The organism is Sphingomonas sp. CFBP 8765, from assembly GCF_014841445.1.
Lineage (GTDB): Bacteria > Pseudomonadota > Alphaproteobacteria > Sphingomonadales > Sphingomonadaceae > Sphingomonas > Sphingomonas aerolata.
The window spans coordinates 115344-171831 of sequence record NZ_JACYTY010000007.1; the positions used below are offsets into that span (position 1 = coordinate 115344).

The window sequence follows — 56488 nt, forward strand, 5'->3', positions numbered from 1 at the left end:
CGGCGCGATCGGCGTCGGGCTGTTCCCGTCGAACACCGGCGGCCTCACCAAGCCCAAGGAGTTCAGCCAGGAACTGCGCTACGCCAGCGAGGACATGAACGGCATCCGCTTGCAGGGCGGGCTGTATTATTTCTACCAGACGCTGCGTTATCATCAATATGACTATGCGTTCGGCGGTACCGGATCGCGTGCGACCGACCTGACGCAGGACATCTTCCACGACAATCGCAACGAGAATTACGGTGCGTTTGCATCGATCGAGGCGAAGCCGACCGAGTTGCTGACGTTGCGCGCGGGCGTCCGCTATTCGCACGACTATCGCAACGACCTCGTGACGGCACCGATCCCCGGGACCGGGATCAGCGACACACTGCCCGCGCGTGCGGTCGTCCGTGGCTCGAACGTGACCTGGGACGCGAGCGCGACCTATGAGCTGACCCCCGCGATCAACGTGTATTCGCGGCTTGCGACCGGCTATCAGGGGCCGGCGATCCAGGACCGCGTGACGTTCGGCAGCGTCCAGAGCACCGCACCGAAACAGACAACCTTCTCGGGCGAGAGCGGCTTCAAGGGGACGCTGCTCGACCGGAAGGTGAACTTCTCGCTCGACGCCTATTGGTACAGCACCAAGGACCTTCAGATCACGGCGGTCGGCGGCAGCAGCAACTCGGCCCGGCTGATCAGCGCGGACAAGGCGATCGGCTACGGCGTCGAGGGCGAGTTCGAGGCACGGCCGGTCCCCGAATTGTCGCTGACCGCGAGCGGCAGCTACAACTTCACCGAGATCCGCGATCGCTCGATCGGCGTGGGGGTCTGCGCGACCTGCACCGTGCTCGACCCGATCGTGAACGGGTTTGCGATGATCGACGGCAACGATCTCCCCCAGGCGCCACGCTGGATCGCCAACTGGACCGCGCGCTACGGCATCCCGCTCGCCAATGGCGGCGAGGTCTATGCCTATACCGACTGGGTCTATCGCAGCCGCATAAACTTCTTCCTGTACGAAGCGGTCGAGTTCACCGGCAAGTCGTCGCTCGAAGGCGGGCTCAAGGTCGGCTATAAATCGCCGCAGGGGTATGAGGTCGGCGCGTTCGTGCGCAACATCACGAACCAGTATCGCAGCATCAGCGCGATCGATTTCAACAATCTGACGGGCATGATCAACGAGCCGCGGATCATCGGCGGCCAGTTCAAGGTCGAGTTTTAAGTTAAGACGCCGAACTGGGCACCTTGCGCGCAATCCTGGTGTGAAAGTGAGCGTCGCGACCTCGAACTCCTCGACAAGGGCCGTCGCAAGCGCGACGGCCTGATCCAACGCTGCCGTCGAACCACCGGCAACGGCCGCCAGCCGGACGGAGATGGCTTAGAGCACGTCATTACAGGTAGCACGGTCGGTGTCGGCGTGAGCGAGGAGCGCCAATGCAGGCGCGGCTTCGTCAGGAAGGGTATCATTCTCATCGACCAAGCCAACATGCATCAGATCTTGCGGGTGCCCAACTGCCATCGAAGAGGGTGAGCACTGCTCTATCATTCGGATCGTTATTTCGACGATGCGTGACGCTCTTGGTCATGGCCGACCGAACGCTGCTTTTCGCGTGGATGACCTTGATCAGGAGCTGAAACTGCGTTTTGCGGCGCACTCCCTTTACGTCTGTGGTCTTGCGAAGGGGCGGTTGGGCGCTACCAATGCCGTCAGGACTGATTGGGGAGGACCAACATGACCACCAGCTTCGACCGCCGCGCCCTCTTGGTTGGCGGCCTCGCAGCCTCGGCTGCTACCGTGGTGCCACTTGGCCAGGCCTTTGCCCAGCGCCGCGGCCGGGTGTCGGCGAACGACAAGGTCCAGGTGGGTCTGATCGGTTGCAAGGGCATGGGCTGGTCGGATCTATCAGCCATGTGCAAGCGGGCCGACGTGGCGCCCGTAGCCCTTTGCGACGTCGACGCTACGGTCCTTGCGGCACGCGGTGCCGAATTGAAGAAGGTCTCAGGCCGCAGGCCGAAGCTCTACGACGACTATCGTCGGATGCTGGACGACAAGTCGATAGACGCGGTTATCATCGCCACGCCCGACCATTGGCACGCGCTTCAGCTGGTCGATACCATGTCCGCGGGCAAGGACGTTTATTGCGAAAAGCCGCTCGGAAACTCCATTGCCGAATGCCGTGCCATGGTCGCCGCCAAACAGCGTCACAATCGTGTGGTTCAGGTTGGTCAGTGGCAACGCAGCAACCAGCACTGGGCAGACGCGATCGCGCATGTTCAGTCCGGCGGCATCGGTCGGGTCCGAAAGGTCAAGGCTTGGGCGTACATGGGATGGATGAAGCGCGTCGTTCCCCAACCGGATCAGGCCCCACCCGCCGGCGTCGATTATGATAGCTGGCTGGGCCCCGCACCGCTGCGCCCCTTCAATCCCAATCGCTTCCACTTCAGCTGGCGCTGGTACTGGGACTATGCGGGTGGCCTGATGACCGACTGGGGCGTCCATCTGATGGACATCGCGCTGTTGGGCATGAAGGCAGAGGCGCCTCGTTCGGTCAGTTCGCTTGGCGGTGCCTATGGCTATCCGGGCTCTGCGATGGAAACTCCGGACACGCAGAACGCCATCTACGATTTTGGCGACTATTCCGTGGAATGGGAGCATGCGGTCGGCATCAGTCAGGGCCCCTATGGCGGCCGCGACCACGGCGTCGCCTTCGTCGGCGAGACCGGCACCCTTGTCGTCGATCGTGGCCAGTGGCGCGTCACTCCAGAGACAAGCGATGGCAAAGCCATGACTCGGGAGATCCCGGTCACGAAAGCCAAGGACGAGGGGCTCGACCGGCACACAGCCGACTTCATTGCCTGCGTTAAAGATCGCGCGCGCACGCCAGCGTGTACGATTGAGGCGGCGTCCAACACCGCGATCGTCTGCCAAATGGGAAACATCGCGTTGCGCACAGGCCGCAAGGTGAATTGGGATGCTGCATCAGGTCAGTTCAGGGATGACGCAGAAGCGAACGGACTAATCACGCCCCATTATCGTACACCCTATCGGCTGCCAGCTGCATAAGCCGGCTGGCCGCCTATGCCGACGGGGGGACCGCTGCGCCGCGCGCTCGACAGCGGCTCTTGCCAATCGCCGCCATGGACTGACCAAGTGTCGGCCGTTCGGTTGCCAGTCTCAGGTCCTCAACTCTGATCGCACTTACACATTAGCTGAACAGCTTCCTTCGGTGATTAGGCGCTGTCAGCATTTATCCAGATATCATAGCGCTGAATCAGTTAACGTCCCCCAGCTGACCCATTGGACGCAGGAATGCCGCGCGGTCGGCGCAGGTCAATCATCAGCGGGCAGACATCGCGGATTGACGACGGTTGCGGCTTGCGCTCGACTGGCCCGGACGGCTTTGCGAGGACATGATGGCATATCCAATTGATAGACGTTCGTTGCTCGCAGGTGCCGCTATGGGCGGCGTGGCGCTCGCAACTGTCGAGGCTGAGGCTCAGCCCCGCGACGCGGCAGCAACCTTGGGAATCTACGAACTGCGGACCTATCGGCTGGTAAACGGCCCCATGAAGGACCGTCTGGACGCTTATCTCAGGAACGCCTTTATACCAGCAGCACGACGCGCGGGTTGCGGGCCGGTGGGTGTATTTACGGTCGCGATCGGATCCGCAAGTCCAAGCGTCCATGTTCTCGTCCCCTATCCCTCGATCGAGGATTTCGTGGCGTTGCCCGGCAGGCTCATCGCCGATCCAAGCTACACCACGGCTGCCGGGTCGTTTTTGAAGGCGACGCCCGACGCGCCGCCATACGCGGCCCTCGAGGTGAAGCTGATGCGCGCGTTCCCTCACTTTCCTCGTCTCGAATTGACCGACGCCTCGAGCAGCAACACGCCCCGCATATTCGAACTCAGGACGTATTTCAGCCATAGCGACGCGGCAGGAATGACGAAGATCGGGATGTTCGACACGGGCGGTGAGATCGAGATATTCCGTCGAACTGGCCTAACGCCGGTCTTTTTCGCCCAGGACCTCACCGGAGCTCGCCTGCCGAGCCTGACCTACCTGCTGATCTTTCCCGACCTTGCGACCCGTGAACGAAACTGGCGTGCCTTCGGGTCGGATCCGGCTTGGCGCCGGCTTATCTCGACGCCGGGCCTTACCGACCGCGAAATCACCACCGGAATAGACAACCAGATCCTAAGTCCGGCGTCGTTTTCGCAGATTTGACCGACAAGCGGGCGTTCGCGCCCTATGTGCTCCCCGAACTTCGGTCGTCCGTTCGTTTAGATTCCCGGCCTCTTTTCGGGCGGCATTGCGGCAGAGCTGTTCATCTCGGCAATGCCACCCTGAACCGACCACCGCCCGCCTCGGCTGCGATGCAGCGCACCTCACCTCCGTGTTGCCGTGCAATCTGACGGACCAAGCTGAGACCGAGGCCATGTCCGCCATCACCCTCGTTCGCGCCGCGTGCTCTGTAGAACGGCGCGAAGATGGCCTCACGCTCGCTCGGCGGGACGCCTGCGCCACCATCGTGGACTTCAAGCGCGATCTCATTTGCGCAGGCGGTCAGCGTGACGAGGATCGGCGTTCCGCCGCCATGGCGTTGCGCGTTTTCGAGGAGATTGCGGATCATCCGCCGCAGAAGGACTGCGTCGCCGGACATCTTCACGCGCACGCCCGCGAACCGCGCGGTCGCGCGCGCACATTCTTCGGCAACGAGCGCGGTCAGATCCACGACCGTTCGCGAATTCACATGCACTGACGTCCCGTCGAGGCGGCTCGCCAACAGCACTTCCTCGACCAGCTGGTCGAGCTCCATCACATTGCGCGCTAACTCCGCGCGTACTGCGACGGACGGTGCCTCGGACAGCAACTCGATCGCCATGCGGATACGCGCAAGCGGCGATCGCAGTTCGTGGGAGGCATTGGCCAGCAGGATCCGCTGCGCGCTCATCAACGCTTCGATCCGCCCGGCCGATTGGTTGAAGCTCATTGCCAGCCGCGCAATTTCGTCGCGCCCCTCGACGGCCACCCGGCTCGACAGATCGCCTGTCCCCCAGGCATCGACGCTGGCCTGGAGCCGCTCGAGCCGGCGGGTGAGCCGGCGAACGACGGGGAATGCAGCGACCGCCACGACCACCGCAATCGCCAGCAGCAGCACCAGCATGGCGAGATGGCCACGGAAGCCCTGCATGGCCGCCGGCGCCGCGCCATAGCGCAGGTGCGCCAGTCCAAAGAGAGTTGCCGCCGCGGTTAGGCTCGCCAGCAATGCGAGATAGATCCGCCAATACAGGCGCTGCATCAGGCGGGGTCGGCCGCTGTCTCCGTCCAGCACGTCAGGCTCAGCCATCCTGCACCCTTGCGAACACGTAACCTGACCCGCGCACGGTGATGATGCGCCGAGGCTGCCTGGGATCATCTTCGATGGCGGCACGCAGGCGTCCGATATGAACGTCAATCGATCGGTCGAACGGCTCGTGGCTTCCGCCCTTCAACGCGTCGATCAGCTGGTCGCGCGACAGCACGCGACCGGCGCGCTCGGCGAGCACCACGAGCAGATCGAACTGATAGGCGGTCAGCGGGCAACCCTGCCCGCCCAGCTGTGCCACGCGCGCATCGCGGTCGATCTCCAGCCGCCCGAACCGCAGTCGCGGCAGGCTGTCCGCCGCCGCCAGGGCCGGTCGGCGCAGCACGGCGCGTAGCCTGGCCAGCAACTCGCGGGGCTCGAACGGTTTGGGAAGATAGTCGTCAGCGCCTAGCTCCAGGCCGATTACGCGGTCGAACGGGTCACCCTTTGCCGTGAGCATCACGATCGGCACCGCGCCGGCGGGCGACGGCAGTGCGCGGATGCGACGGCAGATGTCGAGCCCGTCGCTGTCGGGGAGCATCAGGTCGAGCAGCACGGCCGCGAACCCCGCATGCTCGTGGTCGCGCAACGCGGCTAGGCCCTCCTCGCCGGTCGTGGCGTGCGCGATGAGATAGCCGTGCTGGGCCAGATAGGTCTTCACCATCGCCGCCAGGCGGCAATCGTCTTCAATCATCAGGATATGCTGAATGATGGCCTTAGCCTTCGGAAGATGATGCAGGGATGTCCAGCAGACCATACAGGCTTCGCTCAATGCACAAAGCCTGTAGGCCAGGTCCGACGATCGCGTGCCGTCAGCGACCTGTGTCGACCACGAGTGCTGCGATCTCGACCGCTTCTGCCGCATGGGCGGCAGCAATCTGGTCAAGTTGAGCCGAAGCACGGGCTATGGCAGTTCGAGTACAGCGCATCTCGCTCAGGTTCATCGCCAATGGCAAAACACCCTGGGTGGCGCATACCCGACGCGCTGCTCCATGGATGCGCCTCTGAAGGGTTGCCCGGCCGGCTTCGCCGCGTAGATCGAGATCGGCAACGCTGACGCGTTCTATCAGGGTCTGGCTTGACGGCGACGTCAGCGGCGCGGCGTCGCCTGAGACGGCCAGTATGCATATGCCAACCAAAAAGGGGCTCACAGCCCTGCTCCCTTGTGATGGACCGCTTTGAGATGAGCAGCCAATCGGACGCGCTGTGATGGTGTCAGCACCTCGGCCGCGTCGGCCAGCCCTTGGACGATCCGCCGCGAGGCACGGTCCGCCTGCTGCACCTGCTCGACACGCAATGCCTCCAACCCGGCGCGATCGATCGACGGCTGCAACAGCAGGATGTATGTACGTTGGTGCGCGGTCAGGAACTCTGCGTGAAAGGCATCCAGATCGGTATGGACCGAATTGGCGATTAGCTTCAGCTGGGCCCTTTGCTTGGGTGTGCCGTCAGGCAGAAGTTGCGTTAGCATTTTGTTGAAGTGCGCGTCGTTGATCGCAGGATCCGCTGTTGCCGAATGGCCAGGCGGCCCGTGTAGGGGCGGTACCGCCGAGGCTAGGCCAGCACCGGCGATCGCTGCGGTCCCGGCCACGACGGCCAGCAGCCCGGCAACCGTCCGGCGTCGTTGAAAATATCGGTTCATTGCACAGCGCTCCATCCAATTCAGCCGACGAACTATTCGTTGGCCGGTCTGCAATGGCAGAGCGCCTTGGCTTCAAGATGTGTACCGAGTAAAGTTTTGCAAACGTCGGCCAATTGGTGGCGACACACCTTTATCTAACTCACTGACCGCCCTGTAGCTCTTCTGTGGGCTCGACCCATATGCGACGATATCGTCGCGGCATTCCTTGCAGGGTATGAGGTGGAGACGCAGCGCCTGGAGACCGAGACGGTCAGCATCCGCCCGGATCGTGAAGTCGGACTCGCGAATCTCGACCGGCAGATCGGCCTTGCGAAGATGGAGAAGATGGTCCGCTTCACGGTCGTGCTCCGCCCTCACGCGGCCCAGCTCGTCGACCGGTATTCGGAACGGGAGGATGCCGGCGTGCCGATCGATCCGACAATCGATCTGTCGAGCATCGCTACGGCGTCGCATCGACCACGGTGAACGAATGCCAAATTTGGGCAGGCACGTTCCAGCGCTCCGGCTTTGACCAGACCTGATTCCACCATCTTAGCTATGGGGCGAGTTGGTCTTAATATTCGCACTACGCGCTGGCATAATAACCACGACAGCCCCGGAGCTTTCGCTTCGGGGCTGTCGTGGTTGGTTGCGGGGACAGGATTTGACCGCTGCAGAACTCGTTGTCGCCTGAGCGGGGGGACTGTCGTCCGCTCCTAGTTGCTTAGGGCAAAAGCACCACGTCCAGCGTCTATGTCTGCATTTGAAGGTGCCGCTTTTGAGGGCGGCGCCTTCACCCAAAAGGGTAGAGTTGTCGACATCGTGTGTTCGGACCGATCGTTGCTCGCCTTGATATGAGGGCTGGCCCCACAAAGCGGTGATCTTCGCCGCGATTATAAGCTCGATTCCGCGCTGCGCGCGCGGCGGTCAGTTGCTCTTTACTTAGCCCGCATGGCGCCGACCAAGATCTGGAAGGCACCGAATGCCAATAGCAACTTGACCAGCCGGAGTGCGCGGTCGACGCAGTCTGGATGACGGATCCGAAGGCAGCCACTCTTTCCCTGCTCGAGCGCCGCGCACCCGGGGCGACGATATGCCCAAGCGAGGTGGCCCGTTCAATGGCACAGGATTGGCGCAGCGCAATGCCTGCAGTCCACGAAGCGATAGACGAGCTAGTCAGCGACGGGCTGGTACAGCTTAGCTGGAAGGGAAAGCCGCTTGCAAAGCGCTCAGGGCCGTACAGGATCCGCAATCTTGGCGGCGATTGAAGCTAGGGCTTAATTCGCATGTTTTGCCCATTCCAGTATCAGACGTCCGCACAACTACGTCATATTCAGCAGCTGCGGCTGCGGCGACCCACGGACAGACTTTCATGTCGCTCCTTCTGCTGCCCGCAATCAGACACCGGTTTAGGTTGGCACGCTGTGCTCCTTCGTCGCTTGCGGCACGAACACCGAGAGCGCGAGCGTGACGCCTACGATTATCAGGACGCCTTAGAACGTCAGGTGCAGGCCGCGCGCTAGCCCTGCCCACTTCGCCACTGTGCTTGCCGCCGACCCCTGCCCTACGAGTATCTACTGAATCTGTTGCAGCGGCCCAGCGGGTCAGCGTGCTAGGCTGTCATTGAGCTCAATGACCAGCACCGCCGCCCCAAGCGTGCTGCCAGATTGCAGGCAACACGTTGGAGGCCGTCGTGGCCCCAAGCTCTGCGAAACCCACGCTGCCCTGGATCAGTGTGAGGATAAGGCACCACAACCCATAGTTGGCCGGTCGCACAAAATTTAGCTTTGCCGTCTCATTATGCGATAGCGCTGCGAGAGTTCCGGAGCGCAATATGAAAACGATCTTACTCAGCTTGTCTCTGGCAGCAGTGGCCGCACCGACAATCGCGAAGACGGATGATGTGAAGGCCAGCGCCGCGCGCCAAGCGGAGGAGCGGTTGCATACCGATTGGGCATGGCTCGGCCGCTACACGGAGGCCAATGCGGAGTTGCCGGCCGGCATGGCGGGCCCACGCGTCGTCTTCATCGGCGATTCAATCACACAGGGCTGGTTCGACATGGCCCCTACCTTCTTTACCGACAACAACCGCATCGGACGCGGGATCGGTGGGCAGACCACGCCGCAGATGGTGTTGCGCTTTCGCCAGGACGTGATCGATCTGAAACCCGCAGTCGTACAGATCATGGCCGGCACCAACGACATTGCCGGTAATACCGGGCCGATGACGCCCGACCAGTCGAAGGCCAATATCATGACGATGGCGGAACTTGCGCGCGCGCACGGGATCCGCGTGATCCTCGCCTCGATCCCGCCCGCCGCGAATTTTCCGTGGCGGCCCGGCCTCGAAACCGCCGACAAGATCGTGGCGATGAATAGCTGGTTGAAGGAATATGCTGCGCAGACCGGCGCTACCTATGCCGATTACTGGACGGCGCTACACGACGGCAAGGGGTTCCGCGCGAGCCTGACCTATGACGGCGTCCATCCGAACAAGGCGGGATATGCCGTCATGGGACCGGTTGCCGAAGCGGCGATCCGCGCGTCGCTCGCCAAGCCGGCGCCAAAGGCGCTCGCCCAGTGATCGTCCTCGCGCTGGCGCTCGCAGCCGTCACCGCCGGCCCGGTGGTGCGCGCCGACGATGGTCCGGTCCGCGGCGAGGCGCTTGCGAACGGCGGTGCAGTGTTCCGCGGCATCCGCTTCGCCAAACCGCCGACCGGACCGCTGCGGTGGCGCGCGCCCGAACGGCCGACGCGTTGGACTGAACCTGTCGAGGCAATTGCGACCCATGCGGCCTGTCCGCAACCCGTCTATGGCGACTGGAACCGGGACGCGGCGATCAATAGCTCGGAGGATTGCCTGTTCCTCGACGTACGCACGCCGACGTCGAGCGCGACCGCGGCGCTGCCGGTGCTGGTATGGATCCACGGCGGTGGCAATCGCGCGGGCGCCGGCGGCGGCACCGTCGAATCGCGGATCACCGAAGCGGGCGTCGTGCTGGTGAGTGTCCAGTACCGCCTCGGCGCGCTAGGCTTACTGTCGCATCCCGCCCTCGGCCGTGAACAGGGCGGGCATTCGGGCAATTACGCGCTGATGGACCAGCAGGCGGCGCTCGCCTGGGTCCAGCGCAACATCGCGCGCTTCGGCGGCGATCCAAAGCGCGTCACGATTGCGGGGGAATCCGCCGGCGCGCAGGACGTCGCGCTACACCAGCTGGCCCCGGCTTCGCGCGGATTGTTCGCGCAGGCGATCCAAGAAAGCGGAACGCCCGGTTTCGGCGTCGCGCCGCGCACGCTCGCGCAGAACGAACGCCTGGGTGAACGTCTCATAAGGGCCGCCGGACTGCCGGATACGGCCCCGACCGCCCAGCTCCGCAACCTGTCCGTCGACAAAATCCTGGAGGCGCAAGACGCAGTCGATGTTCCCGATCTGGACGATGACAGCTTCATCTGGTTGCAGGCGGTAATCGACGGTCGCGTCCTGACCGACACGCCCGCCAAGCTGCTGGCGAGCGGCCGGTTCGCACGGACGCCGCTCGTCATCGGCGTCAACGCGAAGGAACTGCCCCTACATGGCGGTCGCGCGGCGGCGGAGGCGACGGTTCGACGCGAATTCGGTGCGGGCGCCGACCGGGCGCTCGATCTCTACGGTTTCCAGCGAGGCGGCACGCCGGTCGATGATCTGCGCCTGGGTGACGTCACCGCGCAGATCGCCGATGACGTGACCTTTCGCTGTCCGACGATCGCCGTCTCCAAGGCATTCGCACGCATCGGTGTACCGGTGTGGCAGTATCAGTTCGACTACGCGCCGGCTGGCGGCACGGTCAGCCATGCAAGCGAGATCGGCTATGTGTTCAACCCGCCGCAACCCGGCCAGCCGCCGCTGCAACGCTATTGGGTCAACTTCGTCAGAACCGGTAATCCCAACAGCGCCGGGTTGCCCCTATGGGCGCGCTATTCGGTCGACACGCGCGCTTACATGGCGTTCGAACAGACCGGCCCGGCTGCGCGGCGAGACCTGCGCGGGCCAATCTGCACGCTGCGCGACACTCCCTAACGCGCCGGCATCATCAGGCGATCAGGAGGGCCGCCCGGCTCGGCAGGCTGCGCGAGCCCCGGACTGCGCGCAGCCAGGCCGAGGAACGCGTCGTGCGGCTGCGCGAGCGCAACAGCCTGTGCAATCGACTCCTTCATCCGGGCAAATGCCGATTCAAGGTCCGGAACCGAGAAATGGTCGGCACCGGGATCATGCGCGGCCGCGTCGATCCCGAAGCCTGCATACATCGACAGCCAGCTCGGATCCTGGAACGATTCCCACTCATACCGGACCAGATGGCCGCGCGCCTTGAACAACCGGAGCTTGTGCGCCAGCGCCTCGGGAAGCGCCGTGTCGCGGCAGCGATCCCACATCGGCTCTCCACGCCTGACATTGGCAAAATAATGGAGCAGCAGGAAATCGCGGATCCGCTCATATTCCAGCCCGGTCGTGCGATTATATTCCTCCGCCAGCGCGGGATCAAACCCGCAATCGGGTAGCAAGGCGAGAAGCTTTTCGATACCCGTCTGTATCAGCGTGATGCTGGTCGATTCGAGCGGTTCCATGAAGCCCGCGGCGAGACCAAGTGCGACACAGTTCCCCTGCCAGAAGGCCGTACGCCGCCCAGTGCGAAAGCGGATCATGTTTGGCTCGCCTAGCGCTTCGCCCTCGAGCCTCCCCTTCAGCGTAGCGACCGCCTCGTCGTCAGAGATGTGACGGCTCGAATAGACATACCCGTTGCCGACGCGGTGCTGGAGCGGGATGCGCCACTGCCAACCGGCTTCGAGCGCGGTGCTGCGTGTATACGGGGTCAGCGGCCCCGATCGCGTGCATGGCATCGCCACTGCCCGGTCGCACGGCAGCAGGTTCGTCCAGTCTTCATACGGCACGCCCAGGGCGCCGCCGAGCAGCAGCGACCGGAACCCCGAGCAGTCGATGAATAGATCGCCGTCGATCGCCTTGCCGCAACTGGTGTCCACCCCGCTGATGAACCCCGTGCGACCGTCGACGCGCACATCGGTGATAGTGGCATCGATGTGTTCGACGCCCCATGCGATCGCCTTCTGCGCCAGGAACCGTGCGAATAGCCCGGCATCGAAGTGCACCGCCCAGTCGAAAAACAGCAGATCATGAACCGGCCGGTCGGTCGGCGGCATGAACAGGTTGCGCTCCGCCAGCGCGGTCGCGAGACAGAAATCGGCCAGCGGCGAAGCGTGACCGGCAGCGTTCATCTTGCGCCAGTAATGATGGAACGCCACGCCGCGCGATCGCATGCCGTACAGGCCGAACGGGTGGAAGAAGCGCTCGCCTTCGCGCTTCCAGTCGACGAACTCGATGCCGAGTTTGACCGTGCCCTGCGTCGCCGCCATCACCTCCTGCTCGGTGACGCCGATTTCGCGGAAGAAATCGCGGATGCCCGGCACGGTCGCCTCGCCGACGCCGACCGTGCCGATCGCGCTGGAGTCGACGACCGTGATCTTGACCGGCTGGCGGTCGAGCCGCCGGGCGAGCAACGTTGCCGCCATCCACCCCGCCGTGCCGCCCCCGACGATGACGATCGAGCGCAGCGGCCCGCGGGCGGATGCCGGACCCGGTGTTCTGCCCGTCATGACCAACTCCCCGTCAACGCAGTCCGGCGTACAGGTGCCCGCCACCCCGATGAAAGCCGGCGGGCATTTGCGTCACACATTACGCCTCAGAACTTGAAGCGTGCACCCGCCATGAACCGGCGCTCGTAAATGTTGTTGTAGGCCTTCTCGTCCGGGAAGGTCAGATAGTATTTCTCGTATTCTCCGGTCAGGTTCGACCCTTGCGCATACAGCGTCAGGTTTGGCGTGAAGTCGTAGCTGATCGACGCGTCAACATAATTGGTTGGTTGCTGATAGAGTTCGAGACCCTGGATACCGCCGAAATTCTGCTGCACCGCGCGCTTAGAGCGATAATTCCACGCGACACGCGCCTGGAAATGATCGTCCTGGTAGAAGCCCGCCAGATTGGTCTGGATCTTCGAATTATCCTGGAACGGGATCGCATCGCCCTTCAGATCGACCGCGCCGGAGTCGGACGGCGAATAGGTGATGTTCGCGTCGATACCGAAGTTGGTCAGGATCGACGGCATGAAGCCTAGGTCGCTGAACGACTGTTTCCAGCCTGCCTCGACGCCCTTCAGCGTCCCGCCATCGCCCTGCACCGGCGTGCTGATCGAGACCGTCCGGTTGCGGACGACGCCGTCATTGTCGGGCAGGTCGGTGCGGACGATGTTGCCCGACTGGATGAAGCTCGCAACGTCGATGTAGAAGGCGCCGACGCTGATCAGGCTGCTCGCGCCGATATAATATTCGAGCGATCCCTCGACGTTGGTGGCGCGCCACGGATCGAGCTGCGGGTTGCCGTTGGAACTGCCGCCGGTGACGCGGAACACGGGCGAACCGGGGTTGCTCGTGTCGATCGCATAGGTCGGGTTAAGGCCGCCGCCCCATTGGTTGAGGTCGAGCAACGTCATCGTCTTCGAATAGGCAAGCCGCAGCTTCACATTCTCGACGAGGTTGAACGCGAGATTGAAGGCGGGCAGGAAGTCGGTGAAGCTGCGCTTGGTCTCGACGGTGCCGTTGCTCAGATTGGCCAGGCCATAGGGCTGTGGCGAACCGGTGACGAACTGCGTGATGTCGAGCTTGGTGTTGATGACCTTGAGGCCCGCATTGCCCGACACCGGGATGCCGAACACGTCGCCCTTGACGTTGAGCTGCGCGTAGCCCGAAATCTGCTTCACGCCGACGTTGAACGACGCGCCGGGGTTCTGCACTTCCACGTTGCCGGGATAAAAGCTGTTCTGGAACGCCAGCGCGTTGTCCATCACCTTGGGATCCAGCACGTAGATCGGCGGCAGGCCAGCGCCCGGCAGGTTGTACTGCTTGACCTGCCCGTTGAAGATCGGATCGCTCGCCTTGCGGACCTGCCCTGCGGTGTAGGGAGCGAAGCTGGCGGTCCCGAACGTGCCCGTACCGGCACGGCACGAGGCATCGTTCAGGGGGACGTCGAATGCCTTCCATTTGACCAGGCAGCCACCCGCCTGCGACGCCTGCCCGGCATAGAGCGGTGCCGCGCGATCAAATTCGAAATCGTCGACCGTGCGCTCGCTATACCGGCCACCCAGGGCCAGGCTGACATTGTCGTTCGCCTCGTAGGAGACGTCACCGCGGATCAGCTTGAGGTCGCCCTTGCGCCGGTAATTGCCCTCCGACGAGGTCGTCTTCATCGTGTAGCTGTCGATATTGCCGAGCGCGTTCGTCAGCTGCGATGGCAGCGTGAACACGGGCTGGTTGCCGGTGAAATCGACCGTCGCTGGTAGCGACGCCGCGCCCGCCAAGGTGTTGACGACATAGCCGCCGGGATTGAACGCGACGTCTCCCGTCGGATAATGACCGATCCCGCCCGGCTGCCACTGCGCGCCGTTGGACGGGCTGAACTGCAGATAGCTCTGGTCGTAGTTCGAATAGGCCTTGCCGTAGATACCGCGCAGGCTTGCCTTGAAGCGACCGCCATTGTCGTACTTGAGTTCCACATTGTAGTTCTGCGACTGCGACTTGAAGCGATCATTCTGCGCGTACGAGTCGAAGTTGCCGAGATCGTAATTATAGACTTGTGTGGTGTTCAGGTCATAGTCGCGAGTCACGCCGCCGTTGCTGAGCGAAACAACCGAACCCGTGTTACGCGACTGCCCCGGGACGAATTCGGCCGCCTGCCAGTTGACGTTCTGCATCTGGATGCCGGCAGTCCGGTCGTTCTCGTTCTGGCGGGTGAAGAACGCGTCGGCGTTCAAGGTCAGCGCATCGCTGATCTCCCACTGCGCCGAGGCATTGATACCGATCCGCTCGCGCTGGTTCACCTTGTCCCAGGCGGTGAAACCCTGTGGGACGATGAACGCGTCGTTCGAGTCACCGTCGCCGTTCACGTCGCGGCCGGTACCGACGATCGTGCCCTTGGGACGATTGGCGGGCGAAAAGCCGCTGCTCAGGTTGACGTCGCCAGTCGGGTTGGCGGCAGTGTTGAACTGCTCGTTGTGGAGCGCTGCGCCATAGCCTTCCTGGATGCCGTTGTGCGAGTTCGACAGATGCAGGTTCGAATAGGCCCCGGACACGAGGAAGCCGACCTTCTCGCCACGGAAGCCGAACAAGCCGTTCAGGTTTGGATCGAATTCCTTGGTCTTGTCGCCGTACGCGCCCTCGGCGGCAGCCGCGAAGGTGAAGCCCTTCTTCAGGTCGAACGGACGGCGCGTGCGCAGGTTGACGGTGCCGGTGATGCCCGCGTTGAGCAGGTCCGCCTGACACAGCTCGCCGCCGAACGCTTCCCCGTCGAGCGCGCACCGATGAGTAAGGGCGATCGCGCCGCATACTGGCTGGGTGAGTACGTCAAGGCGCGCCGCGAGCTACCGCATCTCAAGCCCAGCGACTTGCTTGCGCTCATCGCGGAGCAGGACGCCGCGGCATGCGGCGCCACCTTCACCCGCATCATCAAGCGACTGGCACAGCCGCATCTGGTCGACAACACGAAGGCCAGCCCCTCGCCTGCTCCCGCACCGCGCCGCAAAGTGCCCGTGCCCGTACCACCCGTCACCTCCCCCCATCCACTTCAGAGCACGGCGACTGCCGCGCCCCCGCCCCCGCCATCCGACAGCGATGATGACAATAGTGCAACGGACTCCGATCTGCTCGCACGCATGGGGCGCATGCGGGCGACCCCGCCGAGGCAGCAGGTATGAAGCTGCGCAAGCACGCCGACCGGCCAATGCTGCTGGCCAGCGGCAGCAAGGCCGGTGGCAGCGCCAAGACGAGCGTGCTGCTCGCCACCACTTCGCTCGCGCTGCTCGCCGGCTTGCGCGTCGGCATCATTGATGCCGACGCCGCGGGCACCAGCGCGATCTCGCACCGCGTTCAGCACCCCGACGTGCAAGTCATCCCGCTCGTTGAAGGCACGCGGGTGCCGGCGCTGCTCGATCAGTTCGCGGATCGCGACATCATCCTGGTCGATGTTGGTGCCAACGAGCTTCTTCAGGAGCGGACATTCGCCACATTGGCGCGCCTCGCGCAACGTATTGGCGGACGTGACGGCAACGCCGCCATGCTGGTGTCGCAGATCCCGCACAAGGCCAACATCATTGATGACATGCGGGGAACCGTCAACGCGCTTGGCGACCTGCTCGACATCCACATCGTCCAGCAGAACATCGATCGCACACGGGCTTTCGAGACACTGCCACCGTCGCTTGCCACACTGCCGCGGCACCAGGTCCCGTACCTTACACCAGCCGTGCTCAACATGGCGCTACCGACGGGCTGGGTTCCGGCCGACTTCATTCGTCATGGGCTCTACGATTATGAGCGACTGCGTGGGCAATGGGCCGCACACCTGCTGCACATCGCCACCTCCAACGGCTTCGCGCACTGGCTTGGTATTGATGCCGCGATTGCTGTCCTCACGCAGATCGCCCCGCTGGCACCCCGTCATCCGCTGCCCCTCCATGTGTCGGCAGATCGTCTCACCGATGGCGTCGTCTATTGCATCGAAGCTGCGGAAGACGCGCTTGCTCGCATCAAACTGACCAACGACCCCACAGAGATCCTGGAAGCGAAGCGTCTCCATCGCTGTGCCATCATGTGCTTCGATTGGTTGGTCGCATGATGGCGCTCCATAGCCGCGGGGCATCTCCTCCAGTTCGGCGTCTGGCCGGTGACCAGATATCGACATCATCACTGGCGGCGCTCGTGTTCCGGCCGCCTGTTCGTGTCCTGCAGCATCAGCGCAGCTGGGGTGACCAGAGGGTCAGCACGGAAGTGGGCGGTAGAGAGGGCAGGATGGGCCCGGTAAACCGGGCCATGCGGTTGTTCCGCGCTGCGCTTGTCACACCCGTGGCAGCCGGAGGCTGCGATGGGCGTCGTTGAACCGACGCCGGGCGGCGGATCGCGCGCGATCTCGACCAAGCTCGACCCAGCGCAACTCGCGAGGTTCGAGCTGGCGGTCGCGGCCTCGGGGCTCAGCCGTGCGGCGTTCGTCCGTTCAGCGGTGCTGCGCCAGATGGTCGCGCTGCACCCGTACGAACCGCTGATGGCACAAGGCCTCGCCACGCTGGCGGCATGCCGGGCCGCGATGAAGAGCGGTAAGGCGGTGGATGATGCGCTCGTGCGCCGGCTCGATGCGCTGATCGAAGCGCTGCACCTGCTGGCGGAAGTGGAGCTGCGATGATCATCGTCGCGATCAGCCACCGCAACCGCCAGCAGCGCCGCGCCATGGCGCGCGCACGCGGGCAGCAGGTGGCGCGTGCCACCGGCGCACAGGTGCGCGCGCATTTCATGGCGCTGTCGAATTATCTGCGCGATGCCGACCCTGCTGCGCTGGAGGCTCTCGGCCTCGCGGACCACGCCGACCATGCGCTGCTCGGCTATGTCACCGATCAGGCGCATGGCGGCGAGAAGGTCGACCTCATCGGCTACCGCAACCTGCCCGCCAACTTCGAGCGCGCGCAGACCGAGATGCTGGCGCAGATCGCACGGGCCCGCGGCACCGATCCCATCGAGCATTACGTCATCAGTTGGGGTGACGGCGAACACCCGACGCCGGAACAGGTCCACGAAGCGGTCGCGCTCCTGATGCGTGTCCTGAGCCTCGAGGAGCATCAGGCGATCTACGCCGCGCACCGCAACACCCGGCACTATCATGTCCATGTCGCGGTCAACCGTGTGCACCCGGAGAGCGGCACGGTCGTCGCAGCAGGCGACGGCTGGCAGCTCAACGCGGCCGGGCAAGCGGCAGCCTTGATCGAGCATCGCCAGGGCTGGTCCGCCGAGAGCGGCGCGCAGTACCGGGTCGTTGCCGACGGCGTGCGCCACATCGACAGCGACCGACTGGTCCGCCATGCCGATGGCAGCGCCACCGGAGTGCACCCGCCCGACCGCCGCACCCTGGACAAGCCGGTCGACAGGCGGCTGTCGCGCGGCGCGCGCGGCTACGAGGCGCGGACCGGACGCATGTCCTTCGAGCGCATCGCGATGACGATCGCCGCCCCGATCATCGCGCGTGCCCGCTCGTGGGACGAGCTGCACGAGGAACTGGACAAGGAGGGTCTCGGCTACGCAGGCTACGGTACCAACGGCGCGCGGATCACGATGGGCGAACGTGCGATCTCGGCGAGCATTGCCGCACGCGGCGCGGCGCTCACGCAGCTTCAGCGGGCCGACCGGCTCGGCGCCTTCAGGCCGGGCAAGCCCGAGCAGATCGTCACGCGCAAACCGCGCTACCTGCCGGGTCAGGAACGACGTCCCGGCTATGAGGCAGCGCGCGCTGCGCACGCAGGCGCAGTGACCGTCGCACGCGAACAGCTCGGCGCGCAGCGCGCGCAGGCACGTGCGACGATCATCGCGTGGCGGCGGAGCTTCGCCGCCGAGATCAACGCCGGCAACTGGCGCGGGCGCGGCGACCAGCTGAACGCGACGCGCAAGCTGTTCGGGATGCACTTCGCCGGAATCGAACGGGAGCTGATGGCGGCGACCGCACCGGCACTGGCCGCGCTCGATGCCGCGGCTCGCTTCCCCTCCTACGACGCATGGTGCGCAGGCGCGAGCGCCCCGTCTGTCCCGCAGGCACTCGGCCTTGCGGTGCCGATGGTGGTCGCGTCGTCCGGCGACCATGCCGCCGCGGGCGTTCCGGTCGCGGGCTATGAGTGGCAGCGCCGCGAAGGCGTCTGTATTTACCGCCGCGTCGGCCAGCCGCGGCCAGCGTTCACCGACCATGGGCCGACGCTCGCCATTCACACGCTCCAGCGTTCGGATGTGGTCGCGGCGCTTAAGCTGGCGCAGCAGAAATGGGGCCAGGTAGAGCTGATCGCGGGGAACGACACCTTCCTGCGCATGGCGGTCGAGGTCGCGGACGCGGAGAAGATCACGCTCACCGGCAAGCTCGCAGCGCGCATCCGACAGGAACTCGAGCAGGATGCTACAAGATCAACCCTGCCCGCACCCACGAGACCTGCACCGACAACCGAAACGGCACCGACATCGACCAGCGCGGTGTCGCTGCCGGCAGCGACGACGATGTCCCAACCGCCCTCACCTGCCCCGCCGACCCGCGACGAGATGCGCGGTGAGCATCCGGCGGTCGATGCATGGCTGGATGAGTGGCGGCGTGATCCGAAGGCGATGGCAAAGCTGAGGCCGCTGGCGGCGAAGGCATTCGCCGATCCGAAGGCGCGCAACCTGCTCGATCAATGGGCTGCCGAAGGGCTACCGACCGCAATGCGGTTGCGGCAGCATGCGGCTGACCATGCGCGGATGCTGGCGGCACAGGCGCAGGCACCCGGTCGCGGGCTGGAATTGCGGTAACCGGCACGGCAGCGTGTCACTGCCGTGCGGCTGCGCGGTCAGCTGGCGAGATGTGCCTCGCACACGTTACGGACGAGATCCTGCAGGACACCGACGCGTTCGGTAAGCCACGTCAGTTCCTCGTCGGTCACCATGTAATGCGGTGAGTAGCGCGCATCGACGTAGGCGCGGCGGAGTAGCTCGAAGCTGCGCTGCTCGAAGCGCGTCGTTCGTGGCCATGCCGTGATCAGCGACGGCGCGATGCGCTCGGCCTGCGAGCGCAGGAAATTCAGCTTGTGCGACTTGGGGCTGTAGAGCGTCAGGACCAGCAAGGTGCAGTGATACAGGCGCTCAGCGGCTTGATGAAAATCGAAGGCTGCAACGTTGCTAGAGCCGCGAGCAGCTTGAAACTTCGCACCTTCAAGAAAGTCGATCGCACCGGGAAACCAGTGCTCATAGGCTGACCTTCTTTCATGTGCAGCAACTTCAACCGACAAGCGCTGCGGCTTCTCGAACGGATGATCTTCGGCCTCGTAGAGCGCAATTCCGTCACGCACGATGTCAACGAAGAATGGTCGCCCGCGCTTGAGCTGGCGGTTCACGTCGGTGAGGCTGTGCACGATGAAATTGGTCGGCGTCCGCAGCCGCCCGGTGATCGTCTGCTCCTGCAGCAGCCGGTCGTCCGCACCACGCCAGTATTCCATGACATCGGCCAGGTCGTCATCGTTGACGACCACCAGCAGGTCATAGTCGCTGAAGTATCCACCGACCGGATCGGCCACCCAGTCACCGCGCGCTTACGAGCCGAACAGCACCAGCTTGAGGATGCGGCCCGCCTTGCGGTGCGGGGCGTTGCGGGCCTTCAGCGCGTCCTCGAACTCGGCGAACAGGATGCGCGTGACCAGCTCGAGCTCATGCCGTTTGGCCAGGGGCAGATGATCGAGGTCGCGGCGCATCTGGACCGTGCCTAGCCGATCCGGGGGCGTGCGCGCCAGCCATCGCGGCACCCCACCCCTGTCCCGACAAGAATCATCAGGAGAGCGATCATGAAAAAGACACGGACTTCCCGCGTGCGGCCAAAAGCAGCCGCGGCATGGAAAAGCTGCTTCGCTGGTGAGGAAGTGAAGAGCCGGAAGGAAGGGAAAAAGAGGTGGCGAGAGCCAGCCTCGCCCGCAGTGCTCTTCAGCCTGCTGCGCGTCAGCGCAGCCGGTGTCCGTCGCCCCGCCTGGGGGCTCCACCTCATCGCGCGTCCGCCACCATGCCCGTGTTTCCGGGGGTGACGGCGCGTGTCTCCTGGACCTGTACATCATGCTGCCATCCCACATCATCACCGCGGTCGCCTTCGCGCGGCTCGACCTCGGTGACACCCTCGATCAACCCGCACCGCAATTGATCGGTGCCGCCACCTTCACCGGCCATGTCGCGAACGCGAGCGTGGAATTCGCGCTCGATGCCGCGGTGCTCAGTGCAAAGGATGCGCCCGAGGCGCTGCTGCTGTGGCTGAACCACCGGCTCGAGCACGACCGCAGCACGATCACCGGATACGACCTCGCCGCTGACGCGCGGCTGCTGGAGGCGCTGCCGCTGGGTCGCTGGTCGCCCGCCGTGCGCGTGCTTGCCGGGCGCCGTCAGCCGCTCATCGACCTCGGCGCCATTGCCGATGGCGAGCCGATCGACTTCCGGGCGTGCTGCGCAGCGGTCGGCGTCCCTTGCTCGATGCGCGATCCGGTCCGCGACTTCACGGCGTGGTGCACCGGGCGCCACGACGTGATCGTCGGCGCGCTCGAACTCGACGTGATCGCGGTCTGGCGGCTGACGATGATGCAGATCGCGGCGCGCACCAGCCTCGGCGCCGAGGTCCAGCGCATCATCGACGCTCACCTCGCCTGCTGGCTGCGCAGCGCCGACTTCGCAGGCGCTGCCACGCACCTCGCAAACCTGAACGCCGCCGGTCCCGCCACCCCGCCTTCCACCACGCACTGAGCCGGAGATCTCCTATGTCCGCCATCACCCACGACAGCTTCGCGCTATCGCCGTTCACGCGTGCGGCAACCGTCATTACGCTTCGCACCATCTCGGTCTGCCCGGGCCTCACCTTTCAACCGTTGGGCAGTCCGCCGATCGGCATCGCGCTGTTCAGCGTCGTGCCGCATGCAGATGGTTACGCCTTCCATGCCCAGGCGCATGCGCTGCGCGACGACGCACTGCCGGACACGCTGGTCACCTGGCTCGAAGAGCGGTTGCCGGCCACCGGCGCGGTGCTCACCCGCGAGCGCGACCATCTCCGCCACATCTTACGTGGTGGATCGGACACGTTGCGCCATCCGCGCGTGGCAGCACTCGTGCGCGATGGTGCGGAACGCGTGCGCGTCGTGCCGGACGCGGCGATGCGCCATGTGGCGGCGCTGCCGGCGCTCGGCATGCCGTGCCTGTGCCGCGCGGGCGAGGACTGCTTGCTCCAGCTGCCCGCGTTCTTCCTCCCCGATCCTGACGAAACCGAGGCCGGGCTGATCCGCGTCGCGCAGGCGACGTGGAAGCGCTGGGCCGAGCAGCATGCCGCCTGGACCGGGCACGACCACCCCGCGCGCGTCGCGCTGCAGGCGCTGGCAGACCGCGCCGCTGGCGCCGGCGATGCCTGATCTCCTCCACCATCTCCAAGGAACATCACCCATGAACGCCATCACCACGCTGCACGCCCGCCGTGCGGTCAGCATCCGTCCGATCTCCGCCAAGGGCTTCCGCCTCTTCGACACCGATCGTCGCGCCACCCACGCGACGGTCACCGCCAACTACCTGTATGTCACACGTCAGGCCGGATGCGATGCGCTCGGCCCGCTCGACTTCCGGCACCGTGACGATCTTATCGCGCACGGGCTCGAGTTGTCTGCCAACCATCCGCGCTGGGCCGAGGAGGACGGCCGCATCTGGCGTGAGGCTGACGCGGCGACCGCCGGCCTCGCCCCTGACGCGGTGCGCGCCTGGCACGTCGTCGTCTCGCTGCCGAAGACCTGCGATACCGACGACTGGATCGCGATGGTGCGTAATTACGCGCGGACCACCATTGCCGCGCATGGTCCCGCCATCGCATGGGCGATCCACGCCAAACCTGACGGCGACGGTGGCTGTTGCGTCCCGCCGCACGCGCATCTCGTCATGACCACCCGCGTGTGGCGCCACGACGCCCGCCACGGCCACACCGTGCCGAGCTGGTGTGGCCCCGCCATGCAGGCGCGGCTTCACGCCGACTGGCTGGCGCTACTGCCGGACGCGATGCGCGCTGCGGCGATCACGCCCTACCGCGCCGGCACCTACACGCCCGCGCATCCCGACTGCGCTGCGCTCGCCGAGCTGTTCGGCAACACGGCCCCCACGACCAAAAAACCCATCGCCCGGCGCATCCGGCGCCGGCCCAGCCGCAGGATCAGAGAGGAGCGGAAGTGTCCCTTCGAAGGGAAGGGAAAATGAAGAAAGGCACCATCATGCTCACCCTCCAGCACTATCTCCGCGCCGCACGCGACCTGCTCGTCGGCGATGTCACCGCGCCCATGCTCAACTTCAGCGGCGGTCCGCTGCTCGACGAACAGCAGCTTCAGCCGCTCTGCGCCTTCGTGCGCGAAAGCCAGCAGGAGCTGGTCTATCTGCACTTCGGGGCCGATCTCGACGACGGACCGCTCACCTTCCAGTCGATCGTCCCGCGCCGCAACGTCATCGTCATCTGCCCGGCGGGCGAGCTCTGGGCCCCGCTCGGCAGCGGGCGTTGCGCGCTCGTCGGTGCCGATGACCACAGTGGCTATCAAGCGTTCGCGGGCGGCGAACTCGCCTTCCACAAGGGCAGTCGCGCCGCCGACCTGCAGCCCGGCATCCAACGCGCGCGCAAGCGGCTCATCGCTCGAGCACGCACGGTCTCGGTAGACGGAACCGAGCGCAACACGCGCGCTATCCTGCGCGCCTGAAAGTCACGCCTGCCTCACCTGCGCCGGCTACACGCCGGCGCACCCTTTCAGCAGATCAGAAAGAGCGAAGTGTAAAATGGAAGGGAAAACAAGAAGGGGTTCCGCTAAAGCGGATACGATCCGGACCTTACCAAACCGTTAAGCGCCTGACCCGCCGCACATTTTCTTTTCAGACGCGGCGTTCGAGCAACATCGACCATGCATTGTCGGCCGCGCTGCCGAGCGGCGCTCATCTTCCTATTTTTCCTTTCCCTTATTTGCACAACTATGTGCCTGGCATGGAAAAGTAGGCGCATGGTTAATGCACCTTACGCATGACGCATCGGTCAATTGACGTTCGGGCTGCTATCGTATTTTTGGCAAAGTTCGCTCTTTTAATTATCTTGTCGTCCTTGAGCCGGTTCGATGAATTGCGATTTCATCTCATATGAACTGGGCCTGTTATCATATACCCGGAGGCGCGCGGAGTTCTGGCACTATCTGCAGCGACTTGTCGATGCAGGCTACGGTTGGAGGATCATGTTCGGGTCCGCCTAGATCGTGTGGCCAGACGCCATCGCAATCGCAATAGCAATCGAATCTATTTGAACCGCGCCCTTCTGAAATCCGCAACAAAAGCGCGATATTACACAAAACAACACCGCCCGTTTTCTGAGATTGCCTAACTACGACTGCCCAAGCTGAAGTAGCGGGCGACTGACCGTTCACGACGCAGCGGAACCGACCCACATGCAGACATTCGCGACGTCTGTTCGTTCACCCAACTGCGGTCATTCATTCATGTGAGAATTACGGGTCATGCCGCATGCCTGCGCCCCGACTATCCGTATACCAAAGCGACGGATCCACCCCGCCCAAAGACCTAAATGCCTTTCAATGTGGCGCGCTGCGAAACAAGGAAACTCGCAAGTGATGTCGCAGGTCTACCGGTTAACTCATAAACGTTCCTGGTCGTGCGATCCTCCGCACCCCCTGCGATCAGTTCGTCCATGCCGGCAAGTGCCGCCGCATAATCTTGAGGAAGGCCGGAAGCGATATAGCGAGCCGTCAATTTCTGCATGGAAAGGCGGTAATGCCGCACCGGCCGACCGATTACCTGACTTATTGCGCGTGCCACCTCGTCATAGGTAAGCGCCTCGGGTCCGGTCAGCACATGATCGCCGGACACCAGCGTCGGATCGCACAGCGCTGCGACCGCGACGGCAGCGATGTCTGCGGCGTCGATAAACGGTATGCGCCCATCCGCTGTCGCAGAATAGATACATCCGCTGTTCAGGATCGATGGCAGATGCTGGGTCGTAAGGTTCTGCATGAACCAACTTGGACGCAGAACCGTCCAGCGCGGAGCATGGGCATGAAGCCAGGCGTGTACCTCACCCATCATGGGAGCACCTTCGGCAAGCGAAGACGCGCTCAGCAGCAGCAATCGCCCTGATACCCGGGCAACTGCCTGTTCAAGAAAGGGCAGCATGACGGAGAGGTGGTCGGCACGATCTGTCGGTGCAACCAGATACACGGACGTCACGCCATCCAGCGCTGCGCCATAGGTCGTCGTGTCCGTCCATTCGAACCGGACCTGATTGGATGACGAGGGTCGCCGGGTTGCGATCCGCGCCTCAATGCCACGATCGGTGAGCTTATCCGCGACTAACCGTCCGGTCTTGCCGGTGCCGCCAGTCACCAAGACCCGATCATGCATGCCCGCCCTCCCCGGTCGTGAGCGCATCCACTAGCGCAGCACCTTTGGTTGCGCGCAACACGACGAGCGGGTTCCAGTAATCCCGGTAATGAACGATACGCCCACCGGCCGTGCGGATCACAGAGACATAACGTTGGTCGTACGGCTCACCCGTCGCCACGCCGCGTCCGAAACCCTCAAACTCGATAATGACGACATTGGGATCGGTTGATGGATGAACGACTGCCGCTCCCATGCTATCAAAGGCGATTATCTCGCTCAATCCCATCAAGTGCGTGGCAATGGCGGCCCGCCCTTCCAGGCGTGTCGGAAGCCCAGCTCGCGAGTACGGGAATTCCATTACCCCGTCCTCGGCCATCATTTCGACGAAGCTGCTGGCGTCAGCGTCGATCCTGTCGCCCAGTGTCTGACGGAGCAGTGACGAGAAGCTTTGAATATTTTCGGTCATGAACTATGCCTCGATCGACGGAACGCTACTGTTCCATCCATAGATAAAGGTTTCGCGATGGAACGCAACCGTTCCGACGATAAAATCGATCGTGCCCGTTCACCGAGCGGTGCGGCTGTCATGCGCACCGACGTGACTGAGGCTCTGACCCGAGCCTTCTTTAACGACTGGGCAAGCGCCGGCTATTCAGGTCTCAGCCTGGAGCGTGTCGCGCGATCGGCAGGGGTGGGGAAAGCCGCGCTTTACAGACGATGGCCTGACAAGGCTGCAATGGCCAGCGACCTTCTATCACGCGTGGGCCTGACGATCACAGATGTCGAGGAACAGGGGTCTCTGGAAGGCGACCTGAAAGCAGCACTGTTCGCCATTCGCCGAGTGCTTCGCCATCGTCAGGTGAGGCGCATCGTCATGGATCTTCACGCAGAGATGGAACGGACCCCAGCGCTAGGACAGACGATACGGCCGTTCCAGCGTGCCCGGCGTGAGCGGATCAATGCATTGATCGATCGCGCTATCGAGCGGGGTGAGGTAGCGCCCTCTATCGATCGCGAGACGGCAGCAGACCTTGTCGCAGCCCCGCTTTATTGGCGTTTGGCGGTTTTGGGCAGACGATCGGATCGAACTCATGTTGAGCAGTTGGCCCGAATGATTGCATCCGCTCTTCGAGCCTAAAAACAAACTGCGACCTTATGAAAGAAGGTTGCACGAATAACAGGATAAGGCCGGTCTCGGTAAATCGTACGGCTGACCCAGAAACCGTAATTCAAGCGGTGCCGAGCGCCAACCTAAAGCGGACGCTTGTTCACGACACGAACAAGCGTCCGCGTGCGCGGTGGCTACCAGGCTACCACGCCTGCATCATCGTATAACCCGCCGGTTGGGCCGTCGTCCGCCAGCGTGGCAAGGCGGACAGCGATGGCGGCACCCTGCTCCGGGGTGCGAGGCCCGGTGTGTTGATTGAGATCGGTCGCCGTGTAGCCGGGACAGGCGGCATTCACTTTGAAGCCGAGTGGCGCCAGTTCCTTGGCGAACGCCACCGTCACGGCGTTCAGAGCAGACTTCGAGCTGTTGTAACCGAGCAGGTTCGCCTCGTGCGCCATCGGTGCGTCGAAGTCCGACGCCCACGCCAGTGAGCCCAGGCTGCTGGACATCATGACGATCCTCGGGGCGTCGGAGGCTTTCAGCAAGGGCAAGAAGGCCTGTGTTGCCCGAATCGCGCCAAACACATTCACGTCGTAGATCGTCCGCACATCCAAGATCCGGTCGTTGCTCGGCGCAACCCAACCCGTGGATATGCCGGCATTGTTGACGAGCACGTCGAGCTTGTCCGTCGCGCCCGCCAGCGCTTCGGTAGCCGCTTCGACGCTGACGTCGTCGGCGACATCGATCGTCAGCGAGCGGATGTCGAGACCTTCGTTCCGCAGCACGTCTGCCGCGGCTTCGCCCCGCCGTTGGTCGCGGCTGCCCAGCCAGACGGTGTAGCCGAGCTTGCCGAGCCCCCGCGCGATTTCCAGTCCGATACCCTTGTTCGCTCCCGTCACCAGAGCCGTTCGATTGTCCGTCATAGTCGTTCCTCCAGAAGGTGACCTCCAGATGGGATGTCGCTGGTGTGCGGCATGCGCGATCCGCGCGAGAACTTGCCTGATCCGATCAGTCACCTTGTCCTGAGCGGCGGATCGACACACGTTGGCTGGATGAAAGAAATGTTGGATAGCCTCTGTACCATCGTCGATCGGCATGCCGCCGGTCGCTATCAGCCCAGTGCACTACCACGCGTGGCGCTCTACAAGGACGGCGCCGCGCCGCAGCCGGTCGCGGGCGTCTACCAGCCGATGATGGCGCTGATCGTCAGCGGCGCCAAGGAGATCGCGATCGGCGACCGCCACCTCCGCTATGACCCAGCCAGCTACTTTATCGCTACGGTCGAACTGCCAGCCTCGGGCTGTGTCAAGCTGGATCTCCCGGATCAACGCTATCTGGCGGTCAGCCTCGACCTGGACAGCGAGCTACTTGCGTCGGTGCTGGCGGACGTCGAAACGGAAATTCGCTCAGCCGAGCCAGCCTTCGCGGTCAATCCGGTCACAGCCGATCTGCTCGACGCGTGGCTACGGCTCCTTCGCCTATTGGACACGCCGCAGGATATCGCCGCGCTCGGGCCGCTTTACGAACGCGAGATCCTGTACCGACTGGTGCAGGGCCCCCAGGGATCGATCGTCCGCCAGATCGCACGGGCGGACAGCCGCCTCTCGCAGGTGCGCCGCGCGATCGCGATGATCCGCAATCGGTTCGATCAGCCGATCCGCAGCGAGTCCTTGGCGGAGGCGGCGGGCATGAGCCCTGCCTCGTTCCATCGCCACTTTCGTACCGCCACTGCGATGAGCCCGTTGCAATATCAGAAAAGCTTGCGACTTCAGGAAGCCCGCCGGCTGATCGTCGCAGGGCGAGACGTCGCCGGTGCAGGCTATGCCGTCGGCTACGAGAGCGCATCGCAATTCAGCCGTGAATATGCCCGGCTGTTTGGCTAGGCGCCCTCGCGTGACGTCAAGGCACAGAAGCCGCATTTCTCTGGCTACGGCATAGGAGCGGCCTAGAGTACTGACCCATAGCCGGTCATTCGCGGTTCGTTTTCGGCTTCCCAACTTCAGACATTTGTTCATCGAAATATTTGTGGTCGGCTTCCGGGCTGCCGACGCGGGAGCGAACTTATAAGACGCGATCGCTCGCCATCGACCGCGTGCCAAGCCTCAGTTTAGGATGGCGCCGCTGTTCGCCCGCGTGAAGGCTTCGTCCGGATCAGGCGTCGCGCCTCTGTCCTGAGGGCGATCGCCGTATCCCGGTCGCTTGGCGAGATCGTTCCATCGACCCAAAATATCGACCTTGTAGACCGGTTCGCTCCAGTCGTTCGCACGACCTCGTCAAACGCGATCGATACTGCGTCATCGCCATAGCCGAGGATGCCGGTCACCCTCTCCGTGATCGCGTCAGTAAGCCGGCTTCTGATCGTCCGACTTGCCCGGCCATAGCTTGACGATGACGTGCGGTACCACTCAGCCCTTCGCCAACGGCGCGAGATATTGCTCGTCGCTCACCTTTTCCATCCAGGTTACGGGTGTGCCATTCACAGATTCCTGGATGGCGATGTGAGTCATGGCGTCATGCGCGGTCGCGCCATGCCAGTGCTTGTGTTCAGGGGGGCACCAGAGCTGGTCGCCCGCATGGAATTCGAGCTTCGGTCCGCCCTCGACCTGCGTCCAGCCGACACCTTCGGTGACGATGAGCGTCTGCCCGGCCGGGTGGGTATGCCAGGCGGTGCGTGCGCCCGGCTCGAAATGGACCACGGCACCGCCGACGCGCGACGGCTCGGGCCGCTGGAATTGTCCGGTGATCGTGACCTTGCCGGTGAAATACGCGTCGGGGCCGGGGACCGTCTTCAGGTCTGCCTTGCGGGATATATCCATCTTGCTCTTTCCTTGCTGTGCGTGTGCGACGCCATTGGACGCCAGGAGAATTGCCGAAATTGTCAGAACTCTGATCATCATCGTCCTCGATAAACAGTGCGCAACGCTGCGGTGGCCCTCTGCTGTGAAGCCAAAAATCATAATTGCTGCGCGGTCGGGCGGAAGATGATCTCGTTAATGTCGACATCATCGGGCTGACTGATCGCAAACGCCGCCATCCTGGCAAAGCTGTCGGCTGAGATACCGACCTTGCCGACATAATCGCTGTTTGCGGAGCGGACGCCCTCGTCCGAGATCTGCTCGAGCAACTCGGTCTTCACCGCGCCGGGGCACAGGATAGTGGTCCGGATGTTGTAGTCCTTCACTTCCTGACGGAAGCCTTCGCAGATGGCGCGGACCGCGAACTTCGTGCCGGAATAGACCGCCGATGCTGGGAAGACGACGTGGCCGGCAACGGAAGAGGTCGTGATCACCTGGCCCGATTTCTGCGCCTTCATATGCGGCAGCGCGGCCGCGATTCCGTACAGCACGCCCTTGATGTTGACGTCGACCATGCGGTCCCATTCATCCACCTTGAGGCTTTCCAAAGCCGACAGGGGCATAATCCCGGCATTGTTGATGAGGACGTCGATCCCGCCAAAGCGCTGTACGGCGGTGTCGACGAGGTTGGCGACCGCTGCACGGTCGGTAACGTCGGTCTGCACAGCCAGAGCCTGTCCGCCCGCCGCCACGATCTCTGCGACGAGCGTTTCGAGGCGACCTGTACGGCGCGCGCCGAGCACGACCGTCGCGCCGCACGCCGCCAGATGCCGTGCCGCCGCCTCGCCGAGGCCGCTCGAGGCGCCGGTAATCACGACGACCTTATCTTTGATACGGTCAGTCATTTCACTGCCCTCCATTTCAGCAATTGATCGGGGCGGCGATACGCCGACCTCGATGTGCTTACGTTGCAGACGGAATATGGGACACGCGGCAGGCTAGATTACCCGCTATCTGGTTGATGCTTCGATGAACAGATTTCATCAATCCGAACCATCAGCATCCAACGCGACTCCGCGATCGATTGGTCGACAAATCCGGGAGATTGTCTGGATGACACGCTGGTCATTCGCGTTAAATACGGCGAATACCGTTTCAAAGCACACCCGTCCAAACTGCAACGGACCCAGTAATGCCTTTGATCGATCGACGAATGCTGTTGGCGGGACTCGCCGTTGGCGCTGCCACTTCGAGGACTGCGTGGGCAGCCAATCCCGTTCTGCCGGGCTGGTACGCCGATCCGGAGATCCGCATTTTCGGCGATCGATACTGGATCTATCCGACCTATTCCGCCGACGGGCCCGTCCCCGCCCCGCCCAGCCGGTTCACCCGTTGGCAAACCCATGAACGCGCCTCGCCGACGATATGGAGCCCGTTTCTGCGACAGACGTTTCTCGACGCGTTCTCCTCGCCAGACCTGGTATCCTGGACCCGCCATCCGCGCGTCCTCGACGTCAAGGACGTCGACTGGGCGGCCTATGCGGTGTGGGCCCCTTCGGCGATCGAGCAGGATGGCCGCTATTTCCTGTTCTTCGGCGCGAACGACATCAAGACCGACCGACAGCGCGGCGGAATCGGCGTGGCGGTCAGCGACCGCCCGGAAGGCCCGTTCCGCGACGCGATCGGCAAACCCCTGATCGGCAGCATCGTCAGCGGCGCGCAGCCGATCGACCAGATGGTGTTCCGCGACGACGATGGAACCTGCTACTTGTATTATGGCGGCTGGAAACACTGCAACGTTGTGAAGCTGTCGCGAGACCTCACCAGCCTCACCCCGTTCGCGGACGGCGAGACGTACAAGGCGATCACCCCCTCCGCCGACTATGTCGAGGGACCGTTCATGCTGAAGCGGCGCGGAATCTATTACCTGATGTGGTCGGAAGGCGAGTGGACGGGACCGCTGTACAGCGTCGCCTACGCTACGGCTTCCAACCCTCTCGGACCGTTCACACCGCGCGGCAAGATTCTCGAGCAGGACGCGCGCGTCGCTCGCGGCGCGGGGCATCATTCCGCTGTCTGCATCCCTGGAACGGATGATTGGTATATCGTCTATCACCGACGTCCCCTGGGTGAGACGAACGGCAATCATCGTCAGGTCGCGATCGAGCGGATGCATTTCCGTAAAGACGGCAGCATAGCGCCGGTCGTTCTGACCCAGGGCGGCGTGACGGCCCGACGCCTGCCGGTGGCGAATAAAGCGAGGCCAGGCTCTTAGGAGGCGCCATCAGCCGGATTTGCTACCGCTTTTCGTGGTCGAAGTTCGAAGACGAGCAGCGTCGACGTCGCCGTCGCGCAGAGCTGCCCCTTCTCGTTGACCAGGGTCGCCTCCGAAAATGCGGCGCGACCGCCCATCGACACAAGGCGTCCGACCGCCCGGATCTTCCCGCTGGAATCGTTCAGCGGGCGTAGAAACGACACCTTCAACTCCAGCGTCGTATAGCCGAAGCCCGGTTTCAACCCGGTGTGCGCAGCGATGCCGCAGGCACTGTCGAGGATTGCCGAGATATATCCGCCGTGCACCGTTCCCATCGGATTGTAGGACGTGCCGTCCGGCGTGGCTTCGAAGACGGCATGCCCGTATTCGACCTCGACCAGCGAGATGCCGAGCTTTTCCCCGAGCGGAGGCTGCCGCCCGGTCGCCAGCATCGCGCGAACCTGGGCAAGCCCGTCAGGAGTGATCGGAAGGTCAGTCGTCATGGGTCGATCTCACATAGCGGTTCTTGGTAAAGCAGAGGCAACGACTGGATCTCAACGATTTCCAGGCGCTCGGAACGAGGCAGCGGCGCCACGACTGGCCGCTGCGCGCGCTGCCAGTACCTGATCAACCGCCAAGACCGACCGTCTGTCCACCATCCACGACCATCGCATGACCGACCATGAACGCAGCCGAGTCGGAGCAAATGTAGAGCACCGCGGCGGCGATCTCCTCGGGCTTGCCCATGCGGCCGATCGGCTCCTGCGCGATCATCTTCTTCTGGCCTTCCTCGGTACCGCCAGACACCCGGTCGGTGATCATCGGCGTTTCGATGATGCCGGGGCAGATGACGTTCACGCGGACATTGTCGCCGATATATTCGAGCGCAGCCGACTTGCTCATTCCGATCACGCCGTGCTTGACGGCAACGTACCCGGCCTGCCCTGCAATTCCGACGACGCCTGCGCCCGACGAGGTGTTGACGATCGCGCCGCCGCCCCGCTTCTGCATCAGCGGAATCTGGTATTTCATGCAGAGGAACACGCCGCGCAGATCGATCGCGGTCATGCGGTCGAAATCCTCCTCGCTGAGGTCCGCCAGCGGGATCTGCTGCTGCTCGATACCGGCGTTGTTGAACGCGATGTCGATGCCGCCAAAGGCCTCGACCGTCTTGTCGAGCGCGGTACGAACGTCCTCGCTCTTCGAGACGTCGCAGGTGATCCCGACCGCGCTGCCCCCCGCTGCCTCGATCGCCGCGACGACCTCGGCAACGCCGTCTCCGTTCAGATCAACGACGGCGACATGTGCACCAGCCTCGGCGAAGGCGATGGCAGTGGTGCGCCCGATTCCATTGGCGGCGCCGGTGACGAAGGCGATCTTGCCTGCGTAATTCTGGTTCTGGTCGGCCATCTCGATTTCCTTCGCGCTGAAGCGGCTCGATCGCCGCGGATATGGTTCAGAACGAAGTCGGTCGATGCCGCTTCCATGAAATCCCCTCACCGATCCGGTGCAGTAGCCTCATTGGGCCGACAGGCCGCTGCGGTCGTTCCTCGTGACTAGATTTAAAGACAAGCCCGGGATTCCCGTACATGAAGCCGCATATCATCTGTCACATGGCCAGCAGCATCGACGGCAGGATCCTGCCTGAACGCTGGACGCCAAGCGGCGCGCATTCGCATGATATTTACGAGGACCTGCATGACAGGCTCGGAGGCGGGTCATGGCTCGTCGGCCGTGTCACCGGCCAAGAGTTCGCCAAGCGCGACGCGTATCCGGACCAGCCGGAGGCGAGCTTTCTCCGTACCGCCTGGCTCCCGAACCACGCGGCGGAAGCGTATGGCATCGTGTTGGACGCTCATGGCAAGATCGCGTGGGGGCGTAGCGATGTAAGCGGCGATCCTATCGTGGTCGTGCTAACCAAGGCGGTATCGGACGCGCATCTCGCGGGACTGCGCGAGGACGGCGTCGGCTATGTCTTTGCCGGCGAGACCGACCTCGACCCGCACGAGGTCGTAGAAATTCTGAATACCGAACTGGGGATCGACCGCCTGCTCCTCGAAGGCGGCGGTCACCTCAACGGCGGCTTTCTCCGTGCCGGCCTCATCGACGAGATCAGCCTGATGCTCGTGCCTGCGATCGACGGGGCATCGGGCGCTCCGGCCGTTTTCGAAGGCTCCGGCACGGCGGCTTCGGAACGGTTGCCGATCGATACTCTGGCGTTGATGAGTCATGACGTCATGGACGGCGGGACCGTCTGGCTTCGGTACCGGGTCACTCCAGCCTGACGGTTCGCGGTTTTACGGGCGTGTGCATGAGCAGCGCTCACCAAGGCATCAACGTCTGGCTGAATTGTCGGTCGGATCGTCCTTCCCTAAATTAGCATTCTTCGCAGCCAACCGTTCGTCCCCGAACCGGCACGGCACGAGCGCCCGGATCCGTCGCGATCCCCCTCCACGACGGGTCCGGGCGCATTTGGCACAATCAGGAGAGCCATCATGGCAAGTCCCATCGCCGCGGTTGCGGACGCGGATGCCGCGCGCATCGACGATCGGCCCGCCCGCTGGGGCGCGGTATATGCAATGGCGCTGTGCAGCTTCGTGCTGATCGCGTCCGAGTTCATGCCGGTCAGCCTGCTGAGCCCGATCGCACACACGCTGAATCTGACCGAGGGCAAGGCCGGACAGGCGATTTCCATATCCGGGCTGTTCGCGGTCATCACTAGCCTGTCGCTGTCCTCCGTACTGGGGAAAACGGACCGTCGGATCGTGCTGCTCGTCCTGACCAGCCTGCTGGTGGTCTCCGGTGCCATCGTCGCGTTTGCGCCGACCTATCTGGTCTTCATGGCCGGCCGCGCGCTGCTCGGTATCGCCATCGGCGGGTTCTGGTCGATGTCGGCTGCGATCGCCATGCGACTGGTGCCGAGCCACGCGGTCCCCAAAGCGCTCGCGGTCATCAGTGGCGGCAATGCACTGGCCACCGTGCTCGCGGCGCCGCTGGGCAGTTTCGTCGGCAGCCTGATCGGGTGGCGCGGCGCATTCTTCTGCGTGGTACCGGTCGCCGTCGCGGCAGTGATCTGGCAGGCGCTGACGCTGCCACCGCTTCCGGTTGCAGAACGACAGAGCGCCCGCGGCATGTTCGCCCTGCTGCGCCGGCCGCCCGTGGTATTCGGCCTGCTGACCGTCGCGATGCTGTTCGTCGGGCAGTTCGCGCTGTTCACCTATCTCCGCCCGTTCCTCGAGCAGGTGACGCATGTCTCGCCGGCCATGCTGTCGATCATGCTGCTCATTCTCGGCGTATCCGGATTCATCGGCACCGTCCTGATCGGGCGGGTGCTGAACGGGGGCCTGTTCCTCACCCTTGCCGTGCTGCCAGCGTTGATGGCGGCAACGGCGGCGGCACTGACGGTGCTTGGTACGTCCGTCGTGGCGGTCGGAATATTGCTTGCGGTTTGGGGTTTCGCAGGCACGTCCGCGCCGGTGGCGTGGTGGACATGGCTGGCGCGCACGGTGCCCGACGAGGCCGAGGCTGGCGGCGGGCTGATGGTGGCGATCGTGCAGCTCGCGATTACGCTGGGCGCGACGATGGGCGGCATCGTCTTCGATGCAGCGGGTCCGCGCGCCGAGTTTCTCGCCAGCGCCGGCCTTCTTGCGATTGCAGCACTCGCCGCGGTCGCGATCGGCCGAGCCGATCGTCGCCCCGCCGCCCCTGCCCAAGCCGTAGCGGCATGAAGCAGGCGCTGGCGATCCTGCGCTTCCTGCGCGACTGTGACGAACGGGGAGAGCGGGCCGCGCTGGTGACGCTGACCGACGTCACCGGCAGCGCGGCCCGCGCGCCGGGCGAGCATATGGCGGTGGCCGAAAGCGGACGGTCGCTGGGCTCGTTTTCCGGTGGGTGCGTGGAAGCCGCCGTGATCGCAGAGGCGCAGGAGGCCCTTGCCGAAGGGCGCGCACGTCACGTGCGCTATGGCGACGGTTCGCGCTACATCGACATTCGGCTGCCCTGCGGCGGGGGCATCGACCTGCTGTTCACGCCGACACCGGATCGTCGGCAGATCGATCGCGCCATCGCCATTCTGGAACGGCGCGAGCCGGTCGTGCTCCACCTCTCGCTCGACGGGACTATCATTGCCGCTTGGTCTCGCGACGGTGATCGCACGCGGTGGCTCGATACGATTTTCAGCGTACGTCACGATCCGGTCCTTCGGCTGGTCGTCATGGGACATGGCGCAGAGCCCGCCGCGATGCTCGACATCGCCCACGCCTATGGCGCCGACGCGACGCTGTTGAGCCCCCAGGCCTCGCTCGTCGAGGACACACGGCGGCAGGGACGATCCGCGGATCTTCTCCGGTTCGTCGGCCGCGTGGACGGATTGGCGATCGATCCCTGGACCGCGGTCGTGACGCTGTTCCACGATCACGACTGGGAGACGCCACTCCTGCTCCAGGTCCTGGAGCAACGCCCGTTCTTCATCGGCGCGATGGGCAGCATGAAAACGCATATCGAGCGTCAGCGGCGCCTTCTGGAAGCATGGGCGGAGCGCGATGATATCGCGCGGGTTGTCGGCCCCGTCGGTCTGATCAAGGCGACACGCGATCCCCAGACGCTAGCGCTCTCGATCATGGCGCAATTGGTCCAGGCCTATGAAGCGACAACGGCGCTCGAAAAGCCTCGCCCGGAGAGTTGGGCCATGAGCCATCCTCATGGTTTCATTGAACATCATGCACGCTCCAAACGGCACGGCGACGCGTTACAGTCCGAGACAATCGTTGATGTAGATCAGACAGTTACCGCGGACGCGCGGTACGGCAGCAAGAGAGATGAAGCCCATGCCCAGCATATCTGAAGTAGAGCTTTCGCGCCGTGGGCTCCTCGCGGGCAGCGCGGCGACAGCCGTGATCGCCGCATCGCCGGCCGGCGCCGTCGCGACGACGCCGCCCCAGGCTAGCGCCACGCCGACCATGCCGGTGCGGTTCAAGGTCAATGGTGAGAAGCGCGAGCTCAGCCTCGATCCGCGGACGACCCTGCTCGACGCGCTGCGCGAACACCTGCACCTGACGGGCACCAAGAAGGGCTGCGATCATGGCCAGTGCGGCGCCTGCACCGTGATGGTCGATGGGGTCCGCATCAATTCCTGCCTGAGCCTCGCGGTGATGCACGAAGGCGACGAGATCACGACGATCGAGGGCCTCGGCACGCCGGACAAGCTGCACCCGATGCAGGCGGCCTTCATCAAGCATGACGGCTATCAATGCGGCTATTGCACGCCGGGTCAGATCTGCTCGGCCGTCGCGGTCCTCGACGAGATCAAGCGTGGCGTGCCCAGCCATGCGCAGGGCGACCTGATGACCAAGCCGACCGCGACGAACGTCGAGATGCGCGAGCGCATGAGCGGCAACATCTGCCGCTGCGGTGCCTATTCCAACATCGCCGAGGCCATGGCCGAAGTCGCGGGAGCAAAAGCATGAGAGCTTTCACCTATGAGCGCGCGAAGGATGCGAGCGCCGCGGCGCGCGCGGTCGCCGGCAACCCGGCGGCCAAGTTCATCGCCGGCGGGACCAACCTGCTCGACCTGATGAAGATCGAGGTCGAGACGCCGACGCATCTCGTCGACGTGCAGGATCTCGGTTTCGACAAGATCGAGGCGACGCGTGAAGGCGGGCTGCGCATCGGCGCACTGGTGACCAACACTAACCTCGCCGCCGACGAGCGGGTTATGCGCGATTACGGCGTGCTGACGCGCGCGATCGTCGCGGGGGCATCGGGCCAGTTGCGTAACAAGGCGTCGACCGCCGGCAATCTGCTCCAGCGCACGCGCTGCCCGTATTTCTACGACACCAACATGGCGTGCAACAAGCGCAAGCCGGGTTCGGGCTGCGCCGCGATCGGCGGATACTCGCGCCAGTTGGGCGTCATCGGCGTCAGCGACAGCTGCATCGCGACGTTCCCGGGTGACATGGCCGTGGCGATGCGCGTGCTGGATGCGGTGGTCGAGACGGTCGATGCGACCGGCCAGCGCCGGTCGATCGCGATCGCCGACTTCCACCGGCTATGGGGTGACACGCCCCAGCAGGATACCGTGCTGAAGCAGGGCGAACTGATCACCGCGGTGACGTTGCCCAAGCCGCTAGGTGGCAAGCATTTCTACGAGAAGGTGCGCGATCGTGCGTCCTACGCCTACGCGCTGGTGTCAGTGGCGGCGGTGATCCAGCCAGACGGTACCGGGCGCGTCGCGTTCGGCGGCGTGGCCCCCCGCCCCTGGCGTGTCGAGGCAGCGGACGCGCTGCTGCCACGCGGTGCCGCCGCGGTGACCGCGCGTGCGTTCCAGGGCGCGACGCCGACCAAGGACAACGCGTTCAAGCTCCCGCTTGCCACCCGCGCACTGGCCTCGGTCATCGCCGAAGCGAAGGCATAATCGCATGAAGTTCGATACACCCGCCGTCGCCAACCCGATCGACCAGATGAAGGTTGTCGGGCGCGCGCATACCCGCATCGACGGCCCGCTCAAGACGACCGGGCTGGCGCCCTATGCCTATGAGCATCATCGCGAGATCGAGAACGCCGCTTATGGCTATGCCGTAGGCACAGCCGTCGCCAAGGGCCGCATAAACGCGATCGACACGGTCGCGGCGAAGGCTGCACCGGGCGTAATCGCGATCGTCACCGCCGCGGATGTGGACAAGCTTGGCAAGGGTAAGTTCAACACCGTCAAGCTACTCGCCGGGCCGGACGTCGATCATTATCACCAGGCAGTGGCGGTCGTCGTCGCCGAGACGTTCGAGCAGGCCCGCGCCGCGGCCGGCTTGGTCCGCGTCGATTATGCGCGCGGCAAGGGCAGGTTCGATCTGGATGCGGCGTTGAAGACGGCGCCGCTGACCGACGCGGACAAGCCCGGCAAGGGCGAAGACCGGGTCGGCACGTTCGAAACCGCCTTCGCATCCGCGCCGGTCAAGCTCGATGCGCACTATACCACGCCGGATCACAGCCATGCGATGATGGAGCCGTTCGCCTCGATCGCCGCCTGGAACGGCGACGCGCTGACGGTGTGGACGTCGAACCAGATGATCGACTGGGGTCGCACCGATCTCGCCACCACGCTGAATATGCCGAAGGAGAAGGTCACCTTCCTTTCGCCCTATGTCGGCGGCGGTTTTGGCGGGAAGCTGTTCCTGCGCAGCGATGCGGTCCTCGCGGCGCTCGGCGCGAAGGCGGCAGGGCGTCCGGTCAAGCTGGCGATGAGCCGGCCGTTCATGGCCAACAACACGACGCATCGGCCGGCGACGCGCCAGCGCATCCGCATCGGCGCAGCGAAGGACGGCACGATCACCGCGATCGCGCATGAGAGCGGCTCGGGCGACCAGCCGAACGGCAGTCCGGAAGCGGCAGTCCTGCAGACGAACCTGCTCTATGCTGGAGCGAACCGCCTGACGTCGATGCGCCTCGCGGTGCTCGACCTGCCCGAGGGCAACGCGATGCGCGCGCCGGGCGAAGCGCCGGGCCTGATGGCGCTTGAGATCGCGATGGACGAGATGGCGGAAAAGCTCCGCATGGATCCGATCGCCTTCCGCGTGAAGAACGACACGCAGGTCGATCCGAAGGATCCCAAGCGACGCTTCTCGCAGCGTGAGCTGGTCCGCTGCCTGACCGAGGGTGCACAGCAGTTCGGCTGGTCGCGTCGCAACGCGCAGCCCGGCCAGGTTCGCGACGGGCGCTGGCTGGTCGGGATGGGCGTGGCATCCGCGTTCCGTAATCACATGAACATGACGTCGGGTGCTCGCGTCCGGCTCGGCAATGACGGCATCGTCACCGTCGAGACCGACATGACCGACATCGGCACCGGCAGCTACACGATCATCGCGCAGACCGCGGCGGAGATGATGGGCGTCCCCCTCGACGCGGTCGTCGTCAAGCTCGGCAGCTCGGCATTCCCGGTCTCCGCCGGGTCGGGCGGCCAGTTCGGCGCCGCCAACGCGACGGCGGGGGTGTATGCGGCGTGCGTCAAGCTGCGCGAGGCCGTCGCCCAGCGTCTCGGCTATAATTCGGCCGATGCGGTGTTCGACGGCGGCAAGGTCACGAGCGGCAATCGCTCGGCCGACCTTCGCCAAGCCGCCTCCTCAGGCGAGTTGGTTGCCGAGGACAAGATCGAATATGGCGATCTCGACAAGAGCTGGCAGCTGTCAACCTTCGGCGCACACTTCGTCGAGGTCGGCGTCGATAGCTATACGGGCGCGACCCGCCTGCGTCGCATGCTGGCGGTCTGCGCATCCGGGCGGATCATCAATCCGACCTCGGCGCGTAGCCAGGTGATCGGCGCGATGACGATGGGTGTCGGCTCAGCGTTGATGGAGGAACTGGCGGTCGACAAGCGCTTCGGCTTCTTCGTCAACCACGACCTGGCCAGCTACGAGGTGCCGGTCCACGCCGACATCCCGCACCAGGACGTGATCTTCCTCGACGAGGCCGACGACAAGGCCAATCCGATGAAGGCTAAGGGCATCGGCGAGCTCGGCCTGTGCGGCGTCGGCGCGGCGGTAGCGAACGCCATGTACAACGCGACGGGCGTCCGCCTTCGCGATTATCCACTGACCCTCGACAAGCATTTCGATCGGCTGCCGGCGGTGGCGTGAGCCACGCCGCACTGGTCGAATGTGCTCTAGGGCGAATGGGAGACAAGATGATGATACCCGAAAAGACCGCCCTGTTGCTGATCGAGTACCAGAACGACTTCGTCAGCGAAGGCGGCGCCCAGCATGATGCGGTGAAGGCGGTGATGGCCGACACCGACATGCTGGCGCACAGCCGGGCCGTCGTCGAACGAGCGCGCGCGCAGGGCGTGACCGTGATGCACGCGCCAATCACCTTCGCGGAGGGTTATCTGGAGATCCCGTCCGATCCTTACGGTATCCTCGCCGGCATCAAGCAGGCTAACGCGTTCCGGAAAGACAGCTGGGGCGCGGCGATTGCCGATGCGATGGCACCGGTCGACGGCGACATCGTGATCGAGGGCAAGCGGGGCCTCGATTGCTTCGCGAGCACCAATATCGACTTCATCCTGCGTCAGCGTGGCATCACCGATCTGGCGATCGCCGGGTTCCTGACAAATTGCTGCGTCGAATCGACCATGCGCTCGGCGTACGAACGCGGCTTCCGCGTCGTCACGCTGACCGACTGCACGGCGACGCTGAGCCCCGAAGAGCAGCACGCTGCGGTCACGAAGAACTTCCCGATGTTCTCCAAGCCGATGACGCACGACCAGTTCCTGGCCGATCTGGAGACGAGTGCATGAAGTTCGACACGCCTGCGGGCACGACTCCAATCGACCGCCTGACCGTGGTCGGACGCGCACACACGCGCGTCGAAGGTCCCCTGAAGACGACCGGCACGGCACGCTACGCCGCCGAGCATCACGATTTCGCGCCAGATGCGGCCCATGGCTACATCCTGGGTGCAGCGATCGGCAAGGGACGCATCGATCGCATCGATACCGCGGCGGCACATGCCGCGCCCGGCGTCCGTGCGATCGTCACCTATGAAAATTCGGGCCCGATCGGCAAGGGCGAGTTCTACACCCAGCGCATTCTGGCCGGCCCGATGGTCGATCATTATCATCAGGCGGTCGCGGTCGTCGTCGCCGACACCTTCGAACAGGCGCGCGCGGCGGCGTCGCTGATCCGCGTCACGTATGCGCGCGGGAAGGGGCGCTTCGATCTGGCCGCGCAAAAATCATCGGCCCCGATCGCGCCGGAGGAACCGTTCGGTGGCTCGACGAACGCGTCGGTCGGCAACTTCGCAAGCGCGTTTGCCAGCGCGCCGGTCAAGGTCGACGAATCTTATACGGTCCCCGATCAGGCGCATGCGATGATGGAACCCCATGCGAGTATTGCGCGGTGGGATGGTGACAAGCTCACCTGCTGGACGTCGATTCAGGCGATGAACTGGGGCTGTCGCGACCTGGGCCTCATCATCGGCACGCCAAAAGAAAATATCCGCCTGCATTCCCCCTTCATCGGCGGCGGCTTTGGCGGCAAGGGCACGACGCAGAGCGATCTGGCACTCGCGGCGATCGCCGCGCGGGTATCGGGCCGTCCGGTCAAGGTCGTGCTGCAACGCCCGCTGATGTTCAACAATACCATTCACCGCCCCAAGACGATCCAGCGCGTTCGACTGGGCGCCGGCAAGGACGGCCGTCTCGTTGCCATCGGTCACGATAGCTGGTCGGGCAACCTGGCGGGTGGCCGCACCGAGCCCACCAACCTGCCGACGCAGTTCATGTATGCCGGCGAGAACCGCCAGTTGCGGCGCTATCTCAGCCCTCTCGATCTCGCCGAGGGCAACGCCATGCGCGCGCCGGGCGAGGCCCCGGGGATGATGGCGCTGGAAGTCGCGATGGACGAGCTTGCGGAAAAGCTCGAAATGGATCCGGTCGCTCTGCGGATCGCTAACGACACGCAGGTCGACCCTTCGAAGCCCGAGCGCAAATTCTCCACCCGGCCGTTCGTGCAGTGCCTGAAAGAGGGCGCGGACCGGTTCGGCTGGAATGCGCGGGTCGCCAAACCCGGCAGCCGTCGCGAAGGCAAGTGGCTGATCGGCATGGGCGTCGCCAGCGCGATCCGTGGAGCACCGATCATGAAGGCCGGCGCCCGCGTGCGACTGGGCAAGGACGGACACGTCACGGTCGAGACCGACATGACCGACATCGGCCAGGGCAGCTACACGATTGTCGGGCAGACCGCCGCCGAGATGATGGGCGTTCCGCTCGAACGGGTGACCGCCAAGCTCGGCGATTCCACCTTCCCCGAAACACCCGGCTCGGGCGGCCAGGCGGGTGCCGCGTCGGCTACGGCTGGCGTATATGCCGCGTGCGCGAAGCTGCGCGAATTGGTGGCGCAGCGGATGGGCTTCAACACGACCGACGTGACGTTCGCGGACGGGCGCGTCAGTTCGGCGGGCCGTTCGGTCCCGCTGGCCGATGCCGCCAGGGACGGCGAGATCGTCGCCGAGGATGTCATGGAATTTGGCGACCTGAACAAGGAGTATGCGCAGCAGACCGTCGGCGCGCATTTTGCCGAGGTTGGAGTGGATGCCTATACCGGCGCGGTCCGCGTCCGACGGATGCTGGCGGTCTGCGCCGCCGGGCGTATCCTCAACCCGATCACGGCGCGCAGCCAAGTGATCGGGGGGATGACGATGGGGATCGGCGCCGCACTGATGGAGGAAATGGCCGTCGACACCCGCTTCGGCTTCTTCGTCAATCACGACCTTGCCGGCTACGAGGTGCCCGTCCACGCCGACGTCCCGCATCTCGAGGCGCATTTCATCGACGAGGTCGATGCGACGATGTCGCCGTTGAAGGCAAAGGGGGTCGGCGAGCTGGGTTTGGTCGGCGTCGCGCCGGCGATCGCCAACGCGGTGTACAACGCGACCGGCGTTCGGGTGCGCGAATATCCGGTGACGCTCGACAAGCACTTCGCAGGCCTGCCGGAAATCGCGTGACGCGACAGATCTGCAGCTGCGTTGCGAGGGGCGCGGCTGCGGTCGTCCACGCCGGTACGCTATAGCGTGCACGCAGCCGCCATCGCGTCAATGTTCGGTTCGAGCACCCGGCGTGAAGCCGTTGGCTGAAGCGGCGTAGGCAATGGCGAAGGCGACGCCCAGCAAGGCCAGCATCGCGGGGGAAAACGCAACGACGCCTGCGCTGCGATAGATCAGCGCGCCGACCGCGCCGCCGCACGCGATGCTCACGTTCCAGACCGTCGTCAGCATGGCGCCGACGATATCGACGCCCTCGCCCGCCGCGTCGGAGGCCGCCGTCTGGATCGAGGTCGCAGCCCCGCCGAACGTCAGGCCCCACAGGACGACGCCGACAAGGATGACGCTGTTGCTGTGCGGCAGAAAGCCGAGCACCGCAGTCGCAGCGGCGAACACCGCGAGGCTGGCGAGGACGTGGAGGCGCAGGTGGCGGTCCACAGCGGCACCCGCGATCCAGATCCCTGCGAGCGCGGCGCATCCGAACACCAGCAGGAGCAAGCTCACCCGGCTACCGTCGCCGGCCCATTCCGCGTACGGCGCGACATAGGTGTAGAGGATGTAATGCGCCGTCACCCAAGCGAACGCGGTGGCAAGGATCGGCGCCACGCCCGGCATCCGCAGCACGGCCAGGTTCGACAGCTTGCGCTCGGGCGGCTGGCCGGCGCTGTCCGGCATCTTCCACGCGACCGCCCCGGCCAGGCATAGCGCGAGCGCGGCTAGCACCAGGAACGCGATCCGCCAGCCGATCGCCCCGCCCGCGAACGTGCCCAGCGGCACGCCGACTGACAGCGCCAGCGGGGTGCCGATCATCGCCAGTGCGAGCGCGCGGCCTTTCAACCGATCCACTACCAACCGGCGCGCATAGCCTCCGAGGATGCCCCAGCCGAGCCCGGCGGAAACGCCCGCCGCAAACCGCGCGACGAGCGTTACCGCATAGCTGTGGGAGAGCGCGGTCACGACATCGAACACCAGCAGGCCGAAGATTGCCGCGAGCAGGAGTGGCTTGCGCGCATAGCTCTGCGTGACACTGACGAGCGGAATGGCCGCCATCACCGATCCGACGGCATAGACCGTCACCATCTGGCCGGCGAGCGCGCGCGAAATGTTCAGATCATCGGCGACCTGGGGCAACAGACCTGCGGGGAGCGTCTCGGTCACGATCGCGGTGAACCCGGTCAGCGCGAGCAGGATGAGCGCGCCAACGGGGAGCGTATCGCGCTCGGCGCGCGCCTGTGGTTCGATATCCAAGACTTCACCTTTGTGCGATCGCCGGACGAGCGACGTGCCCGATCGATGGGAGAAGACTGTCCTACGATCCGCCCGCGCAATCGCGGCATGGCGGCTGCTCAACGCCCGGATGAGCAGGCGTCATGACGGCCGTTACGTGGCGCGGACACCGTCGCACGCTGAGCGCCGCTCATCATGGCATCAACGCAAGACCGTGTTGTTCGGGTCGGGGGCGGCGGTTAGATCAAGATAGACACACGTGCCGGCCGAGGATCGCCGCGCTTGAAGCCGCCCTTGCCGATACGCTGGCGACCAAACCGCGACGCCACGGCTTGCTGCTTCAGCTTGGCGATGATCCGGCGGTCGCGTGCCATGCGGGCGTAAGGGGAAGGTGACGATGCGCGCTATCGAGGCAGGACGCCCCCTTCTCTGTCTGTTGGCTCTGCTGACGGCATGCGGCCAACCAGCAGCGACCGCGAAGGCAAGCAACGCCTTGATATCCTATGCAAACAGCGCGCGAGAGACACGAACAATGACGACTATCGAAATCGATGCCGGGACGCGTCAGTGGACTGCGCAGATTGCGGACTCCCCCTCGGCACGCGATTTCCTCGCGCAGCTGCCGCTCGACCTGACGCTGACCGATTATGCAGCGACGGAAAAGGTCGCCACTTTGCCCCGACCGCTGACCCGCGACGGCGCCCCGGCCGCGGTCACGCCGCGCGCCGGAGAGATCGGCTATTACGCGCCGTGGGGGAACATCGCGCTTTACCACAAGGACGGCCCGCACTCTCCCGGCCTCGTGATCCTCGGTCGGATCGACGCCCCTTACGCCGATCTCGCGAGCCCCGGTGCCGTGAAGGTTACAATTCGACAGCGCGTCGCTCCTCCGACCGCACGCTGATCCTTCGAGGGAGGACGCCCCTGCCGATCCCGCAGTCGCCCGTCGATCGCTTGCGAGGCTAAACCATAGAGCCCAGGATACACTATGCCGACCAGCCGATCCGATCTCGCCGACCTGACCTACTTCCTGGCAATCTCCCGACATCGAAGTTTCAGGCTCGCCGGGCTCGAACTCGGGGTCAGCGCATCGGCGCTCAGCCATGCCTTGAAGGGGCTCGAGGCACGGCTCGGCGTCCGCCTCCTCCACCGCACGAACCGGAGCGTCACCCTGACTGCCGCTGGCGAGGAGTTGCGAGACAAGGTGGCTGAGCCGTTCGGCACGATCGATCAGGCTGTCGAGAGCCTCAACCGCTATCGCGACGCGCCAACCGGGCGGGTTCGTCTGAACGTCGCCGCCGAAGCGGCGCCCTTATTGCTCGCGCCGGTCATGCCGATCTTCATCGAGCGGTATCCCGATATCGAGATCGACATCGCCGCGCGGGACCAGATGACCGACGTCATCGAAGATGGCTTCGACGCCGGGATCCGTTACGCCGGAACGGTGCCCGAGGACATGGTGGCGCAACGTCTTTCGGGCGAGCTTCGCTGGATAGTCGTCGCATCCCCCGCCTATCTCGAGAAGTTCGGCGTTCCGCAGCACCCGTCGGATTTGGAACACCACCATTGTCTCGGCGTCCGCCTCGGAAATGCGCATATCTACCGCTGGGAATTCGAAGGCCCCGAGGGCGAATTCTCGGTCCCCGTCGCGAGCAAGGTCCTCGTCAACGGGGGGCGCGCGATGCTGGCCATGGCGCTCGCGGGGACCGGACTTATGTACGGCATGGAGGCAACCTTCGCCCCCTATCTCGCGCGCGGAGAACTACGCCCGGTGCTAGAGGAATGGTCAACGATGGGCCCGGCATACCACATCTATTATTCCAGCCGTCGCCAAGTGCCGACTGGCCTGAAACTTTTGATCGAACTCATTCGCGAGTTGCGTCCGCTAGGCCTTTAGACACGCGAATTGGAAATGCGCATGCAACGTCGGCGCTCATCGCGAACTGCTCGTACCATCGGTTGTCGTAGACATGCGCCATACGCTCCTTGGCATCGAAGACCCAGAAGCAGACACTTGTGACGTCATCTTCACTTCCCAAATCCGGCCGTTCGTTCATCCGGTTAGATGGCAACTTTGAAGGGAGACGAGAGATCGTTCGCTGCAACCAGTTCCCGTGGTCAGTATATGAGAGCCCCGCGAGTTGTAACGACACCTAAGCATCTGCTTTTGCTGGATTGTCGTGACCGACCGGCAGCGTTACGCCAAGGTAAAACTGAAGCATACCAGACGTCACGCGGTATCAATTGCCGGTTTAGCGGGACGGAGTTCGAAGACGAGCAAGGTGGACGTCGCGGTGGCGCAAATCTGTCCCTTTTCGTTGAATAACGTGGCCTCGGAGAAAGCCGCGCGGCCACCCATCGATATCAGGCGCCCGACCGCTCTGATCTTGCCGCTGGCGTCGTTCAAGGAGCGGAGGAACGACACTTTCAGCTCCAGTGTCGTGTACCCGAACCCTGGTTTCAGACCGGTGTGGGCGGCGATACCGCAGGCGCTGTCTAGGATCGCAGAGATATATCCGCCATGCACCGATCCCATGGGGTTGTAGGACGTGCCGTCGGGCGTGGCTTCGAATACGGCATGGCCATGTTCCGCTTCGACTAGAGAGATACCCAACTTCTCGCCCAGAGGAGGTTGTCGTCCGCTAGCAAGCAGAGCACGAACCTGAGCAAGGCCGTCGGGATTTGTGGGGGCATCGGTCGTCATGGGTTATCCTCACATTGCAGGCGTCGATAAGGTCACTGGAGCAACTGGATCCCAGCCCCCGCCAAGTGCCCGGAACGACGCGACGGCACCACGACTGGCGGCGGCGCGTGCCTGGATCACCCCGTCCCGCGTTTCGAGCAGGCGCCGGTCCGCATCCAGAACCTCGATCAGGCTCGACACCCCGCCCTTATAAGCCGCGAACGAGGCATCCCGGGCGCGGCTCAACGACGTCTCGCCCTGGCCCAGCATGGTCGACCGTGCGTCCTGCTGGACGAGCGTCGAGAAGGCATCCTCGACATCCTGCGATGCGCGCAGGACGACCAGGCGGTAGGCGCCAAGCGCTTCCGCGTTCCGTCCCTTGGCGCTTTTCACTTCGGCATCGACGCGGCCGAAGTCGAACAGGCGCCAGCGCAGGCCCAGCACGCCGTTCGCCTGTGTCGCATTGCCACCAAACACGCCGCCTGCCGCGGTCGTCGCGGTGCCGAGCAGACCGCTCAGCGAGAATTTCGGGTAATATTCTGACATCGCGACACCGATCCGTCCGTTCGACGCCGCCAGCGTTCGCTCGGCCGCGATGATGTCGGGACGACGGCGCAACAGGCTGGCCGGACCGCCCGCGGTCGCGATCGCCGGAGGAGACGGGATCGCGGTCACGACTGTGAATTCGGAGCGGGTCGCGCCCGGCTGAACCCCGATGAGAATGTCGAGCGCAGTCAGCGCCATGTCGAGTTGGTTCTGGATTGCCGGGGCCGAAGCGCGAACCTGCGCCAGCGCCCCTTCCGCCTGCCGAAGTTGCAATTCGGCCGCCACGCCCTTGCGGTATTGCAGCGCGATCAGATCGACGAGACGCGCCTGCGTATCGGCCTGCGCGCGGGCAACGCCGAGCCGTGCCTGCAAGGCCCGTATCGCGATGTACGTGTCCGCCGTCTGCGCCGCGACCGCAAGACGCACGGCTACCGCAGCGGCGGCGGACGCCTGCCAGTCGGCCCGTGCCGCATCGCGCGAGGCGTCGCGCCCGCCAAAGACGTCGAGTTCCCAGCTTGCGCCGACATTGAGTTCGTAGGTTTCGGTCGAACGCTCGAACTGCGGAAACGCGCTGCCGATCCGGCCGATCGGTGTCTCCAGCGACTGATAGATCTCGCCCCCCTGCCCGCTGACCTGACCGGACGGAAGCAGGGCTGCGTTGGCGGTCTTCAGCGCAGCCCGCGCCTGCGCCACGCGCGCGCCGGCCTGTTGCAGGTCGAGATTCTGTGCCAGCGCGCGCTCGACAAAACTGGTGAGCAACGGATCTTGAAACCCGCGCCACCAGTCGACGAGATCGGCCTGCCCTGCATCCGCCGACCTCGTGTCGACGGCGCTGGCGCCGACAAAGGCGGCCGGTGCGGACGACGCCGGCACCGCGTAGCGCGGCGCGGTCGTGCAGCCACTCACCGACAGCAGCGTGGTGGCCAAAGTAGCAGCAGAGCGGAAATGGCGCATGATCGACCTTCGATGACCCAGACTGTGACCAATGATGCATATGGTCATTGTTTGTCAACGGGCCGATGTCCGCCTATGACGCGGCGATGACCGATACCGTTCCCCAATCCCCCCCGACGCGTGGCCCTGCCGAACATGCGGTCCGCGATCAGATCGTCGAGGCCGCAAACGACTGTTTCGCGCATTACGGATACAGCAAGACGACCGTCGCCGACCTCGCGCGCGAGATCGGGTTCTCCAAGGCCTATATCTACCGGTTCTTCGAGTCGAAGCAGGCCATCGGCGAGGCGATTTGCGGTGCGCGCCTCGAACAGATCTTGACCGAAGCGCGCAAGGCCGTCGATGCGGGCGGCAGCGCGACCGACCGGTTTCGCCGTATGTTCAGGAGCATAACCACGCTCGGCGTGGCGCTGTTCTTCGAGGATCGCAAGATTTACGAGATCGCAGCCTTGGCCGCGTCGGAGCGCTGGGGGTCGGCGCAAGCCTATTCCCGGTCGCTCCAGGACATGATCCAGGAGATCGTCAGACAGGGCCGGGAAAACGGCGAGTTCGAGCGCAAGACGCCGCTCGATGAGACGGTCCGCTCGATCTATTACGCGATGACGCCGTTCATCGATCCGCTGCATCTGGAGCGCAATCTCGACCTGTTGCCTGACGCGCAGAACGAAGTCACTGGGCTCATCCTGCGAAGCCTCGCGCCGTAGATTTCACAATGTGACCAGTTGACAATATAGTCATAAGGCAACATTCGGGTCCCGCTTCTGTGGAGGACCCGTGTGTCGAACCGACTGTATATCGCCCTGGCCGTGCCGCTGGCGTCCGCGACGCTGACGGCATGCCATCGTACGGAGCCCGATCCGCGCACACAGCCGCCGCTGGTCAGGGTCACGACGCCAGTCGCCGCCAACGCGGCAACGCGCGAGTTTACCGGGGTCGTCGCGGCACGCGTCCAGAGCGACCTCGGCTTTCGCGTCGGCGGCAAGGTCACGCAACGATTGGTCGATACCGGCCAGATCGTGCGCCGTGGCCAGCCGATTATGCGGATCGACGGAACCGACCTGTCGCTGGCGACCCGCGCTTCGCAGGGAACGGTCAATGCAGCACGCGCCCGTGCGGAGCAGACCGGCGCGGACGAGAAACGATATCGTGACCTGGTCGGCGCGGGCGCCGTCTCCGCGTCGGCCTATGATCAGGCGAAGGCCGCTGCGGACGCGGCGCGTGCGCAACTGAGCGCCGCACTGGCACAGGCTCGCGTCGCGCGCAACGAAGCCAACTACACCGTCCTGCTCGCGGATACCGACGGGACCGTGGTGGAGACGCTGGCCGAGCCGGGGCAGGTCGTTGCCGCGGGGCAGATCGTCGTCCGTGTCGCACGATCGGGGCCGCGCGAAGCTCTAGTGCAATTGCCGGAGACGCTGCGACCGCACCTGGGCTCGACCGCGCGTGCCCGTACTTTCGACGGGGCCACCGGCAGCGCGACGCTTCGGCAGTTGGCCGATTCCGCCAACGCGGCGTCGCGGACGTTCGAGGCCCGGTATGTCCTCGCCGGGGCGACCGCGCGTGCGCCGCTCGGCTCGACCGTGACCGTCACGCTGTCAGAGCCAGGCGACACGGTCGCGACCGAAGTACCGCTCGGCGCACTCCGCGATACCGGCCACGGGGCCGGTGTATGGATCGTCGGTGCCGGCGCGCAGCCAAGGATCACATGGCGGCCGGTGAAGGTGACCGCGATCGGGGAAGAAACCGCCACCGTGACCTCGGGTCTGAAGTCAGGTGACCGCTTCGTCGCAACGGGTGCGCACATGCTGCACCAGGGCCAGATCGTCCGGGTTGCCGCACGATGAGTGGCGACGAGCAGAAGACGCCCGGCCGCTTCAACTTGTCGGCGCTTGCGGTCCGCGAACGATCGGTCACTTTGTTCTTCCTGATCGCAATCATCATCGCCGGGGTCGTCGCCTTCACCAGGCTGGGGCGTGCGGAGGATCCGGGGTTCACCATCAAGGTCATGACGGTCGTCACCGCCTGGCCCGGCGCAACGGCGCAGGAGATGCAGGACCAGGTCGCCGAGCCGCTCGAGAAGCGCCTGCAGGAACTGCGCTGGTACGATCGCAGCGAGACGTTCACGCGACCCGGTCTCGCCTTCACCACGCTGACGTTGCGCGATACCACTCCCCCGAAGGACGTGCCGGACCAATTCTACCAGGCGCGCAAGAAGATGATCGACGAGGCTCCGAGCCTTCCGCGCGGCGTGGTCGGGCCGTTCGTCAACGACGAATATGGCGACGTCACCTTCGCGCTCTACGCTTTGAAGGCGAAAGGCGAGCCGCAACGCTCGCTTGCGCGCGAGGCGGAGACGCTGCGTCAGCGGCTGCTGCATGTGCCCGGCGTCAACAAGATCAACATCGTCGGCGAGCGACCGGAACGCATCTATGTCGCGTTCGCCGAGGAGCGGCTGGCAACGCTCGGCGTCTCGCCCCGCGACATCTTTACCGCGCTTTCGAGGCAGAACCTCATCACGCCCGCGGGCTCGATCGAGACCAAGGGACAGCAGGTCGTGGTCCGCCTCGACGGCGCATTCGACGACCTGTCGAAGATCCGCGACCTGCCGATCGTCGCGAACGGCAACACGCTGCGGCTGTCCGAGATCGCCAAGGTCGAACGCGGCTACGAGGATCCCGCAACCTTTCTCATCCGCAGCCAGGGCGAACCCGCCCTGCTGCTCGGCGTCGTCATGCGCGAGGGCTGGAACGGGCTCGACCTCGGCAAAGCGCTGAACGCCGAGGTCGCGAAGATCGGCGACGAACTGCCGCTCGGGATGAGCCTCACGCGCGTCACCGACCAGTCGGTCAACATCACCGACGCGGTCGACCAGTTCATGCACACCTTCCTGGAGGCGCTTGCGATCGTGATGATCGTCAGCCTCGTCAGCCTCGGCTGGCGCGTGGGCATCGTCGTCGCCGCCGCCGTACCGCTGACGCTGGCGGTCGTACTCGTCATCATGTGGGCGACCGGCCGGGTGCTGGACCGCATCACGCTCGGCGCGCTCATCCTCGCGCTTGGCCTGCTGGTCGACGACGCGATCATCGCGATCGAGATGATGGTTGTGAAGATGGAGGAAGGGTACGATCGCACCCGCGCGTCGGCCTATGCCTGGAGCCACACTGCTGCGCCGATGCTGGCCGGCACGCTGGTGACCGTGATCGGGCTGATGCCGGTCGGCTTCGCGCAGTCGACGGCGGGCGAATATGCCGGCAACATCTTCTGGGTGGTCGGTTTCGCGCTGATCGCATCATGGTTCGTCGCGGTGATCTTCACACCGTACATGGGTGTGAAGATGCTGCCCGAGATCAAGCCGATCGAGGGCGGTCACGCGGCGATCTACCGGACGCCGCGCTACGAAAGGGTCCGCAGCATCATCGCCTGGGCGGTGCGCCGCAAGTTGCTGGTCGCATTGGCGACGCTGGGTGCGTTCCTGATTGCAGGCGCGGGCATGGCGCTGGTCAACAAGCAGTTCTTTCCCGCCTCGGATCGTCCCGAGGTGCTGGTCGAGGTGCAGATGCCCAAGGGCACTGCGATCGCGCAGACCGCCGAGGCCGCGAAACTGGTCGAGACGTGGTTGCGCAAACAGCTCGAGGCCAAGGTCGTCACGACCTATGTCGGTCAAGGCGCACCGCGCTTCTTCATGTCGCTGTCGCCCGAGCTGCCCGACCCGTCCTTTGCCAAGATCATTGTGCTGACTGTCGACGAGGATGCGCGCGACGCCTTGAAGGTGCGGCTGCGTGAGGCCGCAGCGGAGGGGCTCGCGCCACAGGCACGGGTTCGCGCGACGCAACTCGTGTTCGGCCCCTACTCCCCCTTCCCCGTCGCGTTCCGTGTCAGCGGCCCCGATCTCGCAACCGTCCGCAGCATCGCCGAGAAGATGCAGGGCGTGATGCAACGGGATCCGACGATGCGTACCGTCAATGCCGACTGGGGCGACCGCGCGCCCGCGCTGCACTTCGTGCTGGAGCAGGACCGGTTGCGCGCGCTTGGGCTGACATCGAGCGACGTTGCCGAACAGCTGCAGTTCCTGCTGACCGGCACGACGGTCAGCCAGTCGCGCGAGGATATCCGGACGGTCGACGTAGTGGCGCGGTCCGGGGGCAGCGATCGGCTCGATCCGGCGCGCATCGGCGATTACATGCTGACAGGTGCCAATGGCCAGCGCGTGCCCGTCGGCCAGATCGGCAAGCTCGAAGTCCGCATGGAGGACCCGATCCTGCAACGCCGCGACCGGTTGACGACGATCACGGTCCGCGGCGACATCGCCGATGGCCTGCAGCCGCCCGACGTATCGACCGCGCTGCTCGAGAAGTTGCAGCCGATCATCAGGACGCTGCCATCCGGCTACCATATCGACATGGCCGGCTCGATCGAGGAGGCCGGCAAGGCGAATGCCGCGCTCGCGCCGATCTTCCCGATCATGATCGTGCTGATGATGGTCGTGATAATCCTCCAGGTCCGCAGCCTGTCGGCGATGGCGATCGTGTTGCTGACCGCACCTCTGGGGCTCATCGGCGTGGTGCCGACGCTGCTCGTCACGGGCCAGCCGTTCGGCTTCAACGCGATCCTCGGCCTGATCGCGCTGGCGGGCATCCTGATGCGCAACACGCTGATCCTTATCGGGCAGATCCACGATCACGAGCGCGACGGGATGGATCCCTATGACGCGGTCGTCGAGGCGACCGTGCAGCGATCGCGGCCGGTAATCCTGACGGCAATGGCGGCCGTGCTCGCCTTCGTCCCACTGATCAGTTCGGTGTTCTGGGGATCGATGGCGGTGACGCTGATCGGCGGGACGCTGGGCGGGACAGTTCTGACGCTGGTGTTCCTGCCTGCGCTTTATGCGCTGTGGTTCCGTATAAGGCCGCCAGTAAACGATCGGCGTGAGGCACCCGGATCACAGCACGTCCTGGCGTGATCAAAGAGGCATCGGGTTGGCCGTTCCGGCGTTGATACGGCAACGAACATCGATAGCGGCGGGTCAACGTCGCGGAAGGGTAGACATGGCACGGGTCTTTATTACCGGCAGTACCGACGGCCTTGGCCTCGCGGCGGCACAGTCTCTGCTCTCCGACGGGCACCATGTCGTTCTGCATGCACGTTCTGCGCAGCGCGCTGCCGATCTAGGCAAGTTACGCGAACAGGTTGATGGTGTCGTTATCGGCGACCTGGCAAGCGCGCAGGACGTGCACGGAATTGCGGATCAGGTGAACGCAATCGGCCATATAGATGCGGTGATTCACAACGCCGGGCTTTACGCCGTGCCGGAGCGAGGCGCGACGCCGGACGGCCATCCCACCCTGCTCGCGGTTAACACGCTGGCACCATATATGCTGACCGCGCTGATCGAACGGCCCGCCCGGATCATTTATCTCAGCAGCAGCTTGCATCGCGGAGGCGAGGGATCGCTGGAGGACATCGACTGGACGGCGCGTGCATGGGACAGCTCTCGCGCTTATGCCGAAAGCAAGCTGCACATGGTCGCGCTGGCTTTCGCTATCGCTGGGCGCCGCCCAAACGTACTGAGCAACGCGGTCGATCCGGGATGGGTGCGCACGCGAATGGGTGGCGCCGGCGCGCCAGTTGATCAAGACACCGGGCAACGCACGCAGAGTTGGCTCGCGGTCAGCGATGATTTAACCGCACTGTTCAGCGGTGGCTATTGGCAGAACCTACAGCGTCAACAGCCCGCGGCTGAAGTTACGAATACGCGCTTCCAGGAAAGGCTGGTTGCCAAACTAGCTGACCTTACGGGTGTAGAGATGAGTTGAGTTGAGCTGATCTGCTTCGGCTAAGACCCACAAGTGGACATTCCGGATTCCTCTTGAGCTTCCCAACTTCAGACGTTCGTTAAGCTGCAGTTAGGATGCATAACTACTCCGGCGGTCGGGTCCCGAACGTCACGCGTGGAACGAAAGCTGAAAGTAACACAGCAAGCAGTGCTATGATCAGCACGCCCCAGAAGGTCAGGTGAAGCCCATGCGCCAGCCCGGCGCGGCTTGCCGCTGCGCCGACGTTGGCCCCTTGGCCGTGGAGCAGCTCCTGTATCTGTTGCAAAGACCCCGAATGGTCTCGTGCAAGGCTGGCATTAAGCACCGTGCCCAACACTGCGGCTCCAAGAGTGCTGCCGAGATTACGGGCAAAAAGGTTTGAGGCTGTGGCTGCACCACGTTCCGTCCACCCGACACAATCCTGGATGAGTACGATCGCTGCAGTGCTCAAGAAGCCCATTCCAAAACCCATGATCAGTGAACCGAGACCAGCCACCAGAGGCGGGGTGGTGGGTGACAGCAGAACGAACGGTACAGCGCCTACTGGCAGTAGCGCGGCACCGAAAACCAGGATTCGCCGTAGGCCAAACCGGCCAAAGTTACGGGCACCAAGTGTCGCTGCAATCGGCCAGCCCAGTACCATCGCTGTCAACATGAAGCCTGCTTCGAGCGGCGAGCGACCCATGACGGCCTGAACGTACATCGGCAAAAAGGTAGTCAGCCCTATCACCGCCATGCCGCTGAACAGCGTTGCAGCATTGGTGGTGGCGATCGCGCGACGCGTCCACAACGCAAAAGCAACCATTGGATCGCGAGCACGCCGTTCCTGAACGACGAACAACGCGGCCGCGACAAGGCAGACTGCCGCAGCTAGCACCGCGAAGCGCCCGTCCGAAGCCCCGGCTTCTGTCAGCGCGACCATCAGCGACGCGATCGCAACCGTGAACAGGCCCGCCCCTACTACGTCGACGCTACGCTCCTGCGTCGTGACCGTCTCGCGCAGAAATAGGAAGAAGCCGGCGGCTGCGGCCAATCCGATCGGCACATTGATCCAGAAGATCCACGCCCAACTGACATGCTGGATGATCAACCCGCCCGCAAGCGGACCGATCACTGATGACACGCCCCAGACGCTTGCCAGCCAGCCTTGCACCTTGCCACGTTCGTGCGCCGCATAAAGGTCACCGATGACAGTGATGGAGACAGGCTGGATAGCACCGGCACCCAGCCCCTGGATTAAACGGAACACGATGAGTGCCGGCATCGACCAGGCGAACCCACACAAAATTGATCCAAGGAGGAAAATGCTGATGCCAACCAGCAGCACCGACCGCCGCCCATAGAGATCCGCCAGCTTGCCGAACACCACCGTAGTAGCGGTCTGCGCAAGCAGGAATGAGGAGAAGACCCAGGCATAGTATTGAAGCTGACCGAGCTGACCTGCGATCTGGGGCATTGCCGTCGATACAATCGTTGCCTCGATCGCGATCATGAACGAAGCAAGCATTACCGCCGCTAGAATGAGCGGTCGGCGCACTGCCGGTGGTGCTAACGATGCGTTCATGACCAAGCTCCGCGACCAACGAGGCTGTCAGGATTTTGCGAACCTCGAGTAACGGCACGCCTAGCTTCGGACCCATGTGGCCCGCTTGCTGAGCAGGTGATGTTGGCAGCAGGCATATCACGGTGTCCAAATTGTGCGGCGCAGCAACGCGTCGATAGGCCCGATCTATCCACGCCGTATTCCTTAAAGCAGGCGCGGCGCTTCCAACCGGTCTGACTGGCCAACCTGCCCTCTGGTAGTTTGTGCCTTTGCGGCCGCTCAGGCATGAAGCACCATGAGGAACGAAGCCCAGTGGATCCACTTAGCAACGAGTGCCGTCGAGATCGTCGGTACCGCCATTATCGTTGTAGGGGCATTCGGAACGCTGGCCGCCTTCTTGCTCGGTCTGGCCCGGGGCAAAACCAGCCGAGCAATGCTAGTTGCCGACTTTCGGTCGGGTCTTGGCCGATCGATCCTTCTTGGCCTCGAGTTCCTGGTCGCGGCCGACATCATCAACACGGTAGCGGTCGAGCCGATAATCGAAAGTCTGCTCGTTCTTGCTGGCATTGTTCTTATCAGGACGTTCCTTAGCTTCTCGCTCGAGGTCGAGATTGACGGGCGCTGGCCGTGGCAGAAAGAACAATCCAACGAAATGGCTCAACGAGGGACGGATCAGCAATAGTAACGCGGACCGCCGCCCCTCAGTCAGGACAACCTAGTTCGCGACGTTCAAGCCGCTCGACCTGCGTTCCCTTTCCTGACGCTTGTTCATCGGGCTAGGCAGGATCGTTATCGAGCGTAGCGACACCCATCATCGGATGCATTACGAAGGTCCAGCCGTCGCCGCCGACAATCATTAGGCGTAACGATTGGCGATCTGCGGTGCCAAGCAGTGACGCCGCTCCTGACGAAGCAGGCAATGTGACTGTCCTGCCATCCTGAAGAATGCCGGTTGCCCAGCCGCGCCGTCCGCTGCGGATCTCGCTGGCCAAGCGTTCCAACGCCGTCTCGAGCGCAGTGCGCGCACGTTTTCCTGTAACCCATGCATAACCGCCCGCCCCCAATT

Annotated in this window: 52 protein-coding genes and 1 pseudogene (2 of these 53 only partly in view); 32 read left to right on the forward strand and 21 right to left on the reverse strand. The window is 64.3% G+C overall.

Going from position 1 to position 56488, the window contains the following annotated elements; translation table 11 throughout:
- The 3 genes from IFT87_RS16650 to IFT87_RS16660 all read left to right on the forward strand — a co-directional run.
- A protein-coding gene (locus IFT87_RS16650) for a TonB-dependent receptor (protein WP_197975326.1) crosses the window boundary here: on the forward strand, positions 1-1207 show its 3' portion. Its footprint begins 1076 nt before the window's first position; 1207 of the gene's 2283 nt are visible here — the last part of the coding sequence; the start codon falls outside the window, past its left edge; the stop codon is at positions 1205-1207.
- Between the two features lie 510 nt (positions 1208-1717).
- Positions 1718-3049 (forward strand): Gfo/Idh/MocA family protein, encoded by a 1332-nt coding sequence (locus IFT87_RS16655; protein ID WP_192191292.1) that lies wholly within the window; start codon positions 1718-1720, stop codon positions 3047-3049.
- Positions 3050-3444: 395 nt separating this feature from the next.
- Positions 3445-4212: an NIPSNAP family protein gene (locus IFT87_RS16660; protein WP_052380805.1), complete on the forward strand. Its 768-nt coding sequence runs from the start codon at positions 3445-3447 to the stop codon at positions 4210-4212.
- Between the two features lie 100 nt (positions 4213-4312).
- On the opposite strand, the gene IFT87_RS16665 is transcribed toward IFT87_RS16660, so the two are convergent.
- The 4 genes from IFT87_RS16665 to IFT87_RS16680 are packed head-to-tail and all read right to left on the reverse strand — an operon-like array spanning position 4313 to position 6974.
- Positions 4313-5335 (reverse strand): sensor histidine kinase, encoded by a 1023-nt coding sequence (locus IFT87_RS16665; protein ID WP_052380806.1) that lies wholly within the window; start codon positions 5333-5335, stop codon positions 4313-4315.
- Complete coding sequence (locus IFT87_RS16670) at positions 5328-6197, reverse strand: winged helix-turn-helix domain-containing protein (protein WP_213014498.1); 870 nt, start codon at positions 6195-6197, stop codon at positions 5328-5330. Before IFT87_RS16670 ends, IFT87_RS16665 begins: the two co-directional genes overlap by 8 nt.
- Complete coding sequence (locus IFT87_RS21065) at positions 6145-6483, reverse strand: UrcA family protein (RefSeq protein WP_157840511.1); 339 nt, start codon at positions 6481-6483, stop codon at positions 6145-6147. Before IFT87_RS21065 ends, IFT87_RS16670 begins: the two co-directional genes overlap by 53 nt.
- A complete protein-coding gene (locus tag IFT87_RS16680) occupies positions 6480-6974 on the reverse strand; it encodes a periplasmic heavy metal sensor (protein ID WP_052149105.1) in 495 nt (164 codons plus the stop codon). Before IFT87_RS16680 ends, IFT87_RS21065 begins: the two co-directional genes overlap by 4 nt.
- A gap of 315 nt (positions 6975-7289) precedes the next feature.
- Between IFT87_RS16680 and IFT87_RS21070 the strand changes: the two are divergent.
- The 4 genes and pseudogenes from IFT87_RS21070 to IFT87_RS16700 form a co-directional block, all read left to right on the forward strand.
- A pseudogene (locus IFT87_RS21070) lies at positions 7290-7439 on the forward strand (arsenical resistance protein ArsH); the annotation flags it as partial.
- Positions 7440-7984: 545 nt separating this feature from the next.
- Complete coding sequence (locus IFT87_RS16690) at positions 7985-8221, forward strand: DUF3253 domain-containing protein (protein WP_081874081.1); 237 nt, start codon at positions 7985-7987, stop codon at positions 8219-8221.
- A gap of 566 nt (positions 8222-8787) precedes the next feature.
- Positions 8788-9537, forward strand: a complete 750-nt coding sequence (locus IFT87_RS16695) for an SGNH/GDSL hydrolase family protein (RefSeq protein WP_192191293.1) — start codon at positions 8788-8790, stop codon at positions 9535-9537.
- On the forward strand, positions 9534-11009 hold the full coding sequence (locus IFT87_RS16700; protein ID WP_192191294.1) for a carboxylesterase family protein: 1476 nt from the start codon (positions 9534-9536) through the stop codon (positions 11007-11009). Before IFT87_RS16695 ends, IFT87_RS16700 begins: the two co-directional genes overlap by 4 nt.
- Here the strand turns inward: IFT87_RS16700 and IFT87_RS16705 are convergent.
- Positions 11006-12598 (reverse strand): tryptophan halogenase family protein, encoded by a 1593-nt coding sequence (locus tag IFT87_RS16705; RefSeq protein WP_042466351.1) that lies wholly within the window; start codon positions 12596-12598, stop codon positions 11006-11008. The genes IFT87_RS16700 and IFT87_RS16705 overlap by 4 nt on opposite strands.
- A gap of 86 nt (positions 12599-12684) precedes the next feature.
- Positions 12685-15369 carry a TonB-dependent receptor gene (locus IFT87_RS16710; RefSeq protein WP_342211185.1) on the reverse strand — a complete coding sequence of 895 codons (2685 nt, stop codon included), beginning with the start codon at positions 15367-15369 and terminating at the stop codon, positions 12685-12687.
- A gap of 374 nt (positions 15370-15743) precedes the next feature.
- Here IFT87_RS16710 and IFT87_RS16715 point away from each other — a divergent pair, with 374 nt between their 5' ends.
- The 3 genes from IFT87_RS16715 to IFT87_RS16725 all read left to right on the forward strand — a co-directional run bounded on the left by IFT87_RS16715 (position 15744) and on the right by IFT87_RS16725 (position 19360).
- Positions 15744-16667 (forward strand): hypothetical protein, encoded by a 924-nt coding sequence (locus IFT87_RS16715; protein WP_192191295.1) that lies wholly within the window; start codon positions 15744-15746, stop codon positions 16665-16667.
- Between the two features lie 246 nt (positions 16668-16913).
- Positions 16914-17228, forward strand: coding sequence for a hypothetical protein (locus tag IFT87_RS16720; protein ID WP_192191296.1), 315 nt, complete (start codon positions 16914-16916; stop codon positions 17226-17228).
- Entirely contained in the window at positions 17225-19360 is a 2136-nt protein-coding gene (locus IFT87_RS16725; RefSeq protein ID WP_192191297.1) for a relaxase/mobilization nuclease domain-containing protein, read from the forward strand. Before IFT87_RS16720 ends, IFT87_RS16725 begins: the two co-directional genes overlap by 4 nt.
- Before the next feature lie 38 nt (positions 19361-19398).
- Here the strand turns inward: IFT87_RS16725 and IFT87_RS16730 are convergent, their stop codons facing one another.
- Together IFT87_RS16730 and IFT87_RS20920 are read right to left on the reverse strand one after the other, a co-directional pair.
- Positions 19399-20121: a HEPN domain-containing protein gene (locus IFT87_RS16730; protein ID WP_342211181.1), complete on the reverse strand. Its 723-nt coding sequence runs from the start codon at positions 20119-20121 to the stop codon at positions 19399-19401.
- Positions 20122-20136: 15 nt separating this feature from the next.
- Positions 20137-20295 carry a hypothetical protein gene (locus IFT87_RS20920; protein ID WP_342211182.1) on the reverse strand — a complete coding sequence of 53 codons (159 nt, stop codon included), beginning with the start codon at positions 20293-20295 and terminating at the stop codon, positions 20137-20139.
- 352 nt (positions 20296-20647) lie between these two features.
- Here IFT87_RS20920 and IFT87_RS16735 point away from each other — a divergent pair, with 352 nt between their 5' ends.
- Genes IFT87_RS16735 through IFT87_RS16750 form a run of 4 tightly spaced genes read left to right on the forward strand, consistent with a single transcriptional unit; the run spans position 20648 to position 23292 of the window.
- The gene (locus IFT87_RS16735) at positions 20648-21322 is read left to right on the forward strand and encodes a hypothetical protein (protein WP_056405786.1); all 675 of its coding nucleotides are present in this window, start codon (positions 20648-20650) and stop codon (positions 21320-21322) included.
- A 14-nt stretch (positions 21323-21336) separates the two neighbouring features.
- Positions 21337-21978, forward strand: a complete 642-nt coding sequence (locus tag IFT87_RS16740) for a hypothetical protein (protein WP_056405787.1) — start codon at positions 21337-21339, stop codon at positions 21976-21978.
- Between the two features lie 31 nt (positions 21979-22009).
- Entirely contained in the window at positions 22010-22804 is a 795-nt protein-coding gene (locus IFT87_RS16745) for a MobA/MobL family protein (protein ID WP_056405788.1), read from the forward strand.
- Positions 22801-23292: a hypothetical protein gene (locus IFT87_RS16750; protein WP_056405789.1), complete on the forward strand. Its 492-nt coding sequence runs from the start codon at positions 22801-22803 to the stop codon at positions 23290-23292. The genes IFT87_RS16745 and IFT87_RS16750 overlap by 4 nt, the downstream gene beginning before the upstream one ends.
- A gap of 862 nt (positions 23293-24154) precedes the next feature.
- Here IFT87_RS16750 and IFT87_RS16755 read toward each other — a convergent pair.
- On the reverse strand, positions 24155-24991 hold the full coding sequence (locus IFT87_RS16755; RefSeq protein ID WP_192191298.1) for an NmrA family NAD(P)-binding protein: 837 nt from the start codon (positions 24989-24991) through the stop codon (positions 24155-24157).
- Complete coding sequence (locus IFT87_RS16760; protein WP_249403403.1) at positions 24984-25439, reverse strand: nuclear transport factor 2 family protein; 456 nt, start codon at positions 25437-25439, stop codon at positions 24984-24986. Before IFT87_RS16760 ends, IFT87_RS16755 begins: the two co-directional genes overlap by 8 nt.
- A gap of 57 nt (positions 25440-25496) precedes the next feature.
- On the opposite strand from IFT87_RS16760, the gene IFT87_RS16765 reads away from it, so the two are divergent.
- Entirely contained in the window at positions 25497-26111 is a 615-nt protein-coding gene (locus IFT87_RS16765) for a TetR/AcrR family transcriptional regulator (protein WP_249403404.1), read from the forward strand.
- A gap of 164 nt (positions 26112-26275) precedes the next feature.
- Here IFT87_RS16765 and IFT87_RS16770 read toward each other — a convergent pair whose 3' ends face one another.
- Entirely contained in the window at positions 26276-27004 is a 729-nt protein-coding gene (locus IFT87_RS16770; protein ID WP_192191299.1) for an SDR family oxidoreductase, read from the reverse strand.
- A gap of 51 nt (positions 27005-27055) precedes the next feature.
- On the opposite strand from IFT87_RS16770, the gene IFT87_RS16775 reads away from it, so the two are divergent.
- On the forward strand, positions 27056-27964 hold the full coding sequence (locus IFT87_RS16775; RefSeq protein WP_249403405.1) for an AraC family transcriptional regulator: 909 nt from the start codon (positions 27056-27058) through the stop codon (positions 27962-27964).
- 522 nt (positions 27965-28486) lie between these two features.
- Here IFT87_RS16775 and IFT87_RS16780 read toward each other — a convergent pair.
- Together IFT87_RS16780 and IFT87_RS16785 are read right to left on the reverse strand one after the other, a co-directional pair.
- Positions 28487-28897, reverse strand: coding sequence for a (R)-mandelonitrile lyase (locus IFT87_RS16780; RefSeq protein WP_056024474.1), 411 nt, complete (start codon positions 28895-28897; stop codon positions 28487-28489).
- A gap of 137 nt (positions 28898-29034) precedes the next feature.
- Complete coding sequence (locus IFT87_RS16785) at positions 29035-29781, reverse strand: SDR family oxidoreductase (RefSeq protein ID WP_192191300.1); 747 nt, start codon at positions 29779-29781, stop codon at positions 29035-29037.
- Positions 29782-30089: 308 nt separating this feature from the next.
- Between IFT87_RS16785 and IFT87_RS16790 the strand changes: the two genes are divergently transcribed.
- Entirely contained in the window at positions 30090-31151 is a 1062-nt protein-coding gene (locus tag IFT87_RS16790) for a glycoside hydrolase family 43 protein (RefSeq protein WP_192191356.1), read from the forward strand.
- Here the strand turns inward: IFT87_RS16790 and IFT87_RS16795 are convergent.
- On the reverse strand, positions 31148-31633 hold the full coding sequence (locus IFT87_RS16795; RefSeq protein ID WP_056024468.1) for a PaaI family thioesterase: 486 nt from the start codon (positions 31631-31633) through the stop codon (positions 31148-31150). The genes IFT87_RS16790 and IFT87_RS16795 overlap by 4 nt on opposite strands.
- A gap of 124 nt (positions 31634-31757) precedes the next feature.
- A complete protein-coding gene (locus IFT87_RS16800) occupies positions 31758-32540 on the reverse strand; it encodes a glucose 1-dehydrogenase (protein ID WP_056024464.1) in 783 nt (260 codons plus the stop codon).
- A 179-nt stretch (positions 32541-32719) separates the two neighbouring features.
- On the opposite strand from IFT87_RS16800, the gene IFT87_RS16805 reads away from it, so the two are divergent.
- From IFT87_RS16805 to paoC (IFT87_RS16840), 8 genes are all read left to right on the forward strand, one after another.
- A complete protein-coding gene (locus IFT87_RS16805; RefSeq protein ID WP_056024461.1) occupies positions 32720-33415 on the forward strand; it encodes a RibD family protein in 696 nt (231 codons plus the stop codon).
- Positions 33416-33625: 210 nt separating this feature from the next.
- A complete protein-coding gene (locus IFT87_RS16810; protein ID WP_192191301.1) occupies positions 33626-34858 on the forward strand; it encodes an MFS transporter in 1233 nt (410 codons plus the stop codon).
- A complete protein-coding gene (locus IFT87_RS16815; RefSeq protein ID WP_056024456.1) occupies positions 34855-35973 on the forward strand; it encodes an XdhC family protein in 1119 nt (372 codons plus the stop codon). The genes IFT87_RS16810 and IFT87_RS16815 overlap by 4 nt, the downstream gene beginning before the upstream one ends.
- A complete protein-coding gene (gene paoA, locus IFT87_RS16820; protein ID WP_056405795.1) occupies positions 35957-36595 on the forward strand; it encodes an aldehyde dehydrogenase iron-sulfur subunit PaoA in 639 nt (212 codons plus the stop codon). The genes IFT87_RS16815 and paoA overlap by 17 nt, the downstream gene beginning before the upstream one ends.
- Positions 36592-37542 (forward strand): FAD binding domain-containing protein, encoded by a 951-nt coding sequence (locus IFT87_RS16825; protein ID WP_056024453.1) that lies wholly within the window; start codon positions 36592-36594, stop codon positions 37540-37542. The genes paoA and IFT87_RS16825 overlap by 4 nt, the downstream gene beginning before the upstream one ends.
- A 4-nt stretch (positions 37543-37546) precedes the next feature.
- Positions 37547-39754 carry an aldehyde oxidoreductase molybdenum-binding subunit PaoC gene (paoC, locus tag IFT87_RS16830; protein ID WP_192191302.1) on the forward strand — a complete coding sequence of 736 codons (2208 nt, stop codon included), beginning with the start codon at positions 37547-37549 and terminating at the stop codon, positions 39752-39754.
- Between the two features lie 50 nt (positions 39755-39804).
- Positions 39805-40413, forward strand: coding sequence for a cysteine hydrolase family protein (locus IFT87_RS16835; protein ID WP_192191357.1), 609 nt, complete (start codon positions 39805-39807; stop codon positions 40411-40413).
- Positions 40410-42620 (forward strand): aldehyde oxidoreductase molybdenum-binding subunit PaoC, encoded by a 2211-nt coding sequence (gene paoC / locus IFT87_RS16840; RefSeq protein WP_192191303.1) that lies wholly within the window; start codon positions 40410-40412, stop codon positions 42618-42620. Before IFT87_RS16835 ends, paoC (IFT87_RS16840) begins: the two co-directional genes overlap by 4 nt.
- 87 nt (positions 42621-42707) lie before the next feature.
- On the opposite strand, the gene IFT87_RS16845 is transcribed toward paoC (IFT87_RS16840), so the two are convergent.
- Both IFT87_RS16845 and IFT87_RS20785 read right to left on the reverse strand, forming a co-directional pair.
- On the reverse strand, positions 42708-43904 hold the full coding sequence (locus tag IFT87_RS16845) for an MFS transporter (protein ID WP_197975327.1): 1197 nt from the start codon (positions 43902-43904) through the stop codon (positions 42708-42710).
- Positions 43905-44122: 218 nt separating this feature from the next.
- On the reverse strand, positions 44123-44257 hold the full coding sequence (locus tag IFT87_RS20785; RefSeq protein WP_261362621.1) for a hypothetical protein: 135 nt from the start codon (positions 44255-44257) through the stop codon (positions 44123-44125).
- 158 nt (positions 44258-44415) lie between these two features.
- Here IFT87_RS20785 and IFT87_RS16850 point away from each other — a divergent pair, with 158 nt between their 5' ends.
- The gene (locus IFT87_RS16850; protein ID WP_192191304.1) at positions 44416-44787 is read left to right on the forward strand and encodes a cyclophilin-like fold protein; all 372 of its coding nucleotides are present in this window, start codon (positions 44416-44418) and stop codon (positions 44785-44787) included.
- Positions 44788-44871: 84 nt separating this feature from the next.
- Positions 44872-45780: a LysR family transcriptional regulator gene (locus IFT87_RS16855; protein ID WP_056405799.1), complete on the forward strand. Its 909-nt coding sequence runs from the start codon at positions 44872-44874 to the stop codon at positions 45778-45780.
- A 333-nt stretch (positions 45781-46113) separates the two neighbouring features.
- Here IFT87_RS16855 and IFT87_RS16860 read toward each other — a convergent pair whose 3' ends face one another.
- Positions 46114-46587, reverse strand: a complete 474-nt coding sequence (locus IFT87_RS16860; protein ID WP_192191305.1) for a PaaI family thioesterase — start codon at positions 46585-46587, stop codon at positions 46114-46116.
- Positions 46588-46596: 9 nt separating this feature from the next.
- Positions 46597-48066 (reverse strand): efflux transporter outer membrane subunit, encoded by a 1470-nt coding sequence (locus IFT87_RS16865; protein ID WP_192191306.1) that lies wholly within the window; start codon positions 48064-48066, stop codon positions 46597-46599.
- Between the two features lie 86 nt (positions 48067-48152).
- On the opposite strand from IFT87_RS16865, the gene IFT87_RS16870 reads away from it, so the two are divergent.
- The 4 genes from IFT87_RS16870 (at position 48153) to IFT87_RS16885 (ending at position 53879) form a co-directional block, all read left to right on the forward strand.
- Positions 48153-48770: a TetR/AcrR family transcriptional regulator gene (locus tag IFT87_RS16870; RefSeq protein ID WP_192191307.1), complete on the forward strand. Its 618-nt coding sequence runs from the start codon at positions 48153-48155 to the stop codon at positions 48768-48770.
- Between the two features lie 72 nt (positions 48771-48842).
- Positions 48843-49910, forward strand: coding sequence for an efflux RND transporter periplasmic adaptor subunit (locus IFT87_RS16875; RefSeq protein WP_192191308.1), 1068 nt, complete (start codon positions 48843-48845; stop codon positions 49908-49910).
- Complete coding sequence (locus tag IFT87_RS16880) at positions 49907-53026, forward strand: efflux RND transporter permease subunit (RefSeq protein ID WP_192191309.1); 3120 nt, start codon at positions 49907-49909, stop codon at positions 53024-53026. Before IFT87_RS16875 ends, IFT87_RS16880 begins: the two co-directional genes overlap by 4 nt.
- Positions 53027-53111: 85 nt before the next feature.
- Positions 53112-53879 (forward strand): SDR family NAD(P)-dependent oxidoreductase, encoded by a 768-nt coding sequence (locus IFT87_RS16885; RefSeq protein WP_192191310.1) that lies wholly within the window; start codon positions 53112-53114, stop codon positions 53877-53879.
- Between the two features lie 103 nt (positions 53880-53982).
- Here the strand turns inward: IFT87_RS16885 and IFT87_RS16890 are convergent, their stop codons facing one another.
- Positions 53983-55443, reverse strand: coding sequence for an MDR family MFS transporter (locus tag IFT87_RS16890; RefSeq protein WP_192191311.1), 1461 nt, complete (start codon positions 55441-55443; stop codon positions 53983-53985).
- A 274-nt stretch (positions 55444-55717) separates the two neighbouring features.
- Here IFT87_RS16890 and IFT87_RS16895 point away from each other — a divergent pair, with 274 nt between their 5' ends.
- Positions 55718-56104: a DUF1622 domain-containing protein gene (locus IFT87_RS16895; RefSeq protein WP_192191312.1), complete on the forward strand. Its 387-nt coding sequence runs from the start codon at positions 55718-55720 to the stop codon at positions 56102-56104.
- A gap of 94 nt (positions 56105-56198) precedes the next feature.
- On the opposite strand, the gene IFT87_RS16900 is transcribed toward IFT87_RS16895, so the two are convergent.
- Positions 56199-56488, reverse strand: the 3' portion of a protein-coding gene (locus IFT87_RS16900; RefSeq protein WP_146173412.1) for a hypothetical protein. It continues 127 nt past the right edge of the window; the window shows 290 of its 417 coding nt (coding positions 128-417); its start codon lies beyond the right edge, outside the window — the gene reads right to left on this strand; the stop codon is at positions 56199-56201.

Excerpts from the sequence above, each read along its gene's own strand:
- IFT87_RS16705 (WP_042466351.1), bottom strand. The coding sequence starts at position 12,598 with ATGACGGGCAGAACACCGGGTCCGGCATCCGCCCGCGGGCCGCTGCGC.
- paoA (WP_056405795.1), top strand. The coding sequence starts at position 35,957 with ATGCCCAGCATATCTGAAGTAGAGCTTTCGCGCCGTGGGCTCCTCGCG.
- IFT87_RS16855 (WP_056405799.1), top strand. The coding sequence starts at position 44,872 with ATGCCGACCAGCCGATCCGATCTCGCCGACCTGACCTACTTCCTGGCA.
- IFT87_RS16740 (WP_056405787.1), top strand. The coding sequence starts at position 21,337 with ATGTCCGCCATCACCCACGACAGCTTCGCGCTATCGCCGTTCACGCGT.
- IFT87_RS16670 (WP_213014498.1), bottom strand. The coding sequence starts at position 6,197 with ATGCGGCAGAAGCGGTCGAGATCGCAGCACTCGTGGTCGACACAGGTC.
- IFT87_RS20920 (WP_342211182.1), bottom strand. The coding sequence starts at position 20,295 with ATGCGCCGCGACCTCGATCATCTGCCCCTGGCCAAACGGCATGAGCTC.
- IFT87_RS16865 (WP_192191306.1), bottom strand. The coding sequence starts at position 48,066 with ATGCGCCATTTCCGCTCTGCTGCTACTTTGGCCACCACGCTGCTGTCG.
- IFT87_RS16715 (WP_192191295.1), top strand. The coding sequence starts at position 15,744 with ATGAAGCTGCGCAAGCACGCCGACCGGCCAATGCTGCTGGCCAGCGGC.
- IFT87_RS16745 (WP_056405788.1), top strand. The coding sequence starts at position 22,010 with ATGAACGCCATCACCACGCTGCACGCCCGCCGTGCGGTCAGCATCCGT.
- IFT87_RS16695 (WP_192191293.1), top strand. The coding sequence starts at position 8,788 with ATGAAAACGATCTTACTCAGCTTGTCTCTGGCAGCAGTGGCCGCACCG.
- IFT87_RS16680 (WP_052149105.1), bottom strand. The coding sequence starts at position 6,974 with ATGAACCGATATTTTCAACGACGCCGGACGGTTGCCGGGCTGCTGGCC.
- IFT87_RS16880 (WP_192191309.1), top strand. The coding sequence starts at position 49,907 with ATGAGTGGCGACGAGCAGAAGACGCCCGGCCGCTTCAACTTGTCGGCG.
- IFT87_RS16660 (WP_052380805.1), top strand. The coding sequence starts at position 3,445 with ATGGGCGGCGTGGCGCTCGCAACTGTCGAGGCTGAGGCTCAGCCCCGC.
- IFT87_RS16770 (WP_192191299.1), bottom strand. The coding sequence starts at position 27,004 with ATGACGGACAATCGAACGGCTCTGGTGACGGGAGCGAACAAGGGTATC.
- IFT87_RS16750 (WP_056405789.1), top strand. The coding sequence starts at position 22,801 with ATGAAGAAAGGCACCATCATGCTCACCCTCCAGCACTATCTCCGCGCC.
- paoC (WP_192191302.1), top strand. The coding sequence starts at position 37,547 with ATGAAGTTCGATACACCCGCCGTCGCCAACCCGATCGACCAGATGAAG.
- IFT87_RS16800 (WP_056024464.1), bottom strand. The coding sequence starts at position 32,540 with ATGGCCGACCAGAACCAGAATTACGCAGGCAAGATCGCCTTCGTCACC.
- IFT87_RS16810 (WP_192191301.1), top strand. The coding sequence starts at position 33,626 with ATGGCAAGTCCCATCGCCGCGGTTGCGGACGCGGATGCCGCGCGCATC.
- IFT87_RS16850 (WP_192191304.1), top strand. The coding sequence starts at position 44,416 with ATGACGACTATCGAAATCGATGCCGGGACGCGTCAGTGGACTGCGCAG.
- IFT87_RS16890 (WP_192191311.1), bottom strand. The coding sequence starts at position 55,443 with ATGAACGCATCGTTAGCACCACCGGCAGTGCGCCGACCGCTCATTCTA.
- IFT87_RS16885 (WP_192191310.1), top strand. The coding sequence starts at position 53,112 with ATGGCACGGGTCTTTATTACCGGCAGTACCGACGGCCTTGGCCTCGCG.
- IFT87_RS16895 (WP_192191312.1), top strand. The coding sequence starts at position 55,718 with ATGAGGAACGAAGCCCAGTGGATCCACTTAGCAACGAGTGCCGTCGAG.
- IFT87_RS16735 (WP_056405786.1), top strand. The coding sequence starts at position 20,648 with ATGCTGCCATCCCACATCATCACCGCGGTCGCCTTCGCGCGGCTCGAC.
- IFT87_RS16720 (WP_192191296.1), top strand. The coding sequence starts at position 16,914 with ATGGGCGTCGTTGAACCGACGCCGGGCGGCGGATCGCGCGCGATCTCG.
- IFT87_RS16785 (WP_192191300.1), bottom strand. The coding sequence starts at position 29,781 with ATGACTGACCGTATCAAAGATAAGGTCGTCGTGATTACCGGCGCCTCG.
- IFT87_RS16860 (WP_192191305.1), bottom strand. The coding sequence starts at position 46,587 with ATGACGACCGATGCCCCCACAAATCCCGACGGCCTTGCTCAGGTTCGT.
- IFT87_RS16765 (WP_249403404.1), top strand. The coding sequence starts at position 25,497 with ATGGAACGCAACCGTTCCGACGATAAAATCGATCGTGCCCGTTCACCG.
- IFT87_RS16760 (WP_249403403.1), bottom strand. The coding sequence starts at position 25,439 with ATGACCGAAAATATTCAAAGCTTCTCGTCACTGCTCCGTCAGACACTG.
- IFT87_RS16665 (WP_052380806.1), bottom strand. The coding sequence starts at position 5,335 with ATGGCTGAGCCTGACGTGCTGGACGGAGACAGCGGCCGACCCCGCCTG.
- IFT87_RS16805 (WP_056024461.1), top strand. The coding sequence starts at position 32,720 with ATGAAGCCGCATATCATCTGTCACATGGCCAGCAGCATCGACGGCAGG.
- IFT87_RS16835 (WP_192191357.1), top strand. The coding sequence starts at position 39,805 with ATGATACCCGAAAAGACCGCCCTGTTGCTGATCGAGTACCAGAACGAC.
- IFT87_RS16795 (WP_056024468.1), bottom strand. The coding sequence starts at position 31,633 with ATGACGACTGACCTTCCGATCACTCCTGACGGGCTTGCCCAGGTTCGC.
- IFT87_RS20785 (WP_261362621.1), bottom strand. The coding sequence starts at position 44,257 with ATGGCACGCGACCGCCGGATCATCGCCAAGCTGAAGCAGCAAGCCGTG.
- IFT87_RS16725 (WP_192191297.1), top strand. The coding sequence starts at position 17,225 with ATGATCATCGTCGCGATCAGCCACCGCAACCGCCAGCAGCGCCGCGCC.
- IFT87_RS16755 (WP_192191298.1), bottom strand. The coding sequence starts at position 24,991 with ATGCATGATCGGGTCTTGGTGACTGGCGGCACCGGCAAGACCGGACGG.
- IFT87_RS16790 (WP_192191356.1), top strand. The coding sequence starts at position 30,090 with ATGCTGTTGGCGGGACTCGCCGTTGGCGCTGCCACTTCGAGGACTGCG.
- IFT87_RS16655 (WP_192191292.1), top strand. The coding sequence starts at position 1,718 with ATGACCACCAGCTTCGACCGCCGCGCCCTCTTGGTTGGCGGCCTCGCA.
- IFT87_RS16825 (WP_056024453.1), top strand. The coding sequence starts at position 36,592 with ATGAGAGCTTTCACCTATGAGCGCGCGAAGGATGCGAGCGCCGCGGCG.
- paoC (WP_192191303.1), top strand. The coding sequence starts at position 40,410 with ATGAAGTTCGACACGCCTGCGGGCACGACTCCAATCGACCGCCTGACC.
- IFT87_RS16870 (WP_192191307.1), top strand. The coding sequence starts at position 48,153 with ATGACCGATACCGTTCCCCAATCCCCCCCGACGCGTGGCCCTGCCGAA.
- IFT87_RS16815 (WP_056024456.1), top strand. The coding sequence starts at position 34,855 with ATGAAGCAGGCGCTGGCGATCCTGCGCTTCCTGCGCGACTGTGACGAA.
- IFT87_RS16690 (WP_081874081.1), top strand. The coding sequence starts at position 7,985 with ATGACGGATCCGAAGGCAGCCACTCTTTCCCTGCTCGAGCGCCGCGCA.
- IFT87_RS16775 (WP_249403405.1), top strand. The coding sequence starts at position 27,056 with ATGCGCGATCCGCGCGAGAACTTGCCTGATCCGATCAGTCACCTTGTC.
- IFT87_RS16780 (WP_056024474.1), bottom strand. The coding sequence starts at position 28,897 with ATGGATATATCCCGCAAGGCAGACCTGAAGACGGTCCCCGGCCCCGAC.